A 55,638-nucleotide genomic window follows, 5' to 3' on the forward strand; every position below is an offset into this window, starting at 1 on the left:
TGCATGTGCGTGCGGACGGTGTGCGGCGACAGGAAGAGCCGCTCGGCGACCGCCTTGCGGCCCAGGCCCGCCACCATGCAGCGCAGCACCTCCCGCTCGCGCGGGGTCAGCGACTCCACGAGCCGCTCGCTCTCCGTCCGGTGCTTCCGGACCGCCGTCAGCTCCCGCAGCACCCCGGTCAGCAGCGCCGGCGGCAGGTGCGTCTCGTCCCGCAGGACGCCGCGGACCACGGCGAGGAGCCGCTGGAGCGAGCAGTCCTTCGCCACCCAGCCGCAGGCCCCCGCCTGGAGCGCCAGCGCGGCGCGGCGGGCGTCGTCCTTCTCGGCCAGCACCACCGTGCGGACCGCGGGCTGGACCTTCCGCACCCCCGCGACCAGCGAGATCCCGTCCACGGCGGGCTCGCCGTCCGGCCCGGACGGCACCGCCGCCGGGGCCGTGGGCAGCGCGCCCAGGTCGGCGTCGACGAGCAACACGTCGAAACGGCGCCCCTCCGCGACCCCCCGGTCCAGACAGCGCATGGCGGCGGGACCGCTGCCCGCCGCGGCGACGTCGACGTCGGGCTCGGCCGCCAGCGCGGCCGCCAGCGATTCGGCGAAGACGCGGTGGTCGTCCACCACCAGGACCCGGATTCGTGCCACGGACACCCCCAAGTGTCGAGGAGAGACCGGCGCGGTACGGCGCCGGGGGCGGGTCCGTCCGGCGCACGGCCGCCGCCGTGCCCAGACTGCTACCCCGCTCCCGGCGCCGTACCCGACGGGTCTCGCCCCCTGAACGGCACCGGCCCCCACCGGCGCTGCCCACAGATTAGGGGGGCGGCACGGCACCGTGGGGGCCGATTGGCGGAAGTGTCCGAACTCGGCGGTCCTTGTGGGACCGTCGGCGTCAGAGCCGGCGGGCGCCCGCCGAGGGGACGGCCGGGAAGATCCCGGGCTCCGCGTACCCGGCGGCGGCGAAGGCCTTCCGCACGGCGGCGCCGGTCTCCTCGGCCCGCTCCGCGTCCACCAGGACCACCGCCGAGCCGCCGAAACCGCCCCCGGTCATCCGGGCGCCGAGCGCCCCGGCCGCGTTCGCCGCCTCGACGACGAGGTCCAGCTCCGGGCAGGAGACCCGCAGGTCGTCCCGGAGCGAGGCGTGCCCTTCGGTGAGGATCGGACCGACCGCCCGGGTCGCCCCGGCGTCCAGCAGGGCGATCACCCGGACCACCCGGTCGTTGTCCGAGACCACGTGCCGGACGTACCGCAGAATCGTCTCGTCGCTCAGACGGTCGAGTGCGGCGGGCAGTTGCGCGGCGTTGACGTCGCGCAGGGCGCGCACCCCGAGCGCCCGCGCGCCCGCTTCACAACCGGCGCGCCGCTCGGCGTACGCGCCGTCCCCGAGCGCGTGCTTCACCCGGGTGTCGACGACCAGCAGGGCCAGTCCCTCGGCGGCGAGGTCGAAGGGCACCTGCCGGTACGACAGGTCCCGGGTGTCCAGGTGGAGGGCGTGGCCCTCCTCGGCGCAGGCGGAGGCCATCTGGTCCATGACCCCGCAGGGCACGCCGACGAAGGCGTTCTCGGCGCGCTGCGCGATCCGGGCCAGCTCGGGCCGGGTGAGTCCGAGGCCGAAGAGGTCGTTCAGGGCGAGGGCGGTGACGACCTCCAGGGCGGCCGAGGAGGAGAGCCCGGCGCCGGTCGGCACGGTGGAGGTGAGGTGCACGTCGGCGCCGGACACCGGGTGCCCGGCCTCCCGCAGCGCCCAGACGACGCCGGCCGGGTAGGCGGCCCAGCCGCCGCCGGAGAGCGGCTCCAGGGCGTCGGTGTCGAGCTGGACGATGCCGCCGTCGACATCCCCGGAGTGCAGGCGCAGCACGCCGTCGTCGCGGCGGGAGACGGCGGCGACGGTGGTGTGCGGCAGGGCGAGCGGCAGCACGAAGCCGTCGTTGAAGTCGGTGTACTCCCCGATGAGGTTGACCCGCCCGGGGGCGGCCCAGACCCCGTCGGGCGCGGCGCCGTACAGCGCCTGGAAGTCGGCGGCGACGGTCACGGGCGGTCTCCTTCGCGCTGCCGGGCGAAGGCCCAGGCGTCGGCGACGACGTCCGCCAGGTCGGGGCGGGACGGCGTCCAGCCGAGCCGCTCGCGGGCGGCGTCGGCGGAGGCGACCAGGACGGCCGGGTCGCCGGGGCGGCGGGCGGCGGTGATCTCGGGGACCGGGTGGCCGGTGACCTTCCGGACGGTCTCGATCACCTCGCGGACGGAGAAGCCGTTGCCGTTGCCGAGGTTGCAGACCAGGTGCTCGCCCGCCGGCACGGTGCCGGCCGTCATCGCGTCGAGCGCCAGGAGGTGGGCCTCGGCGAGGTCGGCGACGTGGATGTAGTCGCGGACGCAGGTGCCGTCGGGGGTCGGGTAGTCGTCGCCGTAGACGGAGACGGCCTCGCGCTCGCCGAGGGCGACCTGGAGGACGAGCGGGATGAGGTGCGACTCGGGGTCGTGGCGCTCGCCGAGCCCGCCGTACGCCCCGGCCACGTTGAAGTAGCGCAGGGAGGCGGCGGCGAGGCCGTGGGCGGCGCACTCGCCGGTGATCATGTGGTCGACGGCCAGCTTGGTCGCCCCGTACGGGCTGGTGGGGGCGGTCGGCGCGGTCTCGGTGATCGGGACGGTCTCCGGCTCGCCGTAGGTGGCGGCGGTGGAGGAGAACACCAGCTTGCGGACGCCGGCCGCGCGCATGGCGGCGAGCAGCGCCAGGGTGCCGCCGACGTTGTTCTCCCAGTACTTCTCCGGCTTGGCGACGGACTCGCCGACCTGCGAGAACGCGGCGAAGTGCAGCACCGCGTCGTAGGAGTCGTCGAGCCAGCGGGCGGCGTCCTGGATCCGGCCCTCGATGAACTCGGCGCCGGCCGGGACGCCCTCGCGGAAGCCGGTGGAGAGGTCGTCGAGGACGGTGACCCGGTGGCCCCGCTCCAGCAGGTGGGCGGCCACCGCGCCGCCCACGTAGCCCGCCCCGCCCGTCACCAGATACCTCAGTGTCATGCGCTTGCCACCTCTCGGATGCGCCGGGCCGCGTCCTCCGGCCGGATGTCGTTCATGAACGCCCCCGTGCCGGACTCGGTGCCCGCGAGGAACTTCAGCTTGCCGGAGGCGCGCCGGACCGTGAACAGCTCCAGGTGCAGCCCGAAGTCCTCCCGCCGCTCGTCCGTGAACGGCGCCTGGTGCCAGGCGGCGATGTAGGGCGTCGGCGGCTCCGCCGGGCCGAAGATCCGGTCGAAGCGCCTCAAGAGTTCCAGATGGACCTGTGCGAACTCCGCGCGGGCGGCCTCGTCGAGGGCGAGCAGGTCGGGGACGCGCCGCTTGGGGTGGAGGTGGACCTCGTACGGCCACTTGGCGGCGTACGGCACGAAGGCGATCCAGTGCGCGGTCTCCAGGACCACCCGTTCGGCGTCGGCGCGCTCGCGGGCGACGAGGTCGTCGAAGAGGTTCCGGCCGGTGGCCCGGCGGTGCTCGTCGATCCGGCGGCGCATCAGGGCCGTGCGGGGGGTGACGTAGGGGAAGGCGTAGATCTGCCCGTGGGCGTGCGGCAGGGTGACGCCGATCTCCTGGCCCCGGTTCTCGAAGCAGTAGACCTGCTGGACGCCGGGGAGGGCGGAGAGCGCGGCGGTGCGGTCGGTCCAGGCGTCGAGGACGAGCCGGGCCCGCTCCTCGGTGAGGTCGGCGAAGGAGGCGGTGTGGTCGTCGGTGAAGCAGACGACCTCGCAGCGGCCGACGCCGCCGGAGAGGGAGGGGAAGCGGTTCTCGAAGACCGCGACCTCGTAGCTCTCCTCGGGGATCTCGCTCTCGCGGCCGTCCCTGGCGGGGCAGAGCGGGCAGGCGTCGGCCGGCGGGAGGTAGGTGCGGCTCTGCCGGTGGGAGGCGACGGCGACGTGGTCGCCGGTCAGCTCGTCGTACCGGATCTCGGAGCGGGAGGTGACGGGGGCGAGGGGGCGCGGGTCGACGGCGGTGCGGACCACGTCGTCGCGGGTGTCGTAGTAGATCAGCTCGCGCCCGTCGGCGAGCGTGGTGGCGGTCTTCTTCACGGGGGTGCCCTCCGGGCGCGATCAAACAGAACCACGCACAAAGAACCACAAGCGAACATCGAGGTCAAGACCGGAACCCGGTCCACGGCTCCCGGGACCTCCGGGACCGCCCGGACCCCGGGGCCCCGCGGACTCAGTGCGGGCCGCGCCGGCCCGGCACCGCCCGGTCGAGGAGGCCCGTGCGGGCCGCCAGCGCCGCCGCCTCCAGACGGGACCCCACGCCCAGCTTCATCAGCACCCGCTGCACGTGTGTCCGCGCCGTGCTCGGCGCGATCCCCATCCCCGCCGCGATCAGCCGGGTGTCCTCCCCCTCCGCGACCCGCACCAGGACCTCCGCCTCCCGGTGGGTCAGCAGCCGCAGCAGCCGCTGCGCCTCGTCGTCCGGCTGCGCCGCCGGGTTCAGCAGCTCCGCGAAGGCCCCCGCGAGCAGCTGCGGCGCCACCGCCGCCTCCCCCGCCCGGGCCTTCAGCAGCGCCCGCTCGACGCCCTCGATCCGCTCGTCGTGCCGGACGTACCCCGACGCCCCGGCCGCGAAGGCCGCCGCGATGCCGCGCGGCGAGGGCACCGGGCCCAGCACCACCACGGCCACCTGCGGCCGCTCCCGCTTGATCCGCGCGACCGGTTCGAAGGTCCCGGCCGCGGCCGGCGCGGCCGTGCCGAAGAGGCAGACCTCCGGCGCCCTGCCCACCACGACCTCCGCCGCCCCCGCCGTCGGCGCGGCCGCCGCGAGCACCCGGTGCCCGCGCAGCTTCAGTGCCGAGGCGAGCGCCTCCGCGAGCAGGCGGTGGTCGTCCACGACCACGAGCCGAACGCCCATCCCGTCATCCCCCATCCCCCGGGCGTGCCGTCCCCCGGCACCCTGACCCGGCAAGCTACACGCTCCCCCGCCCGACGGGGCGTCAACCTCCGGCGCACGAAAGGGGGAAGCGGACGCGCGAAGGGCCTCCCCGGTGTCCCGGGGAGGCCCTTCGCGTCGGTCTCGGGCGTCAGTTCCGCGTGCTGAACGACACCGCGTGGTACTTCTTCGAGAAGGCGGACTCGCCCTCCCGCGCCTTGCTCGCGTAGGTGGCCGAGATGAAGAACCGGCCGTCGCCGTAGAGGAGTTCGGCGCCGGTGATCGAGAAGCTGGTCTCGATGTCCCGGTTCCCCTTGTCCGACGGGTTCTCCAGGAGCAGGGTCGACTTCATCGTGCCCGCGTGGACGGAGACGATCTGCCCGCCCTTGGAGTACGGGGGCACCTTGTACGCGATGAGGTCGCCGCCGTCCATGCGCAGCGGCATCAGCGTGTAGCCGTCGCCGGCGTCGGCCTTCTCGGGCGCGGTCCGGCCGTTGGCGAGGTCGAAGGCGATGATCTCGTTGGTCTTGTCGCCGTACTCGCCGGTGGAGCCGTCGTGCTCCTCGGTGGGCACGTAGAGCCGGTCGTCGCCGACGAGGACCTGCGAGCAGTCCTCCACCGAGGTGGAGCCGCAGCGGGCCGCGTAGCGGTCCGCGTCGGCCGTGATCTTGGTGCGCAGCTTCCCGGTCTTCTCGTCGATGGAGAAGAAGTCCGAGATGCCGCTGCCGTCGTCGGCGGCGTCGCCGACGTTGGCCGCGACCACCAGCGGCTTGGTCGAGACGACCGCCGCGTACTTCACGCCCTGCGGCATCTTGAACTGCGAGAGCGGCTTGCCCGACTTCGGGTCCAGGTTCTGGACGAGGACGGACTCGGCGCCGTACTGACCGCACTTGCGGACGGCGACGAGGCCGGCGCCGCCGCCGTAGCCCATGTCGTAGCAGTTCTGGTCGTTGGACTGCGGCTTCCAGCGGACCTTGCCGGTGGCGGCGTCGAAGGCCGCGCCGCCGTCGGTGCCGCCGGCCGCCACGGTCCCGCCGCTGAGCGTGACCTCGCTGAAGCGGGCCTTCTCGTCGCCGCCGTCGCTGACGGAGGCCGACCAGAGCAGCTTGCCGGTGTTCAGGTCGACCATGCCGACCTGGTTGCAGCTCTGGTAGTAGCGGGGCGCGACGCGCTTGGACTCCTCGAAGAGGATCGGCACCTTGTTGTCGGCGGTCTTGTGCCGGGACGCGCCGCAGACCTGGCCGGCGAGCGGCAGGGTCCAGGAGACCGTGCCCTTGTCGATGTCGTAGCCGACGATCGAGTTGACGCCCGTCTTCACGAAGGTCTTCTCGGTGAGCCAGGAGCCGTCGACGGGCGTGGTGTCGGGCACCTTGGGCACGTCGATGCGGAAGGCCAGGGTGGAGCCGGTCTTGGCGCCGGGCTTCTCCTTGCCGTCGCCGCCCAGGCCGTTGCCCGCTCCGCCGTCGGTGCCGGTGTCGCCGCCGCCGGTGGGGGCCTGGGCGGTGCCGCCCGTGGGCTTGGCGTCGGGCTCCGGGTCGGAGCCGGAGTTGGCGTACCAGATGCCGCCGCCGACGATCAGGGCGACGGCCACGACCGCCGCGACGATGATCTGCGTCTGCGCGGAGAGCTTGCCCCGCCCGCCCGGTGCGGGGGCCGGGACCTGCTGCTGGGGCGCGGTCGGGTAGCCGTACGGCTGCTGCGGCTGGGCCGGGTAGCCGTACGGCGGCGGCACCGCCTGCTGGTGCTGCGGGTCCTGCTGCGGGTAGCCGTACCCGGGCTGCGGGGTCCCCGGGTAGCCGTAGCCGGGCTGGCCCTGGGGCGGCGGGGGCGGCGCGGCGTAACCGGGCTGGCCCTGCGGCGGCGTCGGAGCGCCGTAGCCGGGCCGGCCCTGCGGCGGGGGCGGGGGCGTCGGCGTGCCGAAGCCGCCCTGGCCCTGGCCCGGGTCCTGCGGGGAGCCGAAGCCGCCCGGCGGCGGGTAGCCGCCCGGGGGCTGGTTCGGCGGCGGAGGGGGTGGCTGGGTCATCGGTCCGCGTACCTCACTTGCTGAAGCCCATCATCGTCTTGGTCTCCTTCTCCTCGGCGTCGCTGGACGCCGAGACGCGGCCGGCCGCCACCACGAACGTGCCGTTGCCGTAGGCGTAGCCCGCGCTGAAGAAGCCGCTCTCGATCGACGAGACCGAGACCGGGTGCTTCAGGAGGATCTTCGGCGCGCCGCCGGCCGGGGCGATCGTCGCGACCGCGCCGCCCTTGTCGTACTTGGGCGCGACGTAGACGAGGACCTCGCCGCCCTCCATGCGCAGCGGCGTCATCTGCTGCTCGTCGGGCGCCTTGGAGCGCCACTTGGGCTTGCCGTTCTTGAGGTCGAAGGCGACGACCTCGTTGGAGGTGCCGTAGTCGGTGTCGGTCGCCATGTAGAAGGTGTCGCCCGAGGCGGCGACGCCGGTGCAGCCCTGGAGGTTGCGGCCGAAGATGACCAGGCCGCCGCCGCAGCGCGGGGCGTACTTGTCCTTGCCGCCCTGGATCTCGGAGCGGACCGAGCCGTTCGGGTTGAGCGCGACGATCGACCACTTCTTCTGCTCGCGCTGGAAGGCGGAGACGACGAGCGGGTTCACCGAGTAGACCTTGTCGACCTCCCAGGTGGCGGCCAGCTTGTACGTCCACTTGGCCTTGCCCGTGTTGGGGTCGACCTCGCTGACCGTGTGCTGTTCCTTGCTGGCGTCGGCCGTGCGGCACTGGTTGGCGGCGACCAGCTTGGTGGCGTCGCCGGCGTACGCGTACGGCTTGCAGTCGCCGGTGGGGCCGGTGAAGACCTGCTTGCCGTCGGTGAGGGAGAAGCCGTAGGCGCTGCTGCTGCCGGCCGCGGTCACCGTGTTGCCGCCGATGGCGAGGGTGTTGTCGGAGAAGGCGAAGAGGCCCGTGGGCTTCGGGACGGCCTTCTTCCAGCCCGCCTTGCCGGTCTTGAGGTCGATCTGCTGGAGCATCGTGCACTTGGCGCCGTCCTTGGCGCTCTCCTCGTACCCGAAGACCATGATGCCGTTGGCGCCGGGCTGGGCGGGGGCCGCGCACAGCTTGAACGGCAGGTCGACCGTCCACTTCTTGGTGCCGTCGGCGAGGCTGTAGCCGGAGACGCCCTTGTACATCGCCTTGACGACGGTGTCGCCGACGATCCAGGGGCCGAAGACCTCGGAGCCGTTGCGGGGCAGGTCGACGTCGTTGGCGGTGAGGAAGTTGACCTTCGCCTCACCCTCCTGGCGGGCCGCGTTGAGGTCGTCCTCGCCGCCCTTGTCGCCGTCGCCGGAGCCGTCGCCCTGGTCCACGGACTCGGTCGGCTTCGGGCCGGTGGTGGCGCTGGAGCTGCTCGTCGTCGGGTTCGCGACGACCGGCTCCTGGTCGTCGCCCTTGCCGACGACGGCCCACGTGGTGACGGCCGCGACGACCACGGCGGCCGCCGCGACGGCGGCGACGAGCGCGGTGCGGTTCTTGAACGGGCCGCCGCCGGAGCCGCCGCCCGGGGCGGGCACGGCCGGGTACGCGGGCTGCGTCTGGCCCGGGTAGCCGCCGTAGGGGCCGGGCTGCTGGCCGTACGGTCCGGGCTGCTGACCGTACGGGCCCGGCTGGGCCGGCTGCTGGCCGTAGGGGCCCGCCGGCTGCGCCGGCTGCGTCGGGTAGCCGTACGGGCCGGGCTGCGGGGCCTGCTGCGGGTAGCCGTAGCCGGGCTGGGCCTGCGGAGGCTGGCCGGGAGCCTGCGGAGGCTGGGCCGGCGGCTGGCCGGGCGCCTGCGGCGGGACCGGCGGCGTCTGCGGCGGCTGGCCGGGCATCTGCGGCGGGACGGGCGGCACGCCACCCTGGTTCGGATCCTGGGGAGCTCCGAAGCCCCCCGGCGGCTGGTTGCTGGGCGGCTGGGTCATCAGCGCTTCCCCCTTGCTGTGAGCGGGTTTTCTTTCTACCACCCACGAGGTGGCGCAAAAGCGACCGGTCCGCCCCTTGTGCCCAAGGGAGGACCGGCCCGTGATGCCCTCGTTATGCGTTCTCCGCCAGTTCGAGCCAGCGCATCTCCAACTCTTCACGTTCTCCAGACAGTTCGCGCAACTCCGCGTCGATCTTCGCGACCTTCTCGAAATCGGTCGCGTTCTCCGCGATCTGCGCGTGCAGTTTCGTCTCCCGCTCGGAGAGCTTGTCGAGCTGACGCTCGACCTTCTGGAGCTCCTTCTTCGCGGCGCGGGCGTCCGCGGCGGAGACGCCGGCCTTCGGCTGCTGCGCGGGCGCGGCGACGGGCGCGGGCGCGGCCTCCTCGGTCATCCGCCGGCGCCGCTCCAGGTACTCGTCGATGCCGCGCGGCAGCATCCGCAGGGCGCGGTCGCCCAGCAGGGCGAAGGTGCGGTCGGTGGTGCGCTCCAGGAAGAAGCGGTCGTGGGAGATGACGACCATGGAGCCCGGCCAGCCGTCGAGGAGGTCCTCCAGCTGGGTCAGGGTCTCGATGTCGAGGTCGTTGGTGGGCTCGTCGAGGAAGAGGACGTTCGGTTCGTCCATCAGCAGGCGCAGCAGCTGGAGGCGGCGGCGCTCGCCGCCGGACAGGTCGCCGACGGGCGTCCACTGCTTCTCCTTGCCGAAGCCGAACTGCTCGCAGAGCTGGCCGGCGGTCATCTCGCGGCCCTTGCCGAGGTCGACCCGGTCGCGGATCTGCTGGACGGCCTCCAGGACCCGCAGCTGGGCGGGGAGCTCGGTGACGTCCTGCGAGAGGTAGGCGAGGCGCACGGTCTTGCCGACGACGATCCGGCCGGCCGGCGGCTGCTTCTCGCCCTGGGAGACGGCCGCGTCCGCGAGTGCCCGCAGGAGTGAGGTCTTGCCCGCGCCGTTGACGCCGACGAGGCCGACGCGGTCGCCGGGGCCGAGCTGCCAGGTGAGGTGCTGGAGCAGCGTCTTCGGACCGGCGGTGACGGTCACGTCCTCCAGGTCGAAGACGGTCTTGCCGAGCCGGGCGTTGGCGAACTTCATCAGCTCGGTGCTGTCGCGGGGCTCGGGCACGTCCGCGATGAGCGCGTTGGCCGCCTCGATGCGGAAGCGGGGCTTGGAGGTGCGGGCGGGCGCGCCGCGGCGCAGCCAGGCCAGCTCCTTGCGCATCAGGTTCTGCCGCTTGACCTCCTCGGTCGCGGCGATCCGCTCCCGCTCGGCCCGGGCGAAGACGTAGTCGGAGTAGCCGCCCTCGTACTCGTACACGTCACCGCGCTGCACGTCCCACATGCGGGTGCAGACCTGGTCGAGGAACCAGCGGTCGTGGGTGACGCAGACGAGCGCCGAGCGGCGGAGCTGGAGGTGGCCGGCGAGCCAGGCGATGCCCTCGACGTCGAGGTGGTTGGTGGGCTCGTCGAGGACCAGCAGGTCCTGGTCCTCGATGAGCAGCTTGGCGAGGGCGATCCTGCGGCGCTCGCCGCCGGAGAGCGGGCCGATCACGGTGTCGAGGCCGTGCTCGAAGCCGGGCAGGCCGAGCCCGCCGAACAGGCCGGTGAGCACGTCGCGGATCTTGGCGCTGCCGGCCCACTCGTGGTCGGCCAGGTCGCCGATGACCTCGTGCCGGATGGTGGCCTCCGGGTCGAGCGAGTCGTGCTGGGTGAGCACCCCGATCCGCAGCCCGCCGCTGTGCGTGACGCGGCCGGTGTCGGCCTCCTCCAGGCGCGCCAGCATCCGGATGAGGGTGGTCTTGCCGTCGCCGTTGCGCCCCACGACCCCGATCCGGTCCCCTTCGGAGACGCCGAGCGAGACGCCGTCGAGCAGGGCACGGGTGCCGTACACCTTGCTGACGTTCTCGACATTGACCAGGTTGACGGCCACGTTGACTCCAGTGCGGGGTGATCGATCGACGTCCCAGGGTACGTCGCCGCGCCCTCCGGCGGCCCGGCCGCCGGTGTCAGGCCCGGGACCGGCCCGGCCGGTCGACCAGGAGCCAGCCCGCCAGGGCCATGGCGACCGCCGCCGGGGCGGTGATCCGGACGGCGACCAGGGTGGCGGTGTGGCCCTCCAGGAGGCCGCCGAGGCCGGTCATCGACAGGCCGAGCACGCCCAGCAGGGCGAGGGTGATGCCGAGGGCGGCGAGCGGGCCCGAGCCGCCCGCGCGGGGCACGGGGGCCGGGGCCTCGAAGCGGCGGAAGACCGCGACGAGCAGCGCCGTCAGCAGGACCGCCGCGGCGAGCCTGAGCGGCAGCTGGGCCCACCAGGCGGCCGTCGCCGGGGCCGGGAGGCGCACGCCGAGGCCGAGCATCGCCCCGTACACGCCGAGCATCGCCGTCAGGTGCCACAGGAACGCGGTCATCGCGACGCCGTTCGCCGCGACCACGCCCCGCCAGACCCGCGCCCGGGCCGCGAACCGCGTCCCCGGGCCCTTCAGTAGCTCCACCGCGCCGATCAGCCACAGGCCGTGGCAGAGCAGGGCGAGGGTGGGCGGGGCCATGTTGGAGACCTTCTCGCCGGGCATCCCGACCATGGACAGCGGGTACGGGCCGAGGGCGACGAGCGCGGCCGCGCCCGCGAGCCCGGCACCGGCGAGCAGGGCCGGGCGCCGGATCATGCCGTCGGCGCGGAGGAAGCCGAGCTGGTGGACGGCGAGCCAGACGAAGGCGAAGTTCAGGAACTCGACGTACGGCACGCCGGCGGCGAAGCGCAGCGCGTCGACCGCGGCCGCCGCGCCGGCGAGGGCCGCGAAGGCGCCCCAGCCGTACCGCTCGTGGGCCCGCAGCAGCGGCGGCGTGAACGCGACCATCGCGAGGTAGATGCCGATGAACCACAGCGGCTGGGTGACCAGTCGCAGCGCGACGCCGGTCAGTCCGCCGTCCGCGCCGGCGGTCTGGAGCACCAGCGCGGCCGCGCCCCACACCGCGACGAACACCATCGTCGGCCGCAGCAGGCGGCGCAGGCGGGCCCGCAGGAAGTCCGCGTAGCCCGGGCGGGAGCGGTGGGCCAGGGCGTGCGCGAAGCCGCCCACGAAGAAGAAGACCGGCATCACCTGGAGCGCCCAGGTGACCGCCTGGAGCTCCGGCACGACGGCCAGCAGGTTCCCGACCCCGTCGGCCGTGACCGCGGCCATCAGCCAGTGCCCGAGCACGACGACGCCGAGCGAGACGACCCTCAGCAGGTCCACATACCGGTCCCGCGCCGCCGGGGTGGCGGCGGCGAGCTCACGCGCGCTGATTCCCATGCCCGTACGGTCCCGCGCGCCGCGCCCGTCCGGCAGGGCGCGGCTACTCAGTTTGCGCGTGAGTAGCCCCGGTCAGGGCAGGACGGTGGCGCCCGGGGCGGGAGAGGTCGCGGTGTGGGTGGCGCGGCAGGTGCCGGAGGCCCGGAGGGCCGCGGCGACCTGCTCCGCCGCCTCCGCGTCCTTGACGAGGAACGCCGTGGTCGGGCCGGAGCCGGAGACCAGGGCCGCCAGGGCGCCCGCCTCGGTGCCGGCCGCGAGGGTGGCGGCGAGGGAGGGGCGCAGGGAGAGCGCGGCGGGCTGGAGGTCATTGGCGAGGGCGCCGGCCAGCGCGGTCGTGTCGCCGGTGCGCAGCGCTTCCAGCAGCGCCGGGGAGACGGCCGGCCCGGGGACGTCGGCGCCTTCGGCGAGGCGGTCGAACTCGCGGAACACCGTCGGCGTCGACAGGCCGCCGTCGGCGACCGCGAAGACCCAGTGGAAGGGCCCGGCCACCGGCAGCTCCGTCAGCCGCTCGCCGCGGCCGGTGCCGAGCGCCGCGCCGCCGACGAGGCCGAAGGGCACGTCGGAGCCGAGCTCGGCGCAGATGTCGAGGAGCACGTCACGCGGGGTGTCGAGGCCCCACAGCGCGTCGCAGGCGAGGAGGGCGCCGGCGCCGTCCGCGCTGCCGCCCGCCATGCCGCCGGCCACCGGGATCGCCTTGGCGATGTGGAGGTGGACGTCCGGGGAGAGGCCGTGCCGGGCGGCGAGGAGCGTGGCGGCGCGGGCCGCGAGGTTGGTGGCGTCCAGCGGGACCCGGTCCGCGTCGGGGCCCTCGCAGGTGACCGTCAGCCGGTCGGCGGGGGCGGCCGTGACCTCGTCGTACAGCGACACCGCGAGGAAGACGGTGGCGAGGTCGTGGAAGCCGTCGGGGCGGGCGGCGCCCACCGCGAGCTGCGCGTTGACCTTGGCCGGGACCCGTACGGTCACGGCCGCCGCGTCCGTCGCGCCGCCGTTCACGCCTTCGCCTCCGGCTTGTTCTCCGCGATCCGGGCGAACTCCTCCACCGTCAGCGCCTCGCCGCGCGCCTGCGGGGAGATCCCGGCCTTCACCAGGGCCTCCTCGGCGGCGGCGGGCGAGCCGGCCCAGCCGGCGAGGGCGGCCCGCAGGGTCTTGCGGCGCTGCGCGAAGGCCGCGTCGACGACCGCGAAGACCTCGGCCTTGGAGGCGGTGGTCGCGACCGGCTCGGCGCGGCGGACCAGGGAGACGAGGCCCGAGTCGACGTTGGGCGCGGGCCAGAAGACGTTGCGGCCGATGGAGCCGGCCCGCTTGACCTCGGCGTACCAGTTCGCCTTCACCGAGGGGACCCCGTACACCTTGTTGCCCGGTCCGGCGGCGAGCCGGTCCGCGACCTCGGCCTGGACCATGACGAGGGTCCGCTCGATGGTCGGGAAGCGGTCGAGCATGTGGAGCAGCACGGGCACGGCCACGTTGTACGGGAGGTTGGCGACGAGCGCGGTCGGCGCCGGGCCCGGCAGCTCCTGGACGAGCATCGCGTCGGAGTGGACCAGCGCGAAGCGGTCCTGCCGGTCCGGCATCCGCGCGGCGATCGTCGCCGGCAGCGCGGCGGCCAGGATGTCGTCGATCTCGACGGCGGTCACCCGGTCGGCGGCCTCCAGGAGCGCCAGGGTGAGGGAGCCGAGTCCGGGCCCCACCTCGACGACCACGTCGTCCGGGCGCACGCCGGCGGTGCGGACGATGCGCCGGACGGTGTTGGCGTCGATGACGAAGTTCTGGCCCTTCTGCTTCGTGGGGCGCACGCCGAGGGCGGCGGCCAGCTCACGGATGTCGGCGGGGCCGAGGAGGGCGTCGGGGCCGTCGGGGCCGGTGGTGGTGCTCACCGGTACAGCCTAGGCCCTGTCCCGCTCCGCGCCCGAAAGGCCCGCGCCCGGTACCGCGGGCGCGGGCCCCGGGCCCGGGCCGGCCGGGGGGACCGCCCCGGCCGGCGGCTCTCATCCGAAGAGGCGGCGCCCGCAGTGCGGCCAGGGGCCGGCGCCGCGCTGGACGTACAGCTTCTTCGCCCGGAAGGTCTGCTCCGCGGCGGGGGCGTCCTGGGCGACGCCGCTGCCGCCGAGGGAGCGCCACGTGCCGGGGTCGAACTGGTAGAGCCCGCCGTACGTCCCCGAGGGGTCGACCGCGTCCGGCCGGCCGCCGGACTCGCAGGCGGCGAGCGCGCCCCAGTCGAGGCCGTCGGCGCCGGCGACGGAGGCGGGCAGCGGGCGGGTGCCGACCCGGACCTTGCGGGAGACGGGGTCGCGGACGAGCTCCTCGCCGGTGCGGCGGGGCCGCTGCTTCACGCCGTTGACCGACCGGACGCGGTACGTGATCCGGCGCAGGCCCGGGACGCCCTGCCGCTCGACGACCTCGGTGCCGGCGAAGAGGGCGGGGTCGCGGACCCGCTCGACGGCGTACGGCACGGCCTCGTCGCGGGTCTGGGTGGAGCCGGTGATCCGCAGCACGGTGACGGTCTGCCCGTCGCGCGGGAAGGCGTCCCGGGGCACCGAGGTGGTGTCCTCGCCGCCGAGGGTGATCCCGGCCTCGTCGAGGGCCTCGCCGACCGTGGCGGCGTTGGTGCGGACGGTCCGCTCGCGCCCGTCGGCGAGGAAGGTGACCGCGCGTTCGGTGCGGACGTCGAGCGCGAGGCCGGTGCGGGAGATCGCGGCGGAGCGGGAGACCGACAGGTAGGCGCCCTCGGCGCGGACGCCGAGCTGGCGCAGGGCGCCGTCGACGGTGTCGGCGGTGGTCCACACCTGGCGGCGGTGCCCGTCGAGGGTGAGGGAGACCGGGCGGCCGTAGCGGAGGACGATCTCGTCGCCGCTGGCCAGCGCCTCGCCGGGGGCGGGGGCGACGAGGTCGTGCTCGCCGAGCTCCAGGCCCTCCTCGGTGAGGAGCTCCCGCACGTCGTCGGAGAAGGTGTGCAGGGTGCGCGGGACGCCGTCGACGGAGAGCCGCACGGCCTTGTCGTCGGCGACGAAGGCGCTGGTGCCGCCGGCCAGGAAGGCGACGACGAGGGCCTGCGGCACGAGCCGCCGCAGTCCGTCGCCGGCCGGGCGGGCGGCCCTGCGGCGCCGGGTCCCGCGCCGGGCGGCGGCCCGGCCCTGCGGGGGCACGGGGGCGGCGGCGGGCGCGGGGGCGGGGGGCGGCACCGTCAGCGGGGCGATCTGGGTGGGCTGCTCGTGGAGGGGCAGCGTGGCCGCCGCCCCCCGGCGTCCGGCGCGGTGACTGCCCTGGGAAGTGCTCACGAGGCCGGGACCCTAGCCCCGGCGCCGGTCACTCTCCAAAACCACCCGGCTACGACACGTAACCGTTATGGATCAGTAATCGAAGGCGCGGGCCGTGTTCACCGCGAGCGCCTCCGCCATCGCGTTCTCGTCGATGCCGCGCACCGCCGCCATCGCCCGGACGGTGACCGGGATCAGGTACGGGGCGTTGGGGCGGCCGCGGAAGGGCGCCGGGGTGAGGAAGGGCGCGTCGGTCTCGACCAGGACGAGGTCCAGCGGGGCGACGGCGAGGGCGTCCCGCAGCGGCTGGGCGTTCTTGAAGGTCATGTTGCCGGCGAAGGACATGTAGTAGCCCTTGGCGGCGCAGGTCTCCGCCATCTCGGCGTCGCCGGAGTAGCAGTGGAAGACGGTCCGGTCGGGGGCGCCCTCCTCGTCGAGGACGCGCAGCACGTCGGCGTGGGCCTCCCGGTCGTGGATGACGAGGGTCTTGCCGTGCCGCTTGGCGATCTCGATGTGGGCGCGGAAGGAACGCTCCTGCGCGGCCATGCCCTCGGGGCCCGTGCGGAAGAAGTCGAGGCCGGTCTCGCCGACGCCGAGGACGTGCGGGAGGGCGGCGAGCCGGTCGATCTCGGCGAGCGCGTCGTCGAGCGCCGCGTCGCCGCCCGCGTCCCTGGCCCCCTGGCGGGACCAGCCGTCGGGGTCCCCGAGCACGATCCGGGGCGCCTCGTTGGGGTGCAGGGCGACGGCCGCGTGCACGTTGGCGTGGGCGGCGGCGGTCTCGGCGGCCCACCGGGAGCCCTTCACGTCGCAGCCGACCTGCACGACCGTCGTCACGCCGACGGCCGCGGCCCTGGCCAGCGCTTCCTCGACCGTGCCGGACTGCATGTCGAGGTGGGTGTGCGAGTCCGCGACCTCCACCAGGAGGGGTTCGGGCAGCGGCGGCGGGGCGTCCTTGGCACTCATGGCCCCGATCGTACGAGGGCCGTGAGCGGGTCCGCGCGGCGGTTTCGGCCACGGGCACCGCGGCGCGGCGGTCGGGCGGCCCCCCGGCGGTCCTGCGGTCCTGCGGTCCGGAGGCGGAACCCCGGTTTCCGTTCCCGGGAACGGAAACCGGGAACGGAAACCGGGGGACGGAAACCGGGAGACGGATACCGGGAACGGATCCCGGGAGCGGAATCCGGGGAGCGGAATCTCAGTGACGGGAGCGGAACGGGTGCAGCAGGTCGGAGAGGTGCCAGTGGTGCGGGACCGGCGGCCGCTCCTCGCCCTCGCCGCCGCCCTCGGTCAGCTCCTGCCCGATCGGCCCGGTCAACGAGACGGGCCTGGCCTCCTTGGCCCCGCGCCCGTGGTGCTCCATGGACGCGATCTGGTCGAGCACGGTCGACACCTGGCCGGCGCGCATGATGCGCACCACGTGCCCGCCGCAGTTCATGCAGGTCGGACTCGACAGCGGGGAGGGAACCCGCTCGCCTTCCGCCTTGTACACGACGAACGCCTGACCGCGCGCGTCCGTGTGGTGCTCGATCTCGTAGGACTGCTCCCAGCCGTACCCGCACCTCATGCAGGCGAAGGCGTAGGACTCATGGGCGACGGGCGTTCCGGTGCCGGTGGTCTCGCTCATTCCAGCTCCTCTCCACTGGTCCAGTGGACGCCTTTTCGGGCCGGAGCGCATCAGCACGGAAGAAACCATGGAAGGACCGTGGAGCGGTTTTTGGCGTTCCCTTGCCAAGCGCCCTGCGAAGCTTCCCGGCGCCGGTTTCGGCTTTGCCTTTCAGGTTAGCCCTTTACCGTTTCCGGGGCTCGCAGACCTTTTTCACGACGCGTTCTTTGCCGCCACCACCGCATCGAAGACCTCCCGCTTGGGCAGCCCCGCCTCGGCGGCGACCGCGGCGATCGCCTCCTTGCGCCGCTCCCCCGCCTCCTCGCGCACCCGCACCCTGCGCACCAGCTCGGCCGCGTCCAGCTCCTCCGGGCCGGTCTCCGGGGCGCCCTCGACGACGACCGTGATCTCGCCGCGCACCCCTTCCTTCGCCCAGGCCGCGAGCTCGCCCAGCGGGCCCCGCTTGACCTCCTCGTACGTCTTGGTCAGCTCGCGGCAGACGGCGGCCCGGCGGTCCGTGCCGAAGACCTCGGCCATCGCGTCGAGGGTGTCGTCGAGCCGGTGCGGGGCCTCGAAGTAGACGAGGGTGCGCCGCTCGGCCGCGACCTCCTTCAGCCGGCCGAGCCGCTCGCCCGCCTTCCTCGGCAGGAACCCCTCGAAGCAGAACCGGTCGACCGGCAGCCCGGAGAGCGCGAGCGCGGTGAGCACGGCGGACGGGCCGGGGACGGCCGTCACCTTGATGTCCGCTTCTACGGCGGCGGCGACCAGCCGGTAGCCGGGGTCGGAGACGGACGGCATGCCCGCGTCGGTCACCAGGAGCACCCGGGCGCCGCCGGCCAGCGCCTCGACCAGCTCGGGCGTGCGGGCCGACTCGTTCCCCTCGAAGTAGGAGACGACCCGGCCCGTCGTGTGCACGCCCAGCGCCCGGGTCAGCCCGCGCAGCCGGCGGGTGTCCTCGGCCGCGACGATGTCCGCCCCCTCCAGCTCGGACACGAGCCGCGGCGGCGCGTCCGCGATGTCGCCGATGGGGGTCCCTGCGAGTACCAGCGTTCCAGTCACCCGCCCATCCTCCCAGCCCGCGCCGGCCGAAGGGCACGCCCGCGCCCCGGGACCGGCCGGGAGGCACGCCCCGCGCCCCCGGACGGGCGACGCGCACAGGCGCAGTCCCTACGATGGCGCGGTGACCCGTACCGCACCCGAGGCCCTGGAGGGCCAGCACCCCATGGCGCCGACCGTGGCAGAGCCCTCGTCGTGGCAGCTGCGGCTGCGGCGCTTCGGCTACCGTCCGCCCGCCGCCGGCACGCTCTCCATCGGCACCAGGGACCGGCTCGACCCGCCGTACACCCGGCCCTCGCCGCGGGTCATGTCGCTGCTCGGTCTCGGCCCCGCCGCGGCCGACCGGGTGTGGCGGCTGGCCGCGTGGGGCGGCCCGCTGCTGGTCGCGGCCGTCGCGGGCGTGCTCCGCTTCTGGAACCTGGGCAAGCCGCACGCGGTGATATTCGACGAGACGTACTACGCCAAGGACTCGTGGGCCCTGATCAACCAGGGGTACGAGGGGGCGTGGCCCAAGGACATCGACAAGACGATCCTGACGAACCCCGGCTCGGTCCTCGTCCCGACCGACCCGGGCTACGTCGTCCACCCGCCCATGGGCAAGTGGGTCATCGGCCTCGGTGAGAAGATCTTCGGCTTCGAGCCGTTCGGCTGGCGGTTCATGGTCGCGCTGCTCGGGACGCTCTCCGTCCTGATGCTGTGCCGGATCGGCCGCCGCCTCTTCCGCTCCACCTTCCTCGGCTGCCTGGCGGGCCTGCTGCTCGCCGTCGACGGCCTGCACTTCGTGATGAGCCGCACCGCGCTCCTCGACCAGGTGCTGATGTTCTTCGTGCTGGCCGCCTTCGGCTGCCTGGTCCTGGACCGGGACCGCACCAGGAAGCGGCTCGCGGCGGCGCTCCCGGAGGACGAGGAGGGCGTGCTGCGGCCGGACGCGGAGGTCGCCGAGACCCTGCGCCTCGGCTGGCGCCCCTGGCGGATCGCGGCCGGCGTGATGCTGGGCCTGGCGGCGGCCACCAAGTGGAACGGCCTGTACGTGATGGTCGGCTTCGGCCTGATGACGGTCCTGTGGGACGTCGGCGCCCGCCGCACGGCCGGCGCGGTCCGGCCGTACCTCGCGGTGCTGAAGAAGGACGTGCTGCCCGCGTTCGTGTCGGTCGTGCCGGTGGCCCTCGTGACGTACCTGGCGACCTGGACGGGCTGGCTCGTCACCGACAAGGGCTACTTCCGCCACTGGGCCGAGGACCAGGACAAGCTCCCGAACGGCGGCGGCACCTGGTCCTGGCTGCCGGACTGGCTGCGGAGCCTGTGGCACTACGAGACCGAGGTCTACGAGTTCCACGTGGGCCTCACCTCGCCCCACACCTACGAGTCGAACCCCTGGTCGTGGATCGTCCTCGGCCGCCCGGTCTCCTACTTCTACGAGTCCCCCGCCCCCGGCACCGCCGGCTGCCCCGCCTCCGCCAAGGAGAAGTGCGCGCAGGAGATCCTGGCCCTCGGCACCCCGCTCCTGTGGTGGGCCGCCTGCTTCGCCCTCGTGTACGTCCTCTGGCGCTGGGCCTTCCGCCGCGACTGGCGGGCGGGCGCGATCGCCTGCGCGGTCGCCGCGGGCTGGGTCCCCTGGTTCCTCTACCAGGAGCGCACGATCTTCCTCTTCTACGCCGTCGTCTTCGTCCCCTACCTGTGCCTGGCGGTCGCGATGATGATCGGCGCGATCATCGGCCCCCGGGGCGCCACGGAGAGACGCCGCACCTTCGGCGCGGTGGCCGCGGGCTGCCTGGTCCTCCTGATCGTCTGGAACTTCATCTACTTCTGGCCGATCTACACCGCCACGCCGATCCCGATGGACCAGTGGCGGGCCCGGATGTGGCTGGACACCTGGGTCTAGCGGGGCGAACGCGACGAGAGGGCGCGACCGGCGGTCGCGCCCTCTCGGGGTTCCCGAGGCCCCCGGAATCCTGGAATCCCCGGGGTCCTTCGGTCAGAAGATCAGGTTGTACGCGTTCCAGCCGCCGCCGACGAGGGTGCGGGAGGACGCGGGCTGGAGCGATCCGTTCCGGTAGGTCCCGGCGTACAGCCAGAGCTGCCCCCCGGCGTCACGGGCGACGACGTCCGGGTGACCGCCCTGGAGGTCGCCGGTGCCGGCGAGGGCGGTGTAGACCTGCCAGCCGCCGCCGACCTTGGTCCGCGCCTCGTAGGGCCGCGCCGGCGCGGAGCCGTCGTAGTCGTCGCGCTCGTACTTCCACAGCACGCCGGCCTTGTCCCGGGCGAGGGCCCCGCCGCCGAGGGAAGTCAGCGCGTCGTAGGCGTTCCAGCCGCCGCCGACCGCGACGCGCGGCTCGAAGAGGACGTCGAAACCGGCGGGGCGCTCGGCGTCGCGGACGTAGTTCCACAGGACGCCGCCGGTGTCGCGGGCGACGAGCCCGCCGTCCCGGCCCACGAGGGCGGTGTACTTGTTCCAGCCGCCGCCGACCCGCACGCGCGGCTTGAACGGGGTGGCCGGGTCGTTGGGCACGCCCTCGTAGAACCAGAGGACGCCGTCCCGGTCGCGGGCGACGACGTCGCCCCGGCCGTTGCTGCCGGTCTCGTCGAGCGGCACGACCGCCGTGTACTGCTGCCAGCCGCCGCCGACCCGGACCTTGCGCTCCAGGGGGCGCGTGGCGTCGCCGGTGCCCTTGTACGTCCACAGGACGCCGTCGCGGTCGCGGCCGAAGAGGTAGGGGCGGTAGGCGGAGCCCTTGACGACGTCGACGCCGACCGTGCCCGCGGCGACCGTCGCCCCGGCGGCGTCCTTGAGGGTCACGGGCGCGTCGAGGGCGCCGATCCACTCCAGCCCCTCGGGGAGGTCGAGGGTGACGGCGTACGCGATCGAGGCGGCCGCCTGCGCCACCGGGAGGTCGAGGACGACCCGGGCCGGGCCGGTCTCGTCCTCGTCCAGGCTCGTGCCGTCCCACTCGCAGGGGGCGAAGGCGCCGCCGGCGACCGAGCAGGTGGAGTCGATCATGGCGGCCAGGCGGTGGTCGGTCATGCCGCCGCCGGGCCAGCCGGTGACCGGCAGCTCCACGCGGGCCGTCAGCGGGCCCGTCGTCCCGGCGGTGGGCTTCGCGGTGAACCGCAGCGTCACCGGGCCCTCGGTGCCGGACGGGACCGTCAGCCGGCCGCCGTCCTGGACGACCGTGCCCACCTCGGCGGCGGCCGGGGCCGCCGCCACGGGTGCCGTCGCTGCCAGGGCCGGCGCTCCCCCGAACACCAGCGGAACGGCACCGGCGAGCAGAGCGGTCGCCACCACCACGGCCTTGCGCGTGCGCGTCATGGAAAATTCCCCCCAGAAGTGACCACAGATGTACGTCTGCCGCGGGAGCCGTCCGACAACAGGCCGCCCCCGCAGCCGCGTTCACCTCATAGACACGCGTGCGCCACCGATGGTTGTACGGTCCTCGGGGGCCGTTTCACCCCCGGGCGGGAGTGTCCGCCGGAATCGTGCAGCGGGCGTCCTCGTGGGCCTGCTCGGCGGCGATCTCGGCGAGGCGGCGGAGGTCGTCGAGGCGGTCGGCGGGGGCGGGCGAGCCGAGCTCGACGGACGTGCTCAGAGCGGCGTCGCGGTACGGAACGCACGCGGAGTTGACCGCCGCGACCCGCAGGATGTCCGGGGTCGTGGTGAAGGCCCAGCGTCCGGCCTCGAAGGGCTGCGGCTTCCGCCCGTTCGTGCTGTCCAGCACCTCCTTCCGCCACGCCTCCTCGTCCCCCCATCCGGCGAGCTCCGTGCGCACCAGGAGCAGCCGGGTGCCGTCGCCGCTCACGGAGCAGCTGGACCTGTGGTCCACGTCGGTCTCGCCGGACCCCCGGTACCGGTGGTCCTCCCAGGGGATCCGGTAGGAGGTCGCGTACGGCAGGAGCCGGTTCAGGATGTCCGCCGCCTCCTGGGAGTCCCCGAACGACGGGCAGAGGTCGGCCGCCGCGATCGTCCCCTTCGGCTTCTTGAAGGGGGGCGTGTTGGTGGCGTAGCTGATCCCCGCCCAGGCGGCGGCGATCACGAGGACGACGAGAGCGGCGATGCCCCGCTTCTTCGTCTTGTTCATGGTCACTTGTCCTTCTCCAGCGCGTTCGGGACGCCCACGCCCTCGCAGTAGTCGCGGATGTTCGTGTGGGCGGTGGTGAAGCCCGCCTCGGCCTGCCCCGCGATCGAGGACACCACGCTCGGGTAGGACACGCCGGTCTTCTTCTCCGAGTCCTGGGCCGCCTTCTCCACGAGGGCGAAGGTCGACTCGCGGGTCGCGTTGATCTCCTCGCCGTTGCGGTAGATGACCTCGCCGGTGCTGTCCTTCATCAGGCCCTCGGTGAGGCTGCCGATGATCTCGCCCGCCACCGTCTCCGCGACGCCGCCGACGATGACCCCGCCCGGACCCACCATCGAGGCGGTGCCGACGCCGACGCCGATGCCGACGAGCGACTCGCCGAGCTCGCCCGCCTTCGTGATGGCGTCGTTGAACTCGGCGTCCTTGTTGCCCGCGTCCAGCTCGGCGGCGTACGCGCGGCCGGCTCCGAGCATGCCCTGGATCTCGCCGGCGTTGTGCGCGACGGCCTCGGTGGCCTTCCCCAGGTTCTGCGCGGGGGTGTTCCCCTTCTCGTCCACGAAGGCGTCGGGGTGGGCGAAGTGGTACTCCAGCATCCCCGCCGTGTAGGCGTGCTGGCCGACGCTGACGGCCGCGTACCCCTCGGGGTTCTGTCCCACGGTGTACAGGAAGCGGGTGAGGTCCTGCTCGTTGAGGGGTGCGGCCGCTCCGGCGATCGGATAGAGCTTCTCCTCGCCGGCGTCGCCCGCGCGCAGACCCCTGTGGATGTCCGCCATGTACTCCGCGGAGATCTGGCCCATGCTGTCCGACATGAAGCTGTTGTCGGTGAGGCGGGAGGGCTTCTCGGAGACGGACTTGACGATGTCGCCGTACAGCTGCGCCTGCTCCTCCGAGTGGACGCTCGTCGCGGAGGTGGGCAGTTCGCCGGCCGGGTGGCCCGTCGTCGCCGCCTCCAGCGCGGCCGCCAGGTAGTTCTTGCCGGAGATGCTGTCCTCGCCCTCCGAGTCCTGCTCCTGCATCCACTCCCGCTCCTCGAAGAGGTACTGGAAGTTGGAGAGGCCGATGTGGCCCTTCTTGCCGTTGCCGTCGGTGTCGCGGGTGAAGGGGTTGTTCTCGGTGTCCTTGGCGATGAACTCGGAGTTGAAGAACTCCGTGGCCGCGTCGGGGCTGTTGGAGAGGGCCTTCATGTAGCCGGTCACCGGGTCGAAGCCGAAGTCGGTGCCGGTGGTGTTCAGGTGGGGCCACAGGCCGCCGCCGTGGTAGCCCCAGATCTGCTCGGGCCGGGCGCCGTTGCGCACGCCCTCCTGCTCCTTGGCGAGCATGTTGCCGCCGTACTGGGTGAGGAAGTCGTCGTCGTAGTCGCCCCAGCGCATGAGGTTGCTCATGACGACGTAGCCGGAGAGGCCGTTGAGGCCGTTGACCGGCTTCTCGACGGCCTGGAGCATGTCGAACTTCCAGCGCGACATGTCCGTGCTCGCGCTCTGGGTGGCGTTGGCGAGGGTGAGGCCGAGCTGCTTCTGGAGGTCCTTGTACTGGTCGTAGCGCTTGCCGTCGGCGGCGTGGTCGCGGCTGTTCGGGTCGTTCAGCTGGGCCCAGAAGTCGAGGGTGCCCTGGGCGCCGAGCTTGTGGGCGAAGGTGGAGGCGAAGAGGTCGTCGCCGCTGTACTTGGTGAGGCCCGCGAGCAGCCGGTCGAACTCGGCCTCCGACATCTTGCTCGGGTCCTTCTTCGCCAGCGCCGCGAGGTCCTCCGCCGTCCTCATGGCGTCGGCGGCCTGGTCCCGGTCGGCGTACTTGGCGTCGCCGAAGCCCTTCTCGGCCTGGTCGACGAGGGCGCGCAGGACCTTGGCGGCGGAGCTGTCGCTCTCGGCGGCGCTCCTGAGGATGCCGTCGATCCGGTCGCGGACGCCGTCGACGGTGCTCTGCTTGACGTCCTTGCCGGCGTCGCCGTCCATGGCCTTGGCCACGAAGTTCTTCCCGGAGGGGACGACGGAGACCATCTGGAGCCGGGCCGTGGCGATGGCCCCCTCCAGGTCGGTCTTGAACTTCTTCAGCTCGCCGAGGGTGTCGCGGATGATGTTGCGGACGGAGGTGGCCTGGGTGTGCGCGTCGCCGAACTCGCCGGCGGTCTTGTCGATGAACTTCCGTCCGACCTGCGAGTTCACGCCCTGCCAGTCGGCCTTGGCGGCAGCGCCCTTGAGGCCCTCGCTCGCGTCCTTCTCCAGCTTCTCCAGGTTGGTGACCAGGGTGTTCCAGTCGGTCAGCGCGGCGTCGAGCGTGCCGAACTTCGCGTGCAGCAGGGTGTCGAAGTCCATCACTTGCCGTCCTTCTTGTCGCCCTTGTCTTCCTTGTCGCCGTACACGAGGTCGTTCGGCTTGCCGGGCTCGGAGGCCCGCTCGTCGAAGCCCGCGTCCAGGGTGGCGATGCCGCTCATGCGCCGCTCGATGAAGATCTCGTCGCCCGCGTGGGCGTTCTTCGTGTAGTCCATGTGGTTCGAGATGTGGGCGCAGGCGTCCATGAGGTCCGCCAGCGCGGACGCCCACTTGACGGAGACGTGGCTGAGCGCGCCGCCCAGGTCGAAGCCCTGGCCGGAGAGGTCGGAGGCGGCGGAGTCGGTGGTGGTCTCGGCCACCCTGCCCTCGCGCCACAGCCGGTTGTAGAGCCCGAAGGCGTGGTCGCCGATCTTGGAGAGGTGCTCGTTGACGACCTTGAGGTCGCCCTGGCTGTTGGTGGACAGCGACTTGCCGTCCTGCTCGTCCGGCACCCGGTTCAGCTGCATCCGGGTCGACGACCCGGCCGCCTCTGCCTTGAGCTGGTTCCATTCGTCCCACGCCACGGTGGTTCCTCCCCGTCGATGCGGTAGCAACGCCAGGCGGCATCCTAATGAGGGACCCGGCAGGCACCACCGGTGGGACGGGGGCTTCCCGCGCCTTCACGGGCGCTTCGCACCAGGGAACGTCTTCTGCGGCGAATGTGACGGGTGTGGCCTACCGTTCTCGACAGGTGTCGGTGGCGGCTGCTTGACTCGATGGTCCACACGGGGAGGGGAATCCAGTCATGCGCAGTGGAGCGAAGGTCGGGATCGTCGGAGGCGTGTTCGTGGTCGTCGCCGGCGGGGTGGCGTACGGGGGGTACAACCTCTGGAACGGGGTGACGGGCGGCGCGTCGCCGGACGTCGGGACGCGGTCGGCGCCGAGGACGGGGCCCCTGAGCGCCGACGAGGTCACCACCACCGCGCGGGACTTCCTCGCCGCCTGGGCGGCCGGGGAGGCCGACCGGGCCGGTCAGCTGACGAACGACCCGGTGACGGCGGGCCCGGCGGTCGCCTCGTACCGGGAGGGGGCCGGGGTCTCGGAGGCGAGGATCACGCCGGGGACGCCGACGGGGGCGGTCGTGCCGTTCACGGTCGAGGCGACCGTGACGTACGACGGGGTGTCGAAGCCGTGGACGTACGAGTCGAAGCTCAGCGTCGTGCGCGGCGAGTCCACCGGCCGGCCGCTGGTGCGCTGGACGCCCGCCGTGCTGCACCCGAAGCTGACCGCCGGCGCCACCCTGCGGACCGGCACCGCGAAGACGCCGCCGGTGAAGGCGCTCGACCACGAGGGCGTCGCGCTGCCGCCCGAGAAGTACCCGTCGCTGGTGCCCGTCCTGGACGCGCTGCGGCAGCGGTACGGCGGGAAGGCCGGCGGCGAGGCGGGGATCGAGACCTGGATCGAGAACGCGAACGGCACGCCGACCAGCACGCTCCTGGTGCTGTCGGCGGGCAAGCCCGGCGAGCTGCGGACGACGATCGACGCGGGCGTGCAGGCGGCGGCCGAGAAGGCCGTGAAGGAGTTCCCGAAGGCGGCGGTGGCGGCGGTCGAGCCGTCGACGGGCGCGGTCCGGGCGGTCGCCAACAACCCGGCGTCCGGCTTCAACACGGCGTTCCAGGGGAGGCAGGCGCCCGGCTCCACGATGAAGATCGTGACCGCGGCGATGATGATGCGGTACGGGGTGGCCGGGCCGGGGACGCCGGTGGAGTGTCCGCCCTCCGTGCTGTGGGACGGGACCCGCTTCGAGAACCTCAGCGGCTTCTCCACCAAGGGCGATCTCACCAACGCCTTCGCGATGTCCTGCAACACCGCCTTCATCAAGGCGATCCCCCCGCTGAAGGACAAGGGCGTCCACAACACCGCACTCGGCGACACCGCCCGCAAGTGGTTCGGGATCGGCGAGGTGTGGTCGGTCGGCGTGCAGACCGAGGACGGGTCCGTGCCCGAGTCCAGCGGGTCCGAGACGGCGGCCTCGTACATCGGGCAGGGCCGGATCACCATGAACGCGCTCAACATGGCGTCGGTGTCCGCGACCGTGAAGAACGGCGGCTTCCGCCAGCCGTACCTGATACCGGAGGACGCGGACGGCCGGAAGTTCGCGGAGGCCGAGCGGCTGCCGGGCGAGGTGACCCTCGGACTGCAGAAGATGATGAACGCGGCGGCCACCGCACCGCGCGGGACCGCCGTCAAGGCCATGGCGGGCGTCCCATGGCCCAAGGGCGCGAAGACGGGTTCGGCGGAGGTCGAGGGGCAGACGTCCAACAGCTGGTTCACCGGCTACTCCGGCGACCTCGCCGCGGCGGCCGTCGTCGAGGCGGGCGGCCACGGCAGCGACGCGGCGGGCCCGGTGGTGGCGGCGGTGCTGAAGGCGGGCTGACCGGGGAACGCGGGGCGGCGGGGTCCGGGCCGACCCGGTCGGGGCCCGTGGGGTCGGGGTCGGGGCCCGTGGGGTCCGGGTGGCGTGCGGTCCGGGTACCGGAAAGGCGTCGCGTGCCTCGTACACGTACCGCTACGGTGCGGGGCATGACGACCGACGCTCCTGACGCCGCCACCTCCTCCGCCGCCGCCCACCCCCGCTTCGCCGCCGCGCTCGCCGAGCTCGGCCTCGACGTCGAGGTCCGCCGCTTCCCGGACGAGACCCGCACCGCGCAGCAGGCCGCCGACGCGATCGGCTGCGCGGTCTCCGAGATCGTGAAGTCGCTGATCTTCGCGGCCGACGGGGTGCCGGTGCTGGTGCTGATGGACGGGGCCTCGCGGGTGGACGTCGAGCGGGTGAGGGAGGCGCTGGGCGCCGGGGAGGTCACGCGGGCGGACGCGCGGGTGGTCCGGGAGACGACCGGGTACGCGATCGGGGGCGTCCCGCCCTTCGGGCACCTCACCCGGACCCGCGTGCTGGCCGACGAGGGCCTGCTCGGCCACGCCCTGGTGTGGGCGGCGGCCGGCACCCCGCACTCCGTCTTCGCCCTGCCCCCGAAGGAACTGGTCGCCCACGCGGGCGCGACCGTCGTGGACGTGCGCGAGCACGCGGCGTGACGCCGCTGGTCGCGGGTGCGGTGCTGATCGCGGCGGTCACGCACGCCTCGTGGAACGCCCTGGCCCACCACATCCGCGACCAGCTCGTCTCCTTCACGCTCATCTCCGGCGGCGGGGCGCTGATCGGCCTGGCGCTGGTCCCCTTCGTCCCCCTCCCGGCGGCGGGCGCCTGGCCGTACCTGCTCGCCTCGGCCGCCCTGCACGTCGCGTACTACCTCCTCCTCATGAAGTCCTTCACGCTCGGCGACTTCGGGCAGGCGTACCCGATCGCGCGCGGTACGGCGCCGCTGGTCGTGACGGCCCTCGCGGCGGTCTTCGTCGGCGAGGTGCCGGACGGGCGGCAGCTCACGGGCGTGGCGGTGGCGTGCGCGGGCCTGACGGGCCTGGCGCTGTGGGGCGTCCGGGGGAAGGGCGCGCACCGGCCGGCCCTGCTCGCGGCCCTCGCCACCGGCCTGTCCATCGCCCTGTACACGGTCGTCGACGGCGTCGGCGTCCGCGCCTCCGGCACCGCGCTCGGCTACATCGCCTGGCTGATGGTCCTGGAGGGGCTGTGCATCCCGGCGTACGCCCTGGCGGTCCGCCGCCGCGCCCTCCTCCCGGCCCTCCGCCCCCACGCCGCCCGGGGCCTGCTCGGCGCGGCCCTCTCCGTCGCCGCCTACGCCCTCGTCCTCTGGGCCCAGACCCGGGCCCCGCTGGCCCCCGTCGCCGCCCTGCGCGAGTCCTCCATCATCGTCGGTGCCGCCATCGGCGCCCTCCTCTTCAAGGAACGCTTCGGCGGCCCGAGGATCGCCGCGGCCGGCCTGATGGTCATCGGCATCGGCCTGATGCTGCACACGGCCTGAGCCCCCGTCCGCGGGCACCCGGCGTCACGGCGGGGGGTCCGCGACCGACGGGGTCGACGGGGCGGACGGGGCCGACGGGGCCGAGGGGCCGGGCGTCGGAGTGGCGGGCGGCGGCGAGGGCGCGGGGTCGCTGCGGGTCGGGGGGTGGGCGGGCGGGGCGGGAGTCGGCGCGGTGCCGGTGGGGAGCAGGGCCAGGACCACGACGGCGGCCGCGGCCGCGACGGCGGCGAGGACGGTGCCGTAGACCCGGCGGACGCCCCAGGCGCGGCCCTCGGGCGGGGCGGCGGGACGGAGGTCGTGGGGGCCGAGGAGCGCGGCGCGGGCGACGAGGGCGGCGCGGAGGCGGGCTTCGGTGCGCGTCGGGCCGGCGGGAGTGCCGCCGGGGGTTCCGCCGGGGGTGCCGCCGTGGGGTGGGGTCATCGGGACGCCTCCAGTTTCTTCTCCAGGGCGTCGAGGGCTCGGCTGGCGGTCGATTTGACGGTGCCCCGGGAGAGGCCGAGGGTGTCGGCGATCTGGGCTTCGGTGAGCTCGGACCAGTAGCGGAGGACGAGCACCTCGCGCTGGCGGTGGGTGAGTCCGGCCAGGGCGGCGAGGACGTCGCGGTGTTCCTCGGCGAGCAGGAGGGCCTCGTCGACGGGCGGGCCCGCTGCCTGGTGGGGCGGGGTGTACGCGCGGGCGGTGCGGCGGCGGCGCAGGACGGAGCGGGCCGCGTTGACGACGGCGGTGTGCAGGTAGGCGCCGGGGTCCTGGAGGCCGGCGAGCGAGGTGCCGTACGCGCGGCAGACCGCGGCGAAGGCGTCCTGGACGACGTCCTCGGCCGTGTGCAGGTCGTCGACCAGGAACAGCGCGAGCCGCACCATGTCGAGCCGCCGGGCCCGGTACAGGTCGGTCAGGGAGGGCGGTCGCCCCTCGTCGTGCCACGCCGGCAGCGCGCGCGGGTGGCGCCCCCGGGTCACGTGGGCGTCCTCGGCGCGCGACACGCGGGCGAGGAGGCGGGACCACCACGACGGCGGTGCCGCGGATATCGCGTACTGCATGGGCCTCGTTCCGGGGGGCCGGCGGGGAGGGGCCGGCGATCGGCCCGCCCCTCCCCTTGCCTGACGCTACTTCGTGGTGCCGGCGCCGGGGTGGACCACCCGGGGCGCTTCCTCCGGAGCCGCCGGAGCGGGCACGGAGGCCCGGTCCGGGACCGGAGCGGGAGCGGGCACGGAAGGCCGGTCCGGGACCGGAGCGGGCGCCGGGGTGGAGGCCCGGTCCGGAACCGGAGCGGGCGCCGGGGTGGAGGCCCGGTCCGGAACCGGGGCCGGCGCGGGGACGGAGGCCCGGTCCGGAGCCGGGGCGGGAGCGGGCACGGAAGGCCGGTCCGGGACCGGGGCGGGAGCCGGGGTGGAGGCCCGGTCCGGCGCGGGCGCGGAGGCCCGGTCCGGAACCGGGGCCGGGGCCGGGGCCTCGTCCGGCACCGTGGCCTTCGGCGCGGCCGGGGCGGGCGCCGGGCCCTGGTCGGCGACGGCCTGGGCGGTGAAGGCGCCGCCGAGGAGGAGGGCGACGGCGCCGACGGCACCGAGGATCCGGGGGCGACGCGTGGATGCGGTGGACATGGGGCTCTCCCGAGGAGACGAGGGAACAGGGTCTGAAGGGCGCCTTCAACCCACCAGACGTGCGACGCCTCCCGAGGTTGCGCCCCGGCCGGAAAATTCTCCGGGGCGGCCCTCAGTCGCCCAGGATCTCCCGGAAGTGCCTGTTCACCGCCATGAGGCCGCCGTCGACGCGGAGGGTGGTGCCGGTGATCCAGGCGGCGTCGGGGGAGGCGAGGAAGGCGACGGCGGCGGCGATGTCCTCGGGGGTGCCGACGCGGCCGAGGGGGTAGGCGCGGGTGCCCAGGGCCTTGAGGGCGGGTTCGCGGCCCGCCCAGGAGGGGGTGGCGACGGTGCCGGGGTTGATCTGGTTGACGCGGACGCCGAGCGGGGCGGCCTCGCCGGCCAGGGTGCGGGTGTAGGAGCCCAGGGCGGCCTTCGCCGCGCTGTAGGCGTGGTCGCCGAAGTCGGCCTCCGCGTTGACCGAGCCGATGGTGACGACCGCGCCCCGGGTGGCCGTCAGGTGCGGGAGGGCGGCCCGGGAGCAGTGGACCGCGCCCAGGAGGGTGCCGTCGAGCTGGCGGCGCCAGTTCTCGTCGGGGTCGTCGACGAAGGGGACGAAGGCGTTGTTGACGAGGACGTGGAGGGCGGGGAGGCCGCCGATCAGGCGGTCGGCCGCCTCGCGGTCGGTGATGTCGAGGTGGTGCGCGGTGGCGTGCGGGAGGCCGGCCGCCACCTCGCGGGCGGCCTCCTCGTCGATGTCCGTGACCAGGACGCGGGCGCCTTCCGCCGCCAGGCGGCGGGCGGTCGCCGCGCCGATGCCGCTGCCCGCGCCGGTGATCAGGGCCGTCTGTCCTTCGAAGCGGTTCATGCGCCCCATCAGAGCAGGGACTTGACCGCTCTCACCAGGGCCTGGGCGCGCGGGTCCGAGGTGACCGTCTTCCGCATGCCGTTGGTGACGTAGGCGAAGGCGGTGCCGGACTCCGGGTCGGCGAAGGCGAGGGAGCCGCCGCGGCCGGGGTGGCCGAAGGAGGTGGGACCGAGGAGCGGCGAGGCGGGGCCGTGGAGCATGTGGCCGAGGCCGAAGCGGGTGCCGACGAGGAGGACGCGGTCCGTGCCGGCGGACTCCTCGGTGCGGGCCAGGGCGAGGGTCGCGGGGGCGAGGAGGCGGGGGGTGCCGTCGGGCAGCGGGCCGAGGGCGGCGGCGTAGAAGCGGGAGAGGGCGCGGGCGGTGGCCACTCCGGCCGAGCCGGGGAGTTCGGCGGCGCGGTAGGCGGGGGCGTTCTCGTCGGGCTTCGGGGTGATGACCTCGAAGGCGCGGCGGGTGAGGGAGCCGGGGTCCTGCCACGCCTCGGTGACCGAGCGCTTGGGGCGGAGGCGGAGGGCGCCGGTGTCCTCGGGGGCGTCGACCGGGGCCAGGCGGCCGACGCGGTGCTCCTCGGTGGCCGGGAGGCCGATCCAGAGGTCCAGGCCGAGGGGGGCGGCCAGCTCCTCCGCGACCCAGCGGCCGATGGTGCGGCCGGTGACGCGGTGGACCAGGCCGGAGAGCAGCCAGCTGAAGGTGTGGGCGTGGTAGCCGTGGGCGGTGCCGGGCTCCCAGGCCGGGGCCTGGGCGGCGATCGCGGCGGTGGACGCCTCCAGGTCGGTGGCCTCGGCGAGGGTGAGGGGGCGGTCGAGGACGGGGACGCCGGCCTGGTGGGCGAGGAGCTGCCGTACCGTCACCCGGTCCTTGCCGGCCGCCTTGAACCCGGGCCAGTACGTGGCCACCGGGGCGTCCAGGTCGATCCGGCCGCGCTGGTGGAGGAGGAGCGGGACGGCGGCGGCGACGCCCTTGGTGGCCGAGCGGACGACCTGGGCGGTGCCCTCCGTCCAGGGGGCGGTGCCGTCGGCGTCCTTCGTGCCCGCCCACAGGTCGACGACCTTCACGCCGTCGCGGTGGACGGCGACGGCCGCGCCCTTCTCGCCGCGCTGCTCGAAGTTGCGCAGGAACGCGTCCCGGACCGGCTCCCAGCCGGGTGCCACCGTGCCCTGGACCTGGGCGTCCACCTGATCCACTTTCATCCTTCCGTACGAACCGGGCCCCATCGTCTCAGGCGACGGAACCCGGCACGAATCCGAAGGGCAGTTCGAGGCGGTGGCGGCGCATGAGCTCCTCGTCGGAGAGGATCTCGCGGGTCGGGCCGTCGGCGGCGATCACGCCCTCGCTGAGGACGAGCGAGCGCGGGCAGAGCTCCAGGGCGTACGGCAGGTCGTGGGTGACCATGAGGACGGTGACGTCCAGCGCGCGCAGCACGTCGGCGAGTTCGCGGCGGGAGGCCGGGTCCAGGTTGGAGGACGGCTCGTCGAGGACGAGGATCTCCGGCTCGGTGGCGAGGACGGTCGCGACGGCGACCCGGCGCCGCTGGCCGAAGGAGAGGTGGTGCGGGGGCCGGTCGGCGTACTCGGCCATGCCGACCCGGGCGAGCGCCTTCTCCACGACCGCGTCCAGCTCGGCGCCGCGCAGACCGGCCGTGGCGGGGCCGAAGGCCACGTCCTCGCGGACGGTCGGCATGAAGAGCTGGTCGTCGGGGTCCTGGAAGACGATGCCGACCTTCCGGCGGATCTCCGCCATGTGCTTCTTGCCGACCGGCAGTCCGGCGACGGTGACGCTGCCCGCGCCGGCCGCGAGGATGCCGTTGAGGTGGAGGACGAGCGTGGTCTTGCCGGCGCCGTTGGGGCCGAGGAGGGCGACCCGCTCGCCCCGCCCGATGGTCAGGTTCACGCCGAAGAGGGCCTGGTGGCCGTCGGGGTAGGCGTAGGCGAGGCCGCGCACGTCGAGGGAGGGGGCCGGGGTGGGGCCGGTGGTGGTCATGGTGGTCATCCCAGGAGGGCGAGGAGGCTGATCGGGAGGGCGGCGAGCGGCGGCGCGAGGGCCGCCGCCCACTGGGCGCGGGTGGCCGGGCGCTCGTCGAGGACGGGCATGGCGCCGGTGTAGCCGCGGCTGACCATGGCGAGGTGGACGCGCTCGCCGCGCTCGTACGAGCGGATGAAGAGGGCGCCCGCGGACTTGGCGAGGACGCCCCAGTGGCGGACGCCGGACGCCTCGAAGCCGCGGGAGCGGCGGGCGACGGACATCCGCCGCATCTCGTCGGTGATGACGTCCCCGTACCGGAGCATGAACGAGGCGATCTGGACGAGCAGGGACGGCAGGCGGAGGCGCTGGAGGCCGAGGATCAGGGCGCGCAGCTCGGTGGTGGAGGCGAGGAGCACGGAGGCGGCGACGCCGAGGGTGCCCTTGGCGAGGATGTTCCAGGCGCCCCAGAGGCCGGGGACGCTCAGGGAGACGCCGAGGAGGACCGTCTGCTCGCCGGGCACCACGAAGGGCATGAGCAGGGCGAAGGCGACGAAGGGGACCTCGATGACGAGCCGGCGGAGCAGGAAGCCGGCCGGGACGCGGGCGATCGCGGCGACCGTGCCGAGCAGCGCCGCGTAGAGCGCGAAGGCCCAGACGGCCTCGCGGGGCGTGGTGACGACGACCAGGACGAAGCCGAGGACGGCGACGAGTTTGGTGTGCGGGGGCAGGCCGTGCACCGGCGAGTCCCCCCGCCGGTACAGCTTGTGCGCGTGCCCCGCTCCCATCGTCAGACCCGGGCGCCGGTGTCGGCCGTGTTCCTGCGGCGGCGGACCGCCCAGAAGGCGCCGGTGCCGACGGCCAGGGTGGCGCCGACGCCGATGACGCCGGCGAGGCCGCCGGAGATCCGCTTGATCTCGATGCCCGCGATCTCGTAGTCGGCGAGCGGGGAGCCGGCGGTGGCGTGCTCGTGCTCCTCGGCCTTGGCGTCGATGCCCTGGTCGGCGGCGACCTTCTCCAGGCCGTCGGGGCTTTCGGAGGCGTAGAAGGAGACGACGCCGGCGAGGACGAGGGCGGTGACGACACCGCCGATCCACACCTTCCTCGGGGAGGCCGCGGGCGCCGGGTCCGGCTCGGCGGCCGGCGCCGCGTCGACCAGCTCGCCGTCGACCCGGAGTTTCAGCGGGGCGGTGAGGCCGCGGGCGCCGTGGACGAGGTCGGGGCGGACGGCGAGGACGGCGCCGACGGTGAGGGCGGTGATGACGGCCTCGCCGATGCCGATGAGGACGTGGACGCCGAGCATGGCGGTGAGGACCTTGCCGATCGGCACGTCCGTGGTGCCGCCGATGGCGTAGATCAGGGTGAAGGCGGCGGCCGAGGCCGGTACGGAGACGAGCGCGGCGACGAAGGTCGCGGCGGTGACGCCGCCCCGGGTGCGGGGCAGCACGAGCCGCAGGCCGCGGAAGAGGAAGTGGGCGGTGACGACGGTCACCACGCCCATGACGGTGATGTTGACGCCGAGGGCGGTGAGGCCGCCGTCGGCGAAGAGGACGCCCTGCATGAGGAGGACGACGGCGATGCACAGCACGCCGGTCCAGGGTCCGACGAGGATCGCGGCGAGGGCGCCGCCGAGGAGGTGGCCGCTGGTGCCGGCGGCGACCGGGAAGTTGAGCATCTGGACGGCGAAGACGAAGGCCGCGACCAGGCCCGCGAGCGGGGCGACCCGCTCTCCCCCGAGGTCTTCGGCCCGGGAGGTGCCCCCGAGCTCCTTGCGCGCGCCGCGCAGGCTCACGGCGACGGCGGCCGCGGCGACGACGCCGGCGGCGGCGGACACGGGGGCGTTGATGAATCCGTCGGGTACATGCACGTACCGAATGATGAGCGCAGCTGCAAAAGACTTGCAAGAGCGCCCGGATCACAAGATGGCGATGTGAGGCCGGACACGTCGGGAGTGAGCCCGGCAACATCGGGGAAGAATGCGACATCAAGGAGCAAATCAACCTGCTACAGCTGAGGAGCCCTCCGATGCGCGCCGTCGAGGACCACGCCCGAGGCCGCCTGATCAGTGACGCGCCGGTCTCCCGGGCCGTCCCCGTCGCCCTCCGCTACGACCCCGGCTTCTCTCCCGCGACCGTCCGCTTCGTCCTCCCCGGCGGCGTGGAGTGGTCCTTCCCCCGCGCCCTCCTGGAGGACGGGCTGCGGGAGCCCGCGCACCGCGGCGACATCGCGGTGTGGCCGTGCGGGCGGGTGCAGACGGTGGTCGAGTTCCACGGCGCGGACACGGTCTCCGTCGTCCAGTTCGACAGCACCGCGCTCACGCGGTTCCTGGAGCACACGTACGCCGCCGGCGCGTCGTCGCTCACGACGCGCTGACGGCGTACGGCCGCGTCGGCTCCCCGTCCCCACAGGTCCCGGCGCGGTCCGGGGCGCGCCCCCCGCTCAGGGGCCGCCCCGGGGACTACGGGGGTGTCACGCCTTCACGAGGTCCGGCTTCCGGTCCGCCCCGGCGTCCCGGGCAGCCAGCCCCTCGCCCTCGACGTCCACGTTGGGCAGCGCCCGGTCCAGCCACTTCGGCAGCCACCAGGCCTTGTGGCCGAGGAGCGCGAGGACGGCGGGGACGATCGCCATGCGGACGACGAAGGCGTCGAAGAGGACGGCGACGGCGAGGCCGAAGCCGATCATCTTGATCATCTGGTCGCTCATGCCGATGAAGCCGGAGAAGACCGCGATCATGATCACCGCGGCGGCGGTGACCACCCGGGCGCTGTGCCGGAAGCCGGTCACGATCGCCTCGCCGGGCCGCTCGCCGTGGACGTACGCCTCGCGCATCCGGGTGACGAGGAAGACCTCGTAGTCCATCGCGAGGCCGAAGACCACGCCGACCATGAAGATCGGCATCATCGACATGATCGGGCCGGTCTGCTCGACGCCGAACAGGCTGCCCAGCCAGCCCCACTGGAAGACCGCGACGACGGCGCCGAGCGCGGCGACCACCGAGAGCAGGAAGCCGAGGGCGGCCTTGAGCGGCACCAGGACCGAGCGGAAGACCACGGTCAGCAGGACGAAGGCGAGGCCGACGACGAGGGCCAGGTAGGGCACCAGGGCGTCGTTCATCTTCTGCGAGAAGTCGATGTTCATCGCGGTGGCGCCGGTGACGAGGACGTCGTCGCCGGTGGCGTCGCGGATGTCGTGGACCACGGTCTCGGTGGCGCCGGAGGACGGACGGTCCTTCGGGATCACCGTGATCATGGCGGCGTCGCCGGCCTTGTTGGGCGTGGCCGGGGTGACGGCGGCGATGCCGTCGAGGCCCTTGATGGTGGCGACGGTCTTGTCGGCGGCGGCCCTGTCGCCGTCGACGACGACGAGCAGGGGGCCGTTGAAGCCGGGGCCGAAGCCGTCGGACAGCAGGTCGTAGGCGCGGCGCTCGGTCGCGGAGACCGGCTTCACGCCGTCGTCGGGCAGGCCCATCTCCAGCGAGGCGGCCGGGATCGCGATGGCGCCGAGGCCGAGGACGCCGGCGAGCAGGACGAAGACGGGGCGGCGGATGACGAAGCGGGCCCAGCGGGTGCCGGCGTTCGGCTTCGCGGCCTTCGCGGTCTCTTCGGGGGCCCCGGTGCCCTTGCGCTGCTTGCGGCCGACGACCTTGTCGCCGGCGAAGCCGAGCAGCGCCGGGATCAGGGTGAGGGCGATCAGGACGGCGATGACCACGGTGCCGGCGGCGGCGAAGCCCATCTTCGTCAGCATCGGGATGTTGACGACGGCGAGGCCGACGAGGGCGATGACGACGGTGAGGCCGGCGAAGACGACGGCCGATCCGGCGGTGCCGGTGGCGCGGCCGGCGGCCTCCTCCTTGCTCCGCCCGTCGGCCAGTTCGGACCGGTAGCGGGAGACGATGAAGAGGGCGTAGTCGATGCCGACGGCGAGGCCGATCATCATCGCGAGCGTGGAGGTGGTGGAGCCGAGGTCCAGGACGCCGGCGAGCGCGGTGATCGTGGAGACGCCGATGCCGACGCCGATGATCGCGGTGAGCAGCGGCAGTCCGGCCGCGACGAGCGAGCCGAAGGTGACGACGAGGACGATGCCGGCGATGACCACGCCGACGATCTCGCCGGTGCCGGTCTCGGGCATGGTCTGGAGGGCGTCGCCGCCGACCTCGACGGTCAGGCCCTTGCCCTGGGCCGCGTGTCCGGCCTGGGTGAGGGCCTCGCGGGTCTCGTCGGTCAGCTCCATCGCGTTGACCTCGTAGGCGACGGAGACGTAGGCGATGGAACCGTCCCGGGAGACGGCCTGGGCCGCGTACGGGTCGGTGACGGAGACGATCTGGTCCGAGCCGGACTTCAGCGCGGCGACGGTCTCCTCGACGACGGCCTTGGGGGCCGCGTCGTTCATCGTGCCGCCGTCGGGGGCCTTGAAGACGATCCGGGCGGTGGCGCCGTCGGCGCCGGCGCCGGGGAAGCGCTCTTCGAGCAGGTCGAAGGCGCGCTGGGCCTCGGTGCCGGGGATGGAGAAGGAGCTGGAGGTCGCGGCGGGCGCGGTGGCGGCGCCGACCCCGGCGAGCGCGAGGAGCGCCACCCAGAGGAGGGCGACGAGCCGTCGGCGCCGGAAGGCGGTGCGGCCCAGCTTGTACAGGAAGGTGGCCACGGGTGCGTACTCCCATAGTGGGGTGGGACAGGGCATGGGGAGCCGGCCCGACGGCGTGAGCGGTGCGCAGTCAGGTGGAGCAGGGACGAACGGTGGTGCGGGTCAGGCGCCGAGTGAGGGGAGCACGACGGCGTCGACGTAGGCGCTGAGGAAGGCGTGGTCGACCGGCTGGTCGTCGACCAGCGGGCGGGCGACGAACGCCCCGATCAGCATGTGCGGGACGAGCTTGAGCGCCGGGTTGTCCGGGGCGATCTCGCCGCGTCGGACCGCACGGGCGAGGACCTCTTCGAAGCCGTTCAGCTCGGGTTCGATGAGCAGCTCGCGCAGGGCCCGGTGCAGGTCCGGGTTGTCGTGGACGGCATGGGCCAGACCCCGCATCAGCGCGGTGTCCTTCTCCATCTGGCAGTCGTCGGTCAGCGCCATGAGGGCCTGGAAGTCGCCGCGCAGCGAGCCGGTGTCGATCTCGGCGAGGCCGACGGGCTTGTTGTGGCGCAGGGCCCGGGCGACCAGCTCCGGCTTGCTCCCCCACTGGCGGTAGAGGGTGGCCTTGCTGGAGTGGGTGCGGGCGGCGACGGCGTCCATGGTGAGGGCGTCGTACCCGACCTCGCGGAGGAGGTCGAGGACGGCCGCGTACAGCTCGGACTCCCGCTCGGGAGTGAGTCTGCTGCGGGCCATGCCGTACCTCCGGACCGAACGAAACGGTTTCGTACTCTTCGTACGGTACGAAGGTACCCCACCCCGCAGCGAAACGAAACCGTTTCGTACGTGTCCTGGGCCACACCCGGTCACCCACGGGTTCGCGCCCACGGGTTGCCGCACCCCCTCCGCGCGGAAAGCATGAACGGGTGAGTGACGACGTGGCCTACCTCCGTTTCCCGCACCTCCACGACGACCTGCTGTGCTTCACGGCCGAGGACGACCTCTGGGTCGCCCCGCTCGCCCCCGAGGGCCGCAGTCCCGGCCGCGCCTGGCGGCTCACCGTCGACCGCACCCGGGCCGGGCACCCCCGCTTCTCCCCCGACGGGCGCCACATCGCCTACACGAACTGGCGCAGCCTCGACCCCGAGATCCACCTCGTGCCCGTCGACGGCGGCCACGCCCGGCAGCTCACCCACTGGGGCTCCACCGACACCCGCGTCTGCGGCTGGTCGCCGCCCTGCGAGGACGGGCGCTCCGACATCCTCGCCGTCTCCTCGCAGGGTCAGCCCTTCTCGTACTTCTCCTGGGCCTACACCGTCGCCACCGACGGCTCCCCCGGCGGCCGGATGCCCTGGGGCCCGGTCTGCGACATCGCCGTCCGGGACGTCGACGGCGAGCGCCGCACCCTCCTGCTCACCGGCACCCCGCCGCACGAGCCGGCCTCCTGGAAGCGCTACCGGGGCGGCGCCACCGGCCGCCTCTGGCTCCACGGCGAACGGCTCCTGCCGGACCTCGGCGGCCACCTCGCCGACCCGATGTTCGTCGCCGCCCCGCCCGGCGAGGAGGGGTACCGGATCGCCTTCCTCTCCGACCACGAGGGCATCGGCAACCTCTACTCCTGCCGCCCCGACGGCACGGACCTGCGCCGCCACACCGACCACGCCGACTTCTACGCCCGGCACGCCTCCTCCGACGGGCGCCGGATCGTCTACCAGTGCGCCGGCGAGCTGTGGATCGCCGAGGACCTGAGCGCCGGCGCCGCCCCGCGCCGCCTGGAGGTCCGGCTCGGCGGACAGCGGGCCGGCCGCCGCCCCTACCAGGTGCCCGCCGCCCAGCACGTCGACGCGCTCTCCGTCGACGAGACCGGCCGGGCCAGCGCCGTCGGCGTGCGCGGCAGCCTGTACTGGCTCACCCACCGGGACGGACCCGCCCGCGCCATCACCGACACCCCCGGCGTGCGCGTGCGGCTCCCCGAGATGCTCGGCAGCGGCGGCCAGATCGCCTACGTCACCGACGCCGAGGGCGAGGACGCCGTCGAGATCGCCTACCTCCCCCGGGCCACCGGCGACCGGCCCCCGCGCCGGCTCGCCGCCGGGGAGCTGGGCCGGGTCGAGGAACTCGTCGCCGACCCCGACGGCGAACGCCTCGCCATCGCCTCGAACGACGGCCGCCTCCTCCTCGTCGACGCCACCGAGGACTCCAACGGGGAGGTCACCGAGCTCATCCGCTCCGTCAACGGCCCCGTCCGCGACCTCGCCTTCTCCCCCGACGGCGCCTGGCTCACCTGGTCCCACCCCGGCATCGGCCGCTCCCTGCGCTCCATCAAGCTGGTCCGGATCTCCGGCCCCGGCCCGCGCACGGTCATCGACGTCACCAACGGCCGCTTCGAGGACGAGAACCCGGTCTTCACCAGCGACGGCCGCTACCTCGCCTTCCTCTCCTGGCGCGGCTTCGACCCGGTGTACGACGTCCACACCGGCGACCTGTCGTTCCCGCTCGGCTGCCGCCCCTACCTGGTCCCGCTCTCCTCCGCGACCCCCTCCCCCTTCGCGCTGCTGCCCGACGGGCGGCCGGCGGCCGGCGGCATGGACCCGGCCGACGACGGCGCCGACAGCGGCGACGGCACGGTCACCGTGGAGATCGAGGGCCTGCCCGACCGGGTCACCCCCTTCCCCGTCGCCGCCTCCAAGTACTCGGCGCTCGCCCCGGTCACCGGCGGCGGGCTCGTCTGGCTGCGCTGGCCCATCTCCGGCGCCCTCGGCGAGACCTTCGCCAACCCCGCCGACACCTCCGGCCGCCCCACCCTGGAGCACTTCTCCGTCGTCAAGGCCCGCCGCACCGAACTCGCCCGCGACCTCGACTGGTTCGCCGTCAGCGGCGACGGCAGCCGGCTCGTCGTCTTCGACGAGGGCGAACTGCGCGCCGTCCCCGCCACCGAGGCCGGCGACGGCGACTCCACCGTCTACCTCGACCTGCGCCGCATCCTCCACGAGGTCGACCCCGGCGCCGAGTGGCGCCAGGCCTACGACGAGGCCGGCCGGATCGTCCGCGCCTACTTCTGGGAGCCCGGCATGGGCGGCGTCGACTGGGACGCGGTCCTCGACCAGTACCGCCCGCTCCTCGAACGGGTCGCCTCCCCGGACGAGTTCGCCGACCTGCTCCGCGAGGTCATGGGCGAACTCGGCACCTCCCACGCCTACGTCACCCCCGCCCGGCGCAACGAGGGCCCGCCGCACTACCAGCGCCCCCAGGGCCTCCTCGGCGCCAACCTCGTGCCCCGCGACGGCGACTGGGTGGTGAAGCGGATCCTGCCCGGCGAGTCCTCCGACTCCAAGGCCCGCTCCCCGCTGGCCGGCACCGGCATCCGCGAGGGCGCCGCCCTCACCCACGTCGACGGCCGGCCCGTCGACCCCGTCGCCGGCCCCTACCCGCTGCTCGCGGGCACCGGCGGCACCACCGTCGAGCTCACCTTCACCCCGGCCGGCGGCGAGGGCCGCTCCCGCCGGGTCGCCGTCGTCCCCCTGATCGACGAACGCCCGCTCCGCTACCAGGACTGGGTCGCCAAGCGCCGGGCCGTCGTCCGCGAGCTGAGCGGCGGACGCTGCGGCTACCTCCACATCCCCGACATGGGCGGCTCCGGCTGGGCGCAGTTCAACCGCGACCTGCGGATGGAGGTCTCCCGGCCCGCCCTCATCGTCGACGTGCGCGGCAACGCCGGCGGCCACATCAGCGAACTCGTCGTGGAGACCCTCACCCGGAAGATCATCGGCTGGGACCTCACCCGCAACGCCCAGCCCGTCAGCTACGCCTCCAACGCCCCGCGCGGCCCCGTCGTCGCCCTCGCCGACGAGGCCACCTCCTCCGACGGCGACATGATCACCGCCGCCTTCAAGCTCCTCGGGCTCGGCCCCGTCGTCGGCCAGCGCACCTGGGGCGGGGTCGTCGGCATGACCGGCCGCCACAAGCTCGGCGACGGCACCCAGATCACCGTGCCCATGAACGCGGCCTGGTTCACCGAATGGGGCTGGTCCGTGGAGAACCACGGCGTCGAACCCGACCTCGCCGTGCTGCGCACCCCCCTCGACTGGGCCGAGGGCCGGCACGCCCAGCTCGACGACGCGGTCCACCGGGCCCTCGCCCTGCTGGAGGCCGGGCCGGCGGCGAGCCCGCCCGGCTACGAGTCCGTGCCGGACCGCTCCCGCCCCAAGCTGCCGCCGAGGTCCAGCTCGTAGGCGGTGCCGAGCTCGCCGGTCTCCAGGACCACGGCACCGACGGCACCGAAACCGGCGCGGGCCAGGACCGCCCGGGAGGCGTCGTTGCCGTGGGACACGACGGCCGTCAGCCGGCGGAGCCCGTACTCCCCGGCGGCCCGCCGGATCACCTCGCGCACCCCGAAGGAGGCGAGCCCCCGGCCGGTCGCCTTCTCGGCGAGCCGGTAGCCGAGCTCGGCGGTGCCCGCCTCCGGGTCCACGTCCTTGAGGTTGATCCGGCCCAGGACCTCGCCGTCCCCGGCGACGAGCACGTGGAAGTGGAGCTCCCCCGCCTCCTGGGCCTCGATCAGCTCCCGGTGCCGGGCGTCGAACTCGGCGAAGTACGCGTCCCCCCGGTCGGGCACGCGGCCGGCGAAGAAGGCCCGGTTCTCGGCCTCGAAGGCGAGGAGGGCCGGGGCGTGGTGCGAACCTATGCGTTCGAGTGCGACGGACATGCGGTGAGCGTACGAAGGTTCCTCGCGCGAGCGCGCGTGAGTTACGCCACGCCCCGGGCTCCCGCCCCGCGTCCGCCCGCCTCCCCGCCCCCGGCGCCCGCCCCGCGTCCGCACCCCCGGGCGCCCGCCCCGCGCACGCGCGAGGGGCGCACCCGGCGTCCCGGGTGCGCCCCTCGTCTCAGAACAGGCGTCAGGCCTGGCGCTCGTCGCGGCCGGTGCGCTCGCGCATCTCCCGCTCGGCGCGCTCCTTCGCCTCCTGGGCGCTCTCGCGGCCCTGGGAGGCCCGCTGGGACGCCTCGTCCTTGGCGTCCTTGCCCTTGCCCATGGCCTGCTTGCCGCGGTCGGTGAGCTCCTGCGCCTTGTCCTGGAACTGGTCCTTGATACCCATGAAGGTTCACTCCTAGAAGGGTGTGAGGGGCGGAGGGCCACATGCCCCCTGCGCCTCGACCAGCCTTGCACGAGCGAACATTCCACGCATTTCGGTCAGTTACGGTGAGTGACGCACGGGTTCACGCCCTCTCCGTCCGCGCCTGCTCGTCCGCCGCGCCGCCCGCGCCCACCAGGCCCTTGGAGACCGAGGCCAGCCGGGGCTCGAAGCGCTTCATCTCGCGCTGCCCGACGGCCGCGATCAGGCTCGGCAGATGGCCTCGGACGGACTGCATCCCGCGCAGCCACCACTGTGCGTAGACATGGGCCGAACGGCGCTCGATGCCCGCGACGATCCGGTCGACGGCCGGGCCGAGCGGGTAGGTGCGGTTCGACGGCCACGGCAGCCGCTGCCGCAGCTCCTTCATCACGTCGTCCTGGTCCGCGCCCCGCACCATGTCGGTGTCGGTCCAGGAGAGGTAGCCGACGCCGACCTTCACGCCCTTGTACGCGACCTCGGCGCGCAGGCTGTGCGCGAAGGCCTCGACGCCCGACTTGGAGGCGCAGTAGGCCGTCATCATCGGAGCCGGGGTGATCGCGGCGAGCGAGGCGATCTGGAGGAAGTACCCCCGGGACTCCATGAGGACCGGCAGGAAGGCGCGGCCGGTGACCGCCCCGCCGATCAGGTTGACCTCGATCACCCGGCGCCAGGCGACCGGGTCGGAGTCCACGAACGGGCCGCCCGCCGCGACGCCCGCGTTGGCGACGACGATGTCGACCTTGCCGAACCGCTCCTTGACCTCGGCGGCGACCCGGGCCATCGCCTCGTGGTCGGTGACGTCCGCCTCCCACCAGTCGGCCTCGGTGTGCAGCCGGCCGGCGACCTCCTTGAGGAGCTCCGGCTCCAGGCCGACGAGCGCGATCCGCGCGCCGCGCGCCGAGAGCTTGCGGGCGAGCAGCTCGCCCACGCCACGGGCGCCGCCGGTGACGACCGCCACCTGTCCTTCCAGACTGACCCTGCTCATACCCCTGCCTCCTTGCCGGTCGGGTGCGCTCCGAGATACGTGAGCGTCAGTTCGCGGATCTGCGCGGTGACGGCCTCCGGGGCCTCGACCGGCGTCATGTGGCCCATGCCGGCCAGTTCGGTCAGGCCGGTGCAGTGCGGCAGCGCCTCGGCCATGGCCCGGGAGTGGACCGGCGGGGTGAGCCGGTCGGCGGTGCCGACGAGCACGGCGGCCGGCACCCGCAGCTCCCGCACGGCCGCCTCCAGGTCGAGGCCGGCCAGCACCTGCGACCAGCCGTACCGGGAGGGGCGCGGGCAGGCGTGCACGATCCGGGCGCAGGCCTCGACCCGGTCGGGCGCGGAACCCGGTCCCATCGTCGCGTACTTGAGGACCTTCTTCGAGATCCCGTTGACCGGGCCCAGCGGCGCCTTCGAGCCGAGGACGGCGCCGGTCAGCCGGGTCCGGAGGCCGCCGGGGCCGAGCGGCACCACGGTCGCCTCGGAGGTGAGCCGGGACGGGCCGGTGGAGCAGAGCAGGACGGCGGCGGCGTGCTGGACGAAGCCGGGCCGGCCGGCCGCGGCCATGATCGTCATGCCGCCCATGGAGTGGCCGGCGACGACGGCCCGCTCGCCGGGGCCGAGGGTGGCGGCGAGCACCGCCTCCAGGTCGTCGGCGAGGGCGGTGGTCGAGTAGCCGCCGGGGGCGGGGACCGGGGAGCGGCCGTGGCCGCGCTGGTCGTAGGCGATCACCCGGTGGTCGGCGGCCAGGGCGCGGATCTGCTCCGCCCAGAAGGCGGTGGAGCAGGTCCAGCCGTGGGCGAGGACGACGGCGGGCGCGCCCTCGGGGCCGTACGCCTCGGCGTGCAGCTCGGCGCCGTCGGCGGAGCGGACGGTGAGGACGCGGGGTTCGGGGAGGCGGATCACGAGGCGGCCTCCTCCTTGCGCGCCGCGCGGCGGGCGGCCGGTCCGGGGGTGGCCCCGACCGGCTTCGGGGCGCGGAGCACCTCGTACTCGGAGAGGTCGACCCGCCGGGTCTCCTTGCGGAACTCGCCGGTGGTGCCGGGCCACAGGGTGGTGTTGCGGCCGTTGGCGTCGAGGTACCAGCTGTCGCAGCCGCCGGCCTTCCAGACGGTCCGCTCCATGCGGTTCTGGACCTTGCGGTTCCAGGCGTTGACGGCGGAGGGGCGGGCGGCGAGCGCGGCCCGGCCGCCCAGCACGTTCAGCTGGCGGAGGTAGTCGGCCATGTAGTTCAGCTGGGACTCGATCATGAGGATCATGGAGGAGTTCCCGAGGCCGGTGTTGGGCCCGATGATCGTCATCCAGTTGGGGAAGCCGGCGGCGGTGGCGCCGCGCAGCGCCTCCATGCCGTCCTTCCACGCCTCGGCGAGCGAGACGCCGTCGGCGCCGATGACGCGCGGGGCGATCGGCATGTCGGTGACGTGGAAGCCGGTGCCGAAGACGATCGCGTCGACCTCGGTCTCGGTGCCGTCGGAACCGACGACGACGTTGCCCCGGATCTCCTTCAGACCGCCGGCGACGACGTCGACGTTGGGCTGGGCGAGGGCCGGGTAGTAGGCGTTGGAGAGCAGGATCCGCTTGCAGCCGATGCGGTACGAGGGGGTCAGCTTGGCCCGCAGCACCGGGTCCTTGACGGACTTGGCGATGTTGGCCCTGGCCAGCTTCTCGACCAGGCCCAGCTCGCCCGGGTGCTTGGTGAAGGCGCCGACCTGGAGCTCCCGGATGCCCCACAGGATGCCGCGGCGCAGGGTGGCGGTGACCGGCAGCCTGCGGTGCAGCCAGCGCTCGGGGCCGCTGATGGCCCGGTCCATGCGGGGCATCACCCACGGGGGCGTGCGCTGGAAGAGCGTGAGCTTCGCGACGTCGGGCTGGATCGCGGGGACGATCTGGATGGCGGAGGCGCCGGTGCCGACCATGGCGACGCGCTTGCCCCTCAGGTCGTAGTCGTGGTCCCAGCGGGCCGAGTGGAAGACCTTGCCGGTGAAGCCGTCGAGGCCGGGGACGTCCGGGATCTTCGGGTCGGAGAGCGGGCCGGTGGCGGAGACGACGACGTCGGCGCTGAAGGAGCCGGAGCTGGTCTCGATCCGCCAGCGCAGCTCGTCGGCGTCCCACTCCATCCGCAGCACCTCGTGGTTCAGCCGCAGGTGCGGCCGGAGTCCGAAGGTGTCGGTGACGTGCTCCAGGTAGGCCCGGATGTGCCGCTGGCCGGAGAAGGTCCGGGGCCAGTCGGGGTTGGGCGCGAAGGAGAAGGAGTACAGGTGCGAGGGCACGTCGCAGGCGCACCCGGGGTAGCTGTTGTCCCGCCAGGTCCCGCCCACGGAGCCGGCCCGCTCCAGGACGACGAAGTCGGTGATCCCCTCGCGGCGCAGCCGGACGGCGGCCCCGAGTCCTCCGAACCCCGATCCGATCACCGCCACCCGAACGTGCTCGTGCTTCGCCATGCCGCCTCCCGTGCGCCCGGCCAATTCCGCCAGCAATCACTGGCACAGTCGGACTGTAGAGCAGCTCCATACCGAGCGGTAGGGGTCGGGCAAGGGAAAGTTACCGGCGGTACAACATAGGCTGACGGGTGTGGCAGAACGATCAGGGAACCCGCCCCGCGAGTACCGGATGGCAGAACTGGCCGAGGAGGCCGGCATCACCGTCCGCACGCTCCGCTTCTACCGCGAGCGCGGCCTGATCCCGCCGCCGCGCCGCGAGGGCCGCATCGCCTGGTACGACGAGCACCACCTGGCCCGGCTCCGCACCATCGCCGCCCTGCTGGAGCGCGGCCACACCCTCACCGGCATCGCCGACCTGACGGCGGCCTTCGACTCGGGGCGGGACGTCGGCGAGGTCCTCGAACTCGGCTCCCCCACCGAGGAGGAGCCCGTCCGCCTCACCCCCGAGGAGCTCGCCGACCGCTTCGACGGCGAGGTCACCCCGGAGAACCTCGCGGCGGCCCTGGACCTCGGCTACCTGGCGACCGACGGCGAGGAGATCGTCCACGTCAGCCGACGGCTCCTCGACGTCTCCGCCGCCCTCGTCCGCGAGGGCGTCCCGCTCGCCGAGGTCCTCAAGGCCGGCGCCCGCGTCCGCGAACACGCCGAGGCCCTGGCCGCCCTCTTCGCCGAGGCCCTGGGCCCCCACGTCAAGGACGGCGACCTGAACCGCCTGCGCCCCCTCGCCAAGAGCGTCGTCGAGGCGGAACTCTCCCTGGCCCTCGACCGCCGCCTGCGCGGCTGAGCCCGGGCCCCTAGAGCTCGTACACGGCCGTCACGGGCGCGTGGTCGCTCCACCGCTCGGCATGCGTGGCGGCCCGCTCGACGTACGCCTTGACCGCCTTCGCCGCCAGGCCGGGGGTGGCCATCTGGTAGTCGATGCGCCAGCCCGAGTCGTTGTCGAAGGCGCGGCCCCGGTAGGACCACCAGGAGTACGGGCCCTCCTGGTCGGGGTGGAGGGCGCGGAGGACGTCGACGTAACCGCCGTCGGCCCCGTCCAGGACGCGGGACAGCCACTCGCGCTCCTCCGGGAGGAAGCCGGCGCTCTTGCGGTTGGCCTTCCAGTTCTTGAGGTCCGCCTCCCGGTGGGCGATGTTCCAGTCGCCGCACACGACGACCTCGCGGCCGTCGGCGGCGGCGCGGGCCCGCAGCTCCTTCAGATAGGGCAGGAACTCGCCCGTGAAGCGGTACTTCTCGTCCTGCTTCTCGGTGCCGGCCTCGCCAGAGGGGAGGTAGAGGCTGGCGACGGTGACGCCGGGCAGGTCGGCCTCGATGTAGCGGCCCGAGCCGTCGAACTCGCTCGACCCGAAGCCGACGCGCAGGGCGTCGGGCTCGCGCCGCAGGTAGAGGGAGACGCCCGCGCGGCCCTTGGCGGCGGCGGGGGCGTGGGCGGTGAACCAGCCTTCGGGGGCCCGGACCTCCTCGGGCAGCTGCGCCTCCTCGGCGCGCACCTCCTGGAGGCAGACGGCATCGGCGGAGGTCCCCGCCAGCCACTCGACGAAGCCCTTCTTGGCGGCGGCGCGGAGACCGTTGACGTTCGCGGTCGTGACAGTGAACATCCCGGGAGAATACCGACACCCGCCACTCGCATACACGTACGATCTCCGTCATGCACATCCAGCCCACCCCCTACGACCACCCCGACGCCGTGAAACTGCAGGACGCGGTGCAGGCGGAGTACGTGGTCCGCTACCACGGCGAGGGCGACGTCACACCGCTCGACCCGTCGATGTTCGTCCCGCCGCGCGGCCTGTACCTCCTCGCCTACGACCCCGGGGAGCGGCCCGTCGCCAGCGGCGCCTGGCGCCGCCAGGACGAGAACGAGGAGGGGTACGCCGACGGCGACGCCGAGCTCAAGCGCATGTACGTCATACCCGAGGCCCGCGGCCTGGGCCTGGCCCGCCGCATCCTGGCCCTCCTGGAGGACGACGCCCGCGCCGCCGGCCGCACCCGCATGGTCCTGGAGACCGGCACGGCCCAGCCCGAGGCCATCGCCCTCTACACCTCCAGCGGCTACGAGCCCTGCGTCAAGTTCGGCCACTACCGCGACTACGAGAACAGCCGCTGCTTCGCCAAGCCGCTGGTCTGAGGCGCCGGGCGCCCGTCCCGGCACCGGCCGGCCGGACGGGTGCCCGGAAACGACGAAATCCCGCCCGATCTTTCGATCGGACGGGATTCGTCATCCGCTGGTGGACCTGAGGGGATTCGAACCCCTGACCCCCTCGATGCGAACGAGGTGCGCTACCGGACTGCGCCACAGGCCCCTGCGACGTGTGAAACATTAGCACCTCGGTCGGCGAGAATAAAAATCGCTTCCGCCGCAGGTCAGGCGAGGACCCGCCGCACCGCCGTCATTCGTTGGCGGCGCGGGGGCGGTCCTCCTCCGCGTACTGGTCGAAGAGCGGGGTGCGGCCCCGGTCCCGGCCGCGGCGCGGCGGGGCCGGGCGGCGGCGCGGGGCCGGCGAGGCGGCCGGGGACTGCTCGGCGGCCGTGGAGGAGCGGGCCGCGCTCCAGGTCTCCGGGTCGGTGACGTCCACGCCGTTGGAGGCGCGCGGGGCGACCGGCGCGGTCACGTAGGTGGGCAGCGGCACCGGCACCGGGTCCCAGCTGTCGCCGCGGGCCGGTCCGCGCTCGCGCTGCTGGTCCACCCACTCGGCGTGGTCGGTCTGTTCGACCAGCGCGCGCCGGTCGGCCTCCTGCGGGGAGACCGGCTGGGCGGGCGAGGGCTCCGGCGCCGGCGCGGCGGCCCCGCGGCTCTCGCGGAGCCGGGCGGCGGCGGCCTCGGCGCGCCGCCGGTCCATCACGTAGACGAAGCGGCGGCGCTCCTGTCCGCGCAGGTGGACGATGTAGGCGCTGAGCAGCACGGCGGGGACGCCGGGCGCCCACAGGAAGGCCACGCCGCCGACGGCGGCGACCACGGCGCCGAGGGTGAAGGCCGAGAAGAGCACGATCGTGGTGCGCCGGCGGCGCGCCAGGGCCTTGCCGCGGCGGGCCCGCTCGGCGGCGGAGCGGGGGGCCTGGGCGGCCTCGGGCGCGGGATCCGGTTCCGGCTCGGGGAGTTCGAGGCGCGCCTCGGTCCTGGCCGGAGGCGCGGAGAAGGCCCGGACGTCGACCGAGCTCAATTGCTCGGTCGCCGCGTCCGGGTCCGCGTCGGTCACCGCCTCCGGGGCCGTACCCCGCTCGCGGAGCTCCTTGGCGTACCGGCGCTCCATGCCCGCCCGTCCGGAAAGGAGCCGGATGGCGGTGCTGAAGCGTTCCGTCGGACGGGCCTCGTTCAGCTCGTCCTGCCTGCGGAGCCACATCGGCACCAGGTAGGCGGCCCAGGCCCCGACGATGACTGCGTAGATGAGGCCGCTGCTGCTCACGCCTCACACGGTAGAGGGGTTCGCGACGGGGCATCGGCCAATTGGCCCGGTGTGTCGCACGATCTGGCTGATATCACTGAACTTTTTTGTGATTGTTCAGATCGATCGGTGTTCATATGCCACTGGAATTCGAACAGTTATATGAATTGCGGGATCGGGCGGCTATGCGGCGTCCCTGCGGCGCGTCCGGCGCCAGCGGGCGAGCAGCCCCTCCGGAATCTCCTCCGCGGTCAGCGCGAACACCAGGTGGTCCCGCCAGGCGCCGTCGATGTGCAGGTAGCGCGGCCGCAACCCCTCTTCCCGGAAGCCGAGTTTCTCCACCACCCGGCGGGAGGGGCCGTTCTCCGGCCGGATGCACACCTCCATGCGGTGCAGCCCCACCACGCGGAAGCAGTGGTCCGTGGCGAGCGCCACCGCCGTCGGCATCACCCCGCGCCCGGCGACCTCGCTGTCCACCCAGTAGCCCACGTGCCCCGAGCACATCGAGCCCCAGGTGATCCCCGCGACCGTCAGCTGGCCGGCCATCCGGCCCCGGTACTCGATGACGAACGGCAGCATCCGGCCCGCGTTCGCCTCCGACCGCAGGTGGCGCACCATCTGACGGTACGTGGGGCGCCGCGCGGGCGGCATGCCCGGCGCGGGCGGCGGCACCGTCGCCTCCCAGGGGCGCAGCCACTCGCGGTTGCGGCGGTTCAGCTCCCGCCACTCCCGCTGGTCGCGCATCCTTATCGGGCGGAGCACCACGTCTCCGTCGGCGAGGACGGCCGGCCAGGCCGCGTTCATGACGCCGGGCCCGCTTCCGCCGGTCTCGGGTGGTCGCCGCCGCGGATCTGGTCCACGGCGTGCCGCAGCAGCGGCTCCAGGACGGCGAGCCCGTCCCGCACCCCGCCGGTCGAGCCCGGCAGGTTCACGATCAGGGTGGAGCCCGCGACCCCGGCGAGCCCGCGCGAGAGCGCCGCCGTCGGCACCTTCTCCCGCCCGTACGCCCGGATCGCCTCCGGGATGCCGGGGATGTGCCGCTCCAGGACCCGCGCGGTGACCTCGGGCGTCTCGTCGGTGGGCGAGATGCCGGTGCCGCCGGTCGTGAGGATGACGTCGTACCCGGCGGCGATCCCGGCGCGCAGCGCCGCCTCGACGGGCGCCCCGTCGGGCACGACCCGCGGCCCGTCGACCGCGAAGCCCATGCCCCGCAGCCCCTCGGCGATCAGCGGACCGCCCTTGTCCTCGTAGACCCCGGCGGAGGCCCGGTTGGAGGCGGTGACGACCAGCGCCCGGTGGTTCCCGTGGGCCTCGTGCGCGCCCGCGACCCGGCCGCCGCGCGTCACGCGTCGTCCCGGGTCCAGTGACCCGACTTGCCGCCGGTCTTCTCCTCCACCCGCACGTCGGAGATGACCGCGCCCTTGTCGACCGCCTTGATCATGTCCACCACCGTCAGCGCGGCCACCGACACGGCGGTCAGCGCCTCCATCTCGACGCCGGTGCGGTCGGTGGTCTTCACCGTGGCCAGGATCTCCACCGCGTCGTCCGCCACGGTGAGGTCCAGCTTCACCCCGGAGACGGCCAGCGGGTGGCAGAGCGGGATGAGGTCGGGGGTCTTCTTCGCGCCCATGATCCCGGCGATCCGCGCGGTCGCCAGGGCGTCGCCCTTCGGCACGCCCTCGCCGCGCAGCAGCTCGATCACGCGCGGCGAGACGAGCACGCGCCCGCTGGCGCGCGCCGTGCGGGAGGTGACGTCCTTCGCCGATACGTCGACCATGCGGGCGGCGCCCGCCTCGTCGATGTGGGTGAGGCCTTGCTGCGTGCTCATCGCCGTGACACTCCCGGTCGCTGTGTGGGACGACACACCGTACCCCCGCCCGGCCCCCCTCAGCCGAGGAGGACCACGTCCAGCTCCTCCCCCGGGTCGGCCCCGGTGCGGTCCTCCGGGACCACGAGCAGGCAGTCCGCGTGGGCGAGGGCGGCGATCAGGTGGGAGCCGGCACCGCCCACGGGGGTGACGGTGCCGGACTCGGGGTCGTACGCCCCCCGGAGGTACTGGCGGCGGCCGGACGGGGAGGAGAGCGGGGCGTCGGCCTTCAGGGTGGCGCGGACGACCGGGCGGTGCAGGTCGGCCAGGCCCATCAGGGCGCGGATGGCCGGCCGGACGAAGAGCTCGAAGGAGACGTACGAGGAGACCGGGTTGCCCGGCAGGGCGAGCAGCGGGATCTGCTCGGGGCCGATCGCGCCGAAGCCCTGCGGCTTGCCCGGCTGCATGGCGAGCTTGCGGAAGTCGACCTGTCCGTCGGCGGTCAGGGCCTCCTTCACCACGTCGTAGGCGCCGACGCTGACGCCGCCGGTGGTGACGAGGAGGTCGGCCCGGATGAGCTGGTCCTCGATGGCGGCGCGGAGCGACTCGGCGTCGTCGGCGACCGCGCCGACCCGGTAGGCCAGGGCGCCCGCGTCCCGGGCGGCGGCGGCGAGCGCGAAGCTGTTGGAGTCGTGGATCTGACCGGGGCCCAGCTCCTCGCCGGGCTGGACGAGTTCGCTGCCGGTGGAGAGGACCACCACGCGGGGGCGCGGCCTGACCCTGACCGTGCCGCGGCCGATCGCGGCGAGCAGGCCGAGCTGCGGCGGGCCGAGGACGGTGCCGGCGGCGAGGGCGAGCTCGCCCGCGCTCACGTCGCTGCCGGCCCTGCGGACATGGGCGCCGGCCTCCGCCGCGCGGTGCACCCGGACCTCGCCGGCGGCGCCCTCCGGGGCGCTGCTCGCGGCCCGCATGCCGGTGGCCGCGCCCTCGCCCGCGCCGCCGTCGGTCCACTCGACGGGGACGACGGCCTCCGCGCCGGGCGGCAGCGGGGCGCCGGTCATGATCCGGGCGGCCTGGCCGGGGCCGACCTCCGGCAGGCCGCCGGCGCCCGCGGCGACGTCGCCGACGACCGTGAGGACGGCGGGGAACTCCTCGGTGGCGCCCGTGACGTCGGCGACCCGGACCGCGTACCCGTCCATGGAGCTGTTGTCGAAGGGCGGCAGCGCCGCCGGCACCGTCACGTCCTCGACCAGGACGCAGCCCTGGGCGTCGAGCAGCTGGAGCTCGATCGGCTCCAGGGGGCGGACGGTCGCCAGGATGTCGGCCAGGTGCTCGTCGACCGACCACAGGCCGGTCCGGTCCGGTCCGGCGCAGGGGTCGCCCGGTCCGTGACCGTGGCCGTGGTCCCGCGGGTCCTGGTGGTCCTGCGGGTCCCGGGACGGTGCCGCGTCGCTGCTCAAGGTCCTACATCTCCTCGCTGACGTATCTCCGGAGCCAGGCCCGGAAGTCCGGTCCCAGATCTTCACGCTCGCACGCGAGTCTGACAATGGCACGCAGATAGTCGCCGCGGTCCCCGGTGTCATAGCGGCGCCCCTTGAAGACGACGCCGTGCACCGGGCCGCCGAGCTTCTCGTCGCTCGCCAGCTTCTGGAGGGCGTCGGTCAGCTGGATCTCGCCGCCCCGGCCGGGCTCGGTCTCGCGCAGCATGTCGAAGACGGCCGGGTCGAGCACGTAGCGGCCGATGACGGCGTAGTTGCTGGGCGCCTCGGCCGGCTCCGGCTTCTCCACCAGGTCGGTCACCCGCACCACGTCGCCGTCGACGGTCGGCTCGACCGCCGCGCAGCCGTACAGGTGGATCTGGGAGGGGTCGACCTCCATCAGCGCGACGACGCTGCCGCCCTCGCGCTCCTGGACCTCGACCATGCGCGCGAGGAGCGGGTCGCGCGGGTCGATCAGGTCGTCGCCGAGGAGGACCGCGAAGGGCTGGTCGCCGACGTGCGGGGCCGCGCACAGCACCGCGTGGCCGAGGCCGCGGGGGGCGCCCTGGCGCACGTAGTGCATGGTGGCGAGGTCGCTGGACTCCTGGACCTTGGAGAGGCGCTCGTCGTCGCCCTTGCGGATCAGCGCCTCCTCCAGCTCGTAGTTCCGGTCGAAGTGGTCCTCCAGCGGACGCTTGTTCCGGCCTGTGATCATGAGCACGTCGGAGAGCCCGGCCGCGACGGCCTCCTCGACGACGTACTGGATGGCCGGCTTGTCGACGACCGGCAGCATCTCCTTGGGGGTCGCCTTCGTCGCCGGCAGGAAGCGGGTGCCGAGACCGGCGGCCGGGATGACAGCCTTGCTGATCCGGCCGAGCCGGGGAAACGACTGATTCATGCAGGAACTTTAACCGCTACGGAATGAGAGGAAGATGGGGTTCCGATTAACTTTCTCCCCATAAGGGCCTTTATGAGCGTTTCCTGAGGATCCGACCCACAGAAAGAGAATCCCGACATGTCCGAAAAGGCCCTGCTGCGGCGGCGACTTCTCGACGCCCGCGCCGCGCTCTCCCCCGACGCGCTCGCCCGGACCGCCGAGGCGCTGGCCGCCCACGGCCTCGGCCTGCCGGAGCTGGCCGGGGCCGCCACCGTCGCCGCGTACGTCTCGGTCGGCCGCGAACCCGGCACGCGCGCGCTCCTCGACGCCCTGCACGCGCGCGGGGTGCGGGTCCTGCTGCCGGTGCTGCTGCCCGACAACGACCTGGACTGGGCGGTCTACGAGGGGCCGGAGGCGCTGGCGAAGGCGGGCCGCGGCCTCCTGGAGCCGACCGGCCCGCGGCTCGGTCCGGACGCCGTGTGCACGGCCGACGCGGTGCTGCTGCCGGGGCTCGCGGTGGACGCGCGCGGCATGCGGCTCGGCCGGGGCGGCGGCTCGTACGACCGGGTCCTCGCCCGGCTCGCCCGCGCCGGGAAGGAGCCGGCCCTGGTGGTGCTGCTGCACGCGAACGAGGTGGTCGCGCGGGTCCCGGAGGAACCGCACGACCACCCCGTGCGGGCGGTGGTCACCCCCGAGGGGGCGACCCGCTTCGGCCGTTCGTGATCACGGAGCGACCACTTTCCGGCCGTTCGTGATCATGGCTTGAGCGTCAGCGTGTCCTTCGCCGCCGCGTCGACCGCCGCCCTGCCGTAGGCCCAGTCGTACAGCTCGCCCTCGGCCCAGGCGTCGGTCTGGTCCGTGTAGTTGTCGTGGAAGGCGTGGCCGGAGGCACCGGTCAGGTTGATCCACCGGGACTTGTCCCAGTCGCCGACGTTGACGACCATCCGCATCGACGGCACCCAGATGACCTCGTAGCCGCCGGCCGCGTTCCATCCGGTCGCGTCGACCGCGGCCTCGCCGCCGCCGAGGTTCCACGGACCGCGGTTCAGCAGCTTCTGCACCACCCCGGGCCCGGCGGTGCCGAGCGTCTGGTTCTTCAGGGTCAGCTGGTGCAGCCGGCCCCAGCTCCAGGTGGAGACGTCCTTGCCGAGCTTGGCGGTCAGCTCCCAGCGGGCGTCCTTCATGGCCCGGGCGAGCAGCTGGTCGCGGGTCTCGGTGGCCGGGTCGGTGCGGGTGGCGGGGGTGGTCCACCACGCGCTCTTCTCCTGCTTGAGCAGCGGGCGGACCACCTCGTACCAGCGGTCGCCGCCGTCCGGCTGCGCCGAGTCGGGGTCGCGCTCGCCGCACTCGCGGACCAGCTTGTTCTGCTCGTCGACCGGGCCGGTCGCGTCCACCGGGCGCACGTTGACGCAGTCGCCCTCGGCGCGCACCTCCTTGGGCAGCTTGTCGCCGAAGGAGAGCTTGAGGACGTTGCGCCAGACCGCGTTGAAGTACGCGGCGGCGGCCGAGTCGGGCTCCTGGGTGTAGTCCCAGCCCTCCAGCAGCTTCTGCGCCTCGCGGACGTGCGGGTCGGAGATGTCGACCTTCAGCAGCAGCGGGTTGAGCAGGGTGGCGATCTCGCTGCGGTTGTCCGTCTGCATGGTCCGCATGTCGTCCGGCGAGATCTTGCCGCCGTCCTTGGTCTTCGACTCGATGAGGTCGTTGATCCGCTGGCTGCGGGAGCCGTAGCCCCAGTCCTCGGTGAGCAGCTCGTCGTACTGCTCCGGGGAGATCACGGCCTGGTTGGCGGTCACGATGTAGCCGCGGTCCGGGTTGTACTCGTACGGCAGCTGCTCGAAGGGGATGTAGCCCTTCCAGCGGTAGGCGGACTTCCAGCCGGGGGCGGGCACGGTGCCGTCGCCGGTGGCGCGGCGCGGGATCTTGCCCGGCGACTGGTAGCCGATGTTGCCCTTGGTGTCGGCGTAGACGAGGTTCTGCGAGGGGACCTCGAAGTTCTTCGCGGCGGCCCGGAACTGCTTGAAGTCCTTGGCGAGGTTGAGCGCGAAGATCGCGTCCATGGACTTGCCCGGCTGGAGGGCGGTCCACTGGAGGGAGACGCCGTAGCCGGTGCCCCGGTCGGGGGCGGAGTTGCCGACGGGGGCCGTCTGGCCGACCTTCTCCAGTTCGGAGGAGCGGTCGGAGACCAGCGGGCCGTGGTCGGTGGAGCGGACGGTGATGGTCCGGTTGCTGCCGCCGGCGACCTTGATGACCTCCTCGCGGGTGTCGAAGGGCTTGACCTTGCCGTCGACGAGGTAGCCCTCGGGGCTGACCTTCTCCAGGTAGAGGTCGGTGACGTCGGCGCCGAGGTTGGTAAGGCCCCAGGCGAT

Annotated in this window: 51 protein-coding genes and 1 tRNA gene (2 of these 52 running past the window's edge); 9 read left to right on the forward strand and 43 right to left on the reverse strand. The window is 73.9% G+C overall.

Annotation, left to right across the window (positions count from 1 at the left end):
- The 15 genes from ACF1ED_RS22650 to rsmI form a co-directional block, all read right to left on the reverse strand.
- A protein-coding gene (locus tag ACF1ED_RS22650) for a LuxR C-terminal-related transcriptional regulator (RefSeq protein ID WP_391763152.1) crosses the window boundary here: on the reverse strand, nucleotides 1-638 show its 5' portion. Its footprint begins 142 nt before the window's first position; the window shows 638 of its 780 coding nt (coding positions 1-638); its start codon is at nucleotides 636-638; its stop codon lies off the left edge, out of view.
- A 244-nt stretch (nucleotides 639-882) separates the two neighbouring features.
- Entirely contained in the window at nucleotides 883-2,022 is a 1,140-nt protein-coding gene (gene galK, locus ACF1ED_RS22655; RefSeq protein WP_391763154.1) for a galactokinase, read from the reverse strand.
- Complete coding sequence (gene galE, locus ACF1ED_RS22660; protein WP_391763156.1) at nucleotides 2,019-3,005, reverse strand: UDP-glucose 4-epimerase GalE; 987 nt, start codon at nucleotides 3,003-3,005, stop codon at nucleotides 2,019-2,021. Before galE ends, galK begins: the two co-directional genes overlap by 4 nt.
- A complete protein-coding gene (galT, locus tag ACF1ED_RS22665; protein ID WP_391763158.1) occupies nucleotides 3,002-4,045 on the reverse strand; it encodes a galactose-1-phosphate uridylyltransferase in 1,044 nt (347 codons plus the stop codon). The genes galE and galT overlap by 4 nt, the downstream gene beginning before the upstream one ends.
- Nucleotides 4,046-4,178: 133 nt before the next feature.
- Nucleotides 4,179-4,862 (reverse strand): LuxR C-terminal-related transcriptional regulator, encoded by a 684-nt coding sequence (locus ACF1ED_RS22670; protein ID WP_391763160.1) that lies wholly within the window; start codon nucleotides 4,860-4,862, stop codon nucleotides 4,179-4,181.
- Nucleotides 4,863-5,031: 169 nt separating this feature from the next.
- Complete coding sequence (locus ACF1ED_RS22675) at nucleotides 5,032-6,903, reverse strand: PQQ-binding-like beta-propeller repeat protein (protein ID WP_391763162.1); 1,872 nt, start codon at nucleotides 6,901-6,903, stop codon at nucleotides 5,032-5,034.
- 13 nt (nucleotides 6,904-6,916) lie between these two features.
- Entirely contained in the window at nucleotides 6,917-8,788 is a 1,872-nt protein-coding gene (locus tag ACF1ED_RS22680) for a PQQ-binding-like beta-propeller repeat protein (RefSeq protein WP_391763164.1), read from the reverse strand.
- A 112-nt stretch (nucleotides 8,789-8,900) separates the two neighbouring features.
- Nucleotides 8,901-10,709, reverse strand: coding sequence for an ABC-F family ATP-binding cassette domain-containing protein (locus ACF1ED_RS22685; RefSeq protein WP_391763166.1), 1,809 nt, complete (start codon nucleotides 10,707-10,709; stop codon nucleotides 8,901-8,903).
- 76 nt (nucleotides 10,710-10,785) lie between these two features.
- Complete coding sequence (locus ACF1ED_RS22690; protein WP_391763168.1) at nucleotides 10,786-12,069, reverse strand: acyltransferase family protein; 1,284 nt, start codon at nucleotides 12,067-12,069, stop codon at nucleotides 10,786-10,788.
- A 72-nt stretch (nucleotides 12,070-12,141) separates the two neighbouring features.
- Nucleotides 12,142-13,062, reverse strand: a complete 921-nt coding sequence (locus ACF1ED_RS22695) for a 4-(cytidine 5'-diphospho)-2-C-methyl-D-erythritol kinase (protein ID WP_391763170.1) — start codon at nucleotides 13,060-13,062, stop codon at nucleotides 12,142-12,144.
- Entirely contained in the window at nucleotides 13,059-13,943 is an 885-nt protein-coding gene (rsmA, locus tag ACF1ED_RS22700; protein ID WP_391763172.1) for a 16S rRNA (adenine(1518)-N(6)/adenine(1519)-N(6))-dimethyltransferase RsmA, read from the reverse strand. Before rsmA ends, ACF1ED_RS22695 begins: the two co-directional genes overlap by 4 nt.
- 111 nt (nucleotides 13,944-14,054) lie before the next feature.
- Nucleotides 14,055-15,344, reverse strand: a complete 1,290-nt coding sequence (locus tag ACF1ED_RS22705) for a ubiquitin-like domain-containing protein (protein WP_391763174.1) — start codon at nucleotides 15,342-15,344, stop codon at nucleotides 14,055-14,057.
- Between the two features lie 72 nt (nucleotides 15,345-15,416).
- Nucleotides 15,417-16,286, reverse strand: a complete 870-nt coding sequence (locus tag ACF1ED_RS22710; RefSeq protein WP_391763176.1) for a TatD family hydrolase — start codon at nucleotides 16,284-16,286, stop codon at nucleotides 15,417-15,419.
- Nucleotides 16,287-16,515: 229 nt separating this feature from the next.
- Nucleotides 16,516-16,944, reverse strand: coding sequence for a hypothetical protein (locus ACF1ED_RS22715; protein ID WP_391763178.1), 429 nt, complete (start codon nucleotides 16,942-16,944; stop codon nucleotides 16,516-16,518).
- Between the two features lie 192 nt (nucleotides 16,945-17,136).
- Nucleotides 17,137-17,982, reverse strand: coding sequence for a 16S rRNA (cytidine(1402)-2'-O)-methyltransferase (gene rsmI / locus ACF1ED_RS22720; protein ID WP_351103490.1), 846 nt, complete (start codon nucleotides 17,980-17,982; stop codon nucleotides 17,137-17,139).
- Between the two features lie 121 nt (nucleotides 17,983-18,103).
- Between rsmI and ACF1ED_RS22725 the strand changes: the two genes are divergently transcribed.
- On the forward strand, nucleotides 18,104-19,861 hold the full coding sequence (locus ACF1ED_RS22725) for a dolichyl-phosphate-mannose--protein mannosyltransferase (protein WP_391763180.1): 1,758 nt from the start codon (nucleotides 18,104-18,106) through the stop codon (nucleotides 19,859-19,861).
- A gap of 93 nt (nucleotides 19,862-19,954) precedes the next feature.
- Here ACF1ED_RS22725 and ACF1ED_RS22730 read toward each other — a convergent pair whose 3' ends face one another.
- The 4 genes from ACF1ED_RS22730 to ACF1ED_RS22745 form a co-directional block, all read right to left on the reverse strand.
- On the reverse strand, nucleotides 19,955-21,286 hold the full coding sequence (locus ACF1ED_RS22730) for a hypothetical protein (RefSeq protein ID WP_391763182.1): 1,332 nt from the start codon (nucleotides 21,284-21,286) through the stop codon (nucleotides 19,955-19,957).
- A 136-nt stretch (nucleotides 21,287-21,422) separates the two neighbouring features.
- Nucleotides 21,423-22,052: a hypothetical protein gene (locus ACF1ED_RS22735; RefSeq protein WP_391763184.1), complete on the reverse strand. Its 630-nt coding sequence runs from the start codon at nucleotides 22,050-22,052 to the stop codon at nucleotides 21,423-21,425.
- A 2-nt stretch (nucleotides 22,053-22,054) separates the two neighbouring features.
- Nucleotides 22,055-24,358 (reverse strand): hypothetical protein, encoded by a 2,304-nt coding sequence (locus ACF1ED_RS22740; RefSeq protein ID WP_391763186.1) that lies wholly within the window; start codon nucleotides 24,356-24,358, stop codon nucleotides 22,055-22,057.
- The gene (locus ACF1ED_RS22745) at nucleotides 24,358-24,879 is read right to left on the reverse strand and encodes a hypothetical protein (protein WP_391763188.1); all 522 of its coding nucleotides are present in this window, start codon (nucleotides 24,877-24,879) and stop codon (nucleotides 24,358-24,360) included. Before ACF1ED_RS22745 ends, ACF1ED_RS22740 begins: the two co-directional genes overlap by 1 nt.
- A gap of 221 nt (nucleotides 24,880-25,100) precedes the next feature.
- On the opposite strand from ACF1ED_RS22745, the gene ACF1ED_RS22750 reads away from it, so the two are divergent.
- From ACF1ED_RS22750 to ACF1ED_RS22760, 3 genes are all read left to right on the forward strand, one after another.
- Nucleotides 25,101-26,732 carry a penicillin-binding transpeptidase domain-containing protein gene (locus ACF1ED_RS22750; RefSeq protein ID WP_391763190.1) on the forward strand — a complete coding sequence of 544 codons (1,632 nt, stop codon included), beginning with the start codon at nucleotides 25,101-25,103 and terminating at the stop codon, nucleotides 26,730-26,732.
- A gap of 146 nt (nucleotides 26,733-26,878) precedes the next feature.
- On the forward strand, nucleotides 26,879-27,388 hold the full coding sequence (locus ACF1ED_RS22755) for a YbaK/EbsC family protein (RefSeq protein WP_391763192.1): 510 nt from the start codon (nucleotides 26,879-26,881) through the stop codon (nucleotides 27,386-27,388).
- Nucleotides 27,385-28,230, forward strand: coding sequence for an EamA family transporter (locus ACF1ED_RS22760; RefSeq protein WP_391763194.1), 846 nt, complete (start codon nucleotides 27,385-27,387; stop codon nucleotides 28,228-28,230). Before ACF1ED_RS22755 ends, ACF1ED_RS22760 begins: the two co-directional genes overlap by 4 nt.
- A gap of 24 nt (nucleotides 28,231-28,254) precedes the next feature.
- Here ACF1ED_RS22760 and ACF1ED_RS22765 read toward each other — a convergent pair whose 3' ends face one another.
- From ACF1ED_RS22765 to ACF1ED_RS22800, 8 genes are all read right to left on the reverse strand, one after another.
- Nucleotides 28,255-28,650 (reverse strand): hypothetical protein, encoded by a 396-nt coding sequence (locus ACF1ED_RS22765; protein WP_391763196.1) that lies wholly within the window; start codon nucleotides 28,648-28,650, stop codon nucleotides 28,255-28,257.
- The gene (locus ACF1ED_RS22770; RefSeq protein ID WP_391763198.1) at nucleotides 28,647-29,267 is read right to left on the reverse strand and encodes an RNA polymerase sigma factor; all 621 of its coding nucleotides are present in this window, start codon (nucleotides 29,265-29,267) and stop codon (nucleotides 28,647-28,649) included. Before ACF1ED_RS22770 ends, ACF1ED_RS22765 begins: the two co-directional genes overlap by 4 nt.
- Nucleotides 29,268-29,333: 66 nt before the next feature.
- Nucleotides 29,334-29,828, reverse strand: a complete 495-nt coding sequence (locus ACF1ED_RS22775; RefSeq protein ID WP_391763200.1) for a hypothetical protein — start codon at nucleotides 29,826-29,828, stop codon at nucleotides 29,334-29,336.
- Nucleotides 29,829-29,940: 112 nt separating this feature from the next.
- Complete coding sequence (locus ACF1ED_RS22780) at nucleotides 29,941-30,675, reverse strand: SDR family NAD(P)-dependent oxidoreductase (RefSeq protein ID WP_391763202.1); 735 nt, start codon at nucleotides 30,673-30,675, stop codon at nucleotides 29,941-29,943.
- A gap of 8 nt (nucleotides 30,676-30,683) precedes the next feature.
- On the reverse strand, nucleotides 30,684-31,850 hold the full coding sequence (locus tag ACF1ED_RS22785; protein WP_391763514.1) for a serine hydrolase domain-containing protein: 1,167 nt from the start codon (nucleotides 31,848-31,850) through the stop codon (nucleotides 30,684-30,686).
- Between the two features lie 43 nt (nucleotides 31,851-31,893).
- Nucleotides 31,894-32,655: an energy-coupling factor ABC transporter ATP-binding protein gene (locus ACF1ED_RS22790; RefSeq protein WP_391763204.1), complete on the reverse strand. Its 762-nt coding sequence runs from the start codon at nucleotides 32,653-32,655 to the stop codon at nucleotides 31,894-31,896.
- Nucleotides 32,656-32,660: 5 nt separating this feature from the next.
- The gene (gene cbiQ, locus ACF1ED_RS22795) at nucleotides 32,661-33,422 is read right to left on the reverse strand and encodes a cobalt ECF transporter T component CbiQ (RefSeq protein WP_391763206.1); all 762 of its coding nucleotides are present in this window, start codon (nucleotides 33,420-33,422) and stop codon (nucleotides 32,661-32,663) included.
- 2 nt (nucleotides 33,423-33,424) lie between these two features.
- Nucleotides 33,425-34,501, reverse strand: coding sequence for an energy-coupling factor ABC transporter permease (locus tag ACF1ED_RS22800; protein ID WP_391763208.1), 1,077 nt, complete (start codon nucleotides 34,499-34,501; stop codon nucleotides 33,425-33,427).
- Nucleotides 34,502-34,659: 158 nt separating this feature from the next.
- Here ACF1ED_RS22800 and ACF1ED_RS22805 point away from each other — a divergent pair, with 158 nt between their 5' ends.
- A complete protein-coding gene (locus tag ACF1ED_RS22805) occupies nucleotides 34,660-35,007 on the forward strand; it encodes an SsgA family sporulation/cell division regulator (protein WP_391763210.1) in 348 nt (115 codons plus the stop codon).
- A 96-nt stretch (nucleotides 35,008-35,103) separates the two neighbouring features.
- Here the strand turns inward: ACF1ED_RS22805 and ACF1ED_RS22810 are convergent, their stop codons facing one another.
- On the reverse strand, nucleotides 35,104-37,275 hold the full coding sequence (locus tag ACF1ED_RS22810; RefSeq protein WP_391763212.1) for an MMPL family transporter: 2,172 nt from the start codon (nucleotides 37,273-37,275) through the stop codon (nucleotides 35,104-35,106).
- A 102-nt stretch (nucleotides 37,276-37,377) separates the two neighbouring features.
- On the reverse strand, nucleotides 37,378-37,950 hold the full coding sequence (locus tag ACF1ED_RS22815) for a TetR/AcrR family transcriptional regulator (RefSeq protein ID WP_391763214.1): 573 nt from the start codon (nucleotides 37,948-37,950) through the stop codon (nucleotides 37,378-37,380).
- A 170-nt stretch (nucleotides 37,951-38,120) separates the two neighbouring features.
- Here ACF1ED_RS22815 and ACF1ED_RS22820 point away from each other — a divergent pair, with 170 nt between their 5' ends.
- Nucleotides 38,121-41,426, forward strand: coding sequence for a S41 family peptidase (locus ACF1ED_RS22820; protein ID WP_391763216.1), 3,306 nt, complete (start codon nucleotides 38,121-38,123; stop codon nucleotides 41,424-41,426).
- On the opposite strand, the gene ACF1ED_RS22825 is transcribed toward ACF1ED_RS22820, so the two are convergent.
- From ACF1ED_RS22825 to ACF1ED_RS22845, 5 genes are all read right to left on the reverse strand, one after another.
- Nucleotides 41,369-41,899, reverse strand: a complete 531-nt coding sequence (locus tag ACF1ED_RS22825; RefSeq protein ID WP_391763218.1) for a GNAT family N-acetyltransferase — start codon at nucleotides 41,897-41,899, stop codon at nucleotides 41,369-41,371. The genes ACF1ED_RS22820 and ACF1ED_RS22825 overlap by 58 nt on opposite strands.
- A gap of 190 nt (nucleotides 41,900-42,089) precedes the next feature.
- Nucleotides 42,090-42,287 carry a hypothetical protein gene (locus tag ACF1ED_RS22830; RefSeq protein ID WP_391763220.1) on the reverse strand — a complete coding sequence of 66 codons (198 nt, stop codon included), beginning with the start codon at nucleotides 42,285-42,287 and terminating at the stop codon, nucleotides 42,090-42,092.
- A 121-nt stretch (nucleotides 42,288-42,408) separates the two neighbouring features.
- Nucleotides 42,409-43,290, reverse strand: a complete 882-nt coding sequence (locus ACF1ED_RS22835; RefSeq protein ID WP_391763222.1) for an SDR family oxidoreductase — start codon at nucleotides 43,288-43,290, stop codon at nucleotides 42,409-42,411.
- Nucleotides 43,287-44,192, reverse strand: a complete 906-nt coding sequence (locus ACF1ED_RS22840) for an alpha/beta fold hydrolase (protein ID WP_391763224.1) — start codon at nucleotides 44,190-44,192, stop codon at nucleotides 43,287-43,289. The genes ACF1ED_RS22835 and ACF1ED_RS22840 overlap by 4 nt, the downstream gene beginning before the upstream one ends.
- Nucleotides 44,189-45,727, reverse strand: a complete 1,539-nt coding sequence (locus ACF1ED_RS22845; RefSeq protein ID WP_391763226.1) for a flavin-containing monooxygenase — start codon at nucleotides 45,725-45,727, stop codon at nucleotides 44,189-44,191. The genes ACF1ED_RS22840 and ACF1ED_RS22845 overlap by 4 nt, the downstream gene beginning before the upstream one ends.
- 169 nt (nucleotides 45,728-45,896) lie before the next feature.
- Here ACF1ED_RS22845 and ACF1ED_RS22850 point away from each other — a divergent pair, with 169 nt between their 5' ends.
- On the forward strand, nucleotides 45,897-46,511 hold the full coding sequence (locus ACF1ED_RS22850; protein ID WP_391763516.1) for a MerR family transcriptional regulator: 615 nt from the start codon (nucleotides 45,897-45,899) through the stop codon (nucleotides 46,509-46,511).
- A 10-nt stretch (nucleotides 46,512-46,521) separates the two neighbouring features.
- Here ACF1ED_RS22850 and xth read toward each other — a convergent pair whose 3' ends face one another.
- Nucleotides 46,522-47,325 (reverse strand): exodeoxyribonuclease III, encoded by an 804-nt coding sequence (xth, locus tag ACF1ED_RS22855; protein WP_391763228.1) that lies wholly within the window; start codon nucleotides 47,323-47,325, stop codon nucleotides 46,522-46,524.
- Between the two features lie 50 nt (nucleotides 47,326-47,375).
- Here xth and ACF1ED_RS22860 point away from each other — a divergent pair, with 50 nt between their 5' ends.
- Nucleotides 47,376-47,855 (forward strand): GNAT family N-acetyltransferase, encoded by a 480-nt coding sequence (locus ACF1ED_RS22860; RefSeq protein ID WP_391763230.1) that lies wholly within the window; start codon nucleotides 47,376-47,378, stop codon nucleotides 47,853-47,855.
- A 98-nt stretch (nucleotides 47,856-47,953) separates the two neighbouring features.
- Here ACF1ED_RS22860 and ACF1ED_RS22865 read toward each other — a convergent pair.
- The 7 genes from ACF1ED_RS22865 to galU all read right to left on the reverse strand — a co-directional run bounded on the left by ACF1ED_RS22865 (nucleotide 47,954) and on the right by galU (nucleotide 53,293).
- Nucleotides 47,954-48,030, reverse strand: a tRNA-Ala gene (locus tag ACF1ED_RS22865).
- Between the two features lie 87 nt (nucleotides 48,031-48,117).
- Nucleotides 48,118-49,131 (reverse strand): gephyrin-like molybdotransferase receptor GlpR, encoded by a 1,014-nt coding sequence (gene glpR, locus ACF1ED_RS22870; protein ID WP_391763232.1) that lies wholly within the window; start codon nucleotides 49,129-49,131, stop codon nucleotides 48,118-48,120.
- A 162-nt stretch (nucleotides 49,132-49,293) separates the two neighbouring features.
- Nucleotides 49,294-49,914: a GNAT family N-acetyltransferase gene (locus ACF1ED_RS22875; RefSeq protein WP_391763234.1), complete on the reverse strand. Its 621-nt coding sequence runs from the start codon at nucleotides 49,912-49,914 to the stop codon at nucleotides 49,294-49,296.
- Nucleotides 49,911-50,456, reverse strand: coding sequence for a molybdenum cofactor biosynthesis protein B (locus ACF1ED_RS22880; RefSeq protein WP_391763236.1), 546 nt, complete (start codon nucleotides 50,454-50,456; stop codon nucleotides 49,911-49,913). Before ACF1ED_RS22880 ends, ACF1ED_RS22875 begins: the two co-directional genes overlap by 4 nt.
- Nucleotides 50,453-50,938 (reverse strand): cyclic pyranopterin monophosphate synthase MoaC, encoded by a 486-nt coding sequence (gene moaC / locus ACF1ED_RS22885; protein WP_391763238.1) that lies wholly within the window; start codon nucleotides 50,936-50,938, stop codon nucleotides 50,453-50,455. The genes ACF1ED_RS22880 and moaC overlap by 4 nt, the downstream gene beginning before the upstream one ends.
- A gap of 59 nt (nucleotides 50,939-50,997) precedes the next feature.
- Nucleotides 50,998-52,377, reverse strand: a complete 1,380-nt coding sequence (glp, locus tag ACF1ED_RS22890) for a gephyrin-like molybdotransferase Glp (protein ID WP_391763240.1) — start codon at nucleotides 52,375-52,377, stop codon at nucleotides 50,998-51,000.
- Between the two features lie 4 nt (nucleotides 52,378-52,381).
- Complete coding sequence (gene galU / locus ACF1ED_RS22895; protein WP_391763242.1) at nucleotides 52,382-53,293, reverse strand: UTP--glucose-1-phosphate uridylyltransferase GalU; 912 nt, start codon at nucleotides 53,291-53,293, stop codon at nucleotides 52,382-52,384.
- Between the two features lie 117 nt (nucleotides 53,294-53,410).
- Between galU and ACF1ED_RS22900 the strand changes: the two genes are divergently transcribed.
- Nucleotides 53,411-53,995, forward strand: coding sequence for a 5-formyltetrahydrofolate cyclo-ligase (locus tag ACF1ED_RS22900; RefSeq protein WP_391763244.1), 585 nt, complete (start codon nucleotides 53,411-53,413; stop codon nucleotides 53,993-53,995).
- Between the two features lie 32 nt (nucleotides 53,996-54,027).
- Here the strand turns inward: ACF1ED_RS22900 and ACF1ED_RS22905 are convergent, their stop codons facing one another.
- Nucleotides 54,028-55,638 carry the 3' portion of a penicillin acylase family protein gene (locus ACF1ED_RS22905; RefSeq protein ID WP_391763246.1) on the reverse strand. 1,128 nt of this gene lie beyond the right edge of the window, so 1,611 of the gene's 2,739 nt are visible here — the last part of the coding sequence; its start codon lies beyond the right edge, outside the window; the stop codon is at nucleotides 54,028-54,030.

The sequence above is a fragment of the Streptomyces sp. NPDC014656 genome, from assembly GCF_043084305.1.
Lineage (GTDB): Bacteria > Actinomycetota > Actinomycetes > Streptomycetales > Streptomycetaceae > Streptomyces.

Bases quoted from the DNA above. Each gene is read 5' to 3' on its own strand.
- ACF1ED_RS22835 (WP_391763222.1), bottom strand. From the start codon at position 43,290: ATGAGCAGGGTCAGTCTGGAAGGACAGGTGGCGGTCGTCACCGGCGGC.
- ACF1ED_RS22790 (WP_391763204.1), bottom strand. From the start codon at position 32,655: ATGACCACCACCGGCCCCACCCCGGCCCCCTCCCTCGACGTGCGCGGC.
- ACF1ED_RS22770 (WP_391763198.1), bottom strand. From the start codon at position 29,267: ATGCAGTACGCGATATCCGCGGCACCGCCGTCGTGGTGGTCCCGCCTC.
- ACF1ED_RS22815 (WP_391763214.1), bottom strand. From the start codon at position 37,950: ATGGCCCGCAGCAGACTCACTCCCGAGCGGGAGTCCGAGCTGTACGCG.
- ACF1ED_RS22830 (WP_391763220.1), bottom strand. From the start codon at position 42,287: ATGGGTATCAAGGACCAGTTCCAGGACAAGGCGCAGGAGCTCACCGAC.
- ACF1ED_RS22690 (WP_391763168.1), bottom strand. From the start codon at position 12,069: ATGGGAATCAGCGCGCGTGAGCTCGCCGCCGCCACCCCGGCGGCGCGG.
- cbiQ (WP_391763206.1), bottom strand. From the start codon at position 33,422: ATGGGAGCGGGGCACGCGCACAAGCTGTACCGGCGGGGGGACTCGCCG.
- ACF1ED_RS22730 (WP_391763182.1), bottom strand. From the start codon at position 21,286: ATGACGCGCACGCGCAAGGCCGTGGTGGTGGCGACCGCTCTGCTCGCC.
- galE (WP_391763156.1), bottom strand. From the start codon at position 3,005: ATGACACTGAGGTATCTGGTGACGGGCGGGGCGGGCTACGTGGGCGGC.
- ACF1ED_RS22670 (WP_391763160.1), bottom strand. From the start codon at position 4,862: ATGGGCGTTCGGCTCGTGGTCGTGGACGACCACCGCCTGCTCGCGGAG.
- ACF1ED_RS22755 (WP_391763192.1), top strand. From the start codon at position 26,879: ATGACGACCGACGCTCCTGACGCCGCCACCTCCTCCGCCGCCGCCCAC.
- ACF1ED_RS22735 (WP_391763184.1), bottom strand. From the start codon at position 22,052: ATGAACAAGACGAAGAAGCGGGGCATCGCCGCTCTCGTCGTCCTCGTG.
- ACF1ED_RS22875 (WP_391763234.1), bottom strand. From the start codon at position 49,914: ATGAACGCGGCCTGGCCGGCCGTCCTCGCCGACGGAGACGTGGTGCTC.
- ACF1ED_RS22680 (WP_391763164.1), bottom strand. From the start codon at position 8,788: ATGACCCAGCCGCCCAGCAACCAGCCGCCGGGGGGCTTCGGAGCTCCC.
- galU (WP_391763242.1), bottom strand. From the start codon at position 53,293: ATGAATCAGTCGTTTCCCCGGCTCGGCCGGATCAGCAAGGCTGTCATC.
- moaC (WP_391763238.1), bottom strand. From the start codon at position 50,938: ATGAGCACGCAGCAAGGCCTCACCCACATCGACGAGGCGGGCGCCGCC.
- ACF1ED_RS22765 (WP_391763196.1), bottom strand. From the start codon at position 28,650: ATGACCCCACCCCACGGCGGCACCCCCGGCGGAACCCCCGGCGGCACT.
- ACF1ED_RS22900 (WP_391763244.1), top strand. From the start codon at position 53,411: ATGTCCGAAAAGGCCCTGCTGCGGCGGCGACTTCTCGACGCCCGCGCC.
- ACF1ED_RS22715 (WP_391763178.1), bottom strand. From the start codon at position 16,944: ATGAGCGAGACCACCGGCACCGGAACGCCCGTCGCCCATGAGTCCTAC.
- ACF1ED_RS22710 (WP_391763176.1), bottom strand. From the start codon at position 16,286: ATGAGTGCCAAGGACGCCCCGCCGCCGCTGCCCGAACCCCTCCTGGTG.
- ACF1ED_RS22805 (WP_391763210.1), top strand. From the start codon at position 34,660: ATGCGCGCCGTCGAGGACCACGCCCGAGGCCGCCTGATCAGTGACGCG.
- xth (WP_391763228.1), bottom strand. From the start codon at position 47,325: ATGTTCACTGTCACGACCGCGAACGTCAACGGTCTCCGCGCCGCCGCC.
- ACF1ED_RS22845 (WP_391763226.1), bottom strand. From the start codon at position 45,727: ATGGCGAAGCACGAGCACGTTCGGGTGGCGGTGATCGGATCGGGGTTC.
- ACF1ED_RS22850 (WP_391763516.1), top strand. From the start codon at position 45,897: ATGGCAGAACTGGCCGAGGAGGCCGGCATCACCGTCCGCACGCTCCGC.
- ACF1ED_RS22740 (WP_391763186.1), bottom strand. From the start codon at position 24,358: ATGGACTTCGACACCCTGCTGCACGCGAAGTTCGGCACGCTCGACGCC.
- ACF1ED_RS22860 (WP_391763230.1), top strand. From the start codon at position 47,376: ATGCACATCCAGCCCACCCCCTACGACCACCCCGACGCCGTGAAACTG.
- ACF1ED_RS22675 (WP_391763162.1), bottom strand. From the start codon at position 6,903: ATGACCCAGCCACCCCCTCCGCCGCCGAACCAGCCCCCGGGCGGCTAC.
- ACF1ED_RS22780 (WP_391763202.1), bottom strand. From the start codon at position 30,675: ATGAACCGCTTCGAAGGACAGACGGCCCTGATCACCGGCGCGGGCAGC.
- ACF1ED_RS22750 (WP_391763190.1), top strand. From the start codon at position 25,101: ATGCGCAGTGGAGCGAAGGTCGGGATCGTCGGAGGCGTGTTCGTGGTC.
- ACF1ED_RS22825 (WP_391763218.1), bottom strand. From the start codon at position 41,899: ATGTCCGTCGCACTCGAACGCATAGGTTCGCACCACGCCCCGGCCCTC.
- ACF1ED_RS22775 (WP_391763200.1), bottom strand. From the start codon at position 29,828: ATGTCCACCGCATCCACGCGTCGCCCCCGGATCCTCGGTGCCGTCGGC.